Here is a 57,671-nt window from a genome sequence, read left to right as displayed (position 1 = left end):
TTGCCGCCGCCGCGGCGAACCGCTCGCCAGTATCAGCTCCTCGCTCATTGTGCGAAAATCAGTGGGACGGAAACTTCAGCTCGCGGCCATTGGCGTCGTGACACTCGATCAGCAGGTGCTCCGGCGCGGCCGACTCGCTGCCGAAAATCTGTACGGTGATGCCGGCCTCGTCTTCCAGCTTCGACAGCTCGCGGCGCTTCTTGTTGTTCAAGTAGGTCGCCACCTCCTCGGCCACCGTCACCGCCACGCGCGACAGGCCCTCCAAGTGACTCGCCAAGATCAGCTCGCGGACCACCTCGATCGCCATGCTCTCGGCGGTCTTCACCACGCCCGTGCCGCCGCAGCTCGGGCAGCCTTTGTACACGCTCCGCTTCAGGCTCGGCCGGATGCGCTGCCGCGTCATCTCGATCAGTCCGAACGGGCTGGTGCGAAGAATCTTGGTGCGGGCACGGTCGCGCTTCATGGCATCGCGCAGGGCGCGCTCCACGCCGCGGCGGTGCCGCTCTTTGCGCATGTCGATGAAGTCGTTCACGATCACGCCGCCCAAGTCGCGCAGCCGAAGCTGCCGGGCAATCTCCCTGGCGGCCGTCAGGTTGAGCTGATAGGCGGTCTCCTCGGCGTTGTTGTCCGCGCGAAAGTTCCCGCTGTTGACGTCGATCGCCACCAATGCCTCGGTCTGGTCGATGACGATGCCGCCTCCCTGCCTCAGCGGCACCTCGCGCTTGTGGATGCGGCTGATCTCGTCGTCCAGGCCGTATTTGTGGAACAGCGGCTCCTTGCCCTCGTAGAGCTTGAGCCGGTTGACGTAGCGCGGCATGACGATCTGCAGGAATTCCTTGGCCCGCTCATAGGCCGTCGGCTCGTCGATGTAAATGGCATCCACGTCGCCGGTGAAAACATCGCGAATGGTCCGGATGATCATGTCGCTTTCTTCGTAGATGCCGACCGGTCCGGGATGTTTTTTGATCCGCCGCACGATCACCTTCCACAGCCGCAACAGATAGGCCAGGTCGCGCGACAGCTCTTTCTTGGTGCGATCGACGCCGGCGGTGCGCACGATGAAGCCCAGTCCCTTGGGCGGACTCAGTTCCAACATCACGTCGCGCAGCGTGCGGCGGGCCGCGTCGTCTTCGATCTTGCGCGAGACCCCCACGCGCCCCAACGCCGGCATCAGCACCAGATAGCGGCCGGGAATGCTGATGTAGGTGGACAGCGTCGGCCCCTTGGTGCCGATGCCTTCCTTGATGACCTGCACCAGCACCTCGTCGCCGCGCCGCAGGATTTCCTGAATGGGCGGCTTGACGCGCGGACGCGCTCCGGGACGGACCCGCCGTTGCCGCCGCTGGGCCGTCTGCGTGCCGTTGCCGCCGTTGGCGTCCACATCGTCATCGTCGCCCATATCGAAGTCGCGCGACGGTCCGCCGCGCGACGGGCCGCCGCCCGACTCGATCGGACGAAACGGATCGTAACCTCCCTGCCGAAAGTATTGCGGCTCGACGTCGCTGATGTGCAAAAAGCCGTTGCGCCCCACGCCAAAATCGACGAACGCCGCCTGAATGCTCGGCTCCAGGTTGACGACGCGGCCTTTGTAGATGTTGCCTACGTAGTTGTCTTGGCTGGTGCGTTCGATGTAGAGTTCTTCCAGAACTGTATCTTCCACAATCGCAATCCGGCACTCTTCCGGCTGCGACACGTTGATCAGCATCTCTTGCTTCATTTTCTCGCTTTCTTGTTCGGCAAAGCGGAAGAGCAAGCCTTTCGTTTTCATACTCGACGGGGATCGGGCTCATGGGGCCAGCTCCACGGTCGTGCGGGTGAGGTAGATTCCCTGCTCGTCGAGATCGTCGAGACCCAGCCAGGCCAGCAGCTCTCGCGGCCGTGCCGTGCCCTGCGGCGTCACCCGTGCGGTGAAGTGCAACCGGTCGCCGGTCAGCTCGATCTGCTCCACGAATCCGACGGGATCGCGGCGCGGTCCCGCTTGCGGAGCAAGCGGGCTACCGTGCAGCCGCTCGGCCAACGCGGCCCGTCGCTCGGCCGGCACGATGAGCGCGTAGGTCACGCGCTCGACGCGCGACCGCGGCGCGTCGGCCGGCAGGATCTCCAGCGACTTGATGCTCAGGCCATCGGGAAGCCGGGCGGTCAAAGCCGGGCGCAATTGCTCGACGGACCAGGCGTCAGCCAGCTCCACGTCGAGCACCTCGTCGGCGCCGATCACTCCCATCGCCAGGGCCGAGGCGAACACCATCCGCGGCTTGGGATGAAATCCCTCGCTCATGCGCAGCGCCACGCCGGCCCGGCGAAAAATCCGCTCCCAGGCGCGCGCCAGATCGTGATGGCCGATCAGCCTCAGGTCTTTCTCTTTACGAAAACGAATGCGTACTCGTTGTCGAACCATAGGTTCGCTCTGGTGCGCCACTGCCGTCGTGGCGCGACCTTCCGAAACACGTTGGCTGCCCGGCGTCTCCGCCGATCCGTTTCTGCGGTCCGGACAGCACAGTTTATCCAAACGAAATTCTTATCCCACCATTTCGGGCAGGACCTTCTTCAGTTCCTCCTTGAGAAAAGATTTGATGTCACGCGCGTTCTCCAGCGTCATCACGTGCGCGGCCACCGCCTCGCATTGGCCGATCGTGACGCTGCGGCACACTTTCTTGATCTCCGGAATGGCGCTGGGCGGAACGCTGAATTGCCGCAGTCCCAGGCCAAGCAACAACAGGGTGTAGAGCGAGTTGCCGCTCATCTGCCCGCACAGGTTCACGGGTATTTGCCGGCGGCCCGCCGCGTTGACCGTCATTTCGATCAGCTTCAGCACGGCGGGGTCGCTGGCGGTGTACAGCGTGGCGACGTCCTTGTTGCTGCGGTCGACCGCCAGCGTGTATTGAATCAAGTCGTTGGTGCCGATGCTCAAAAAGTCGACCTCGGCCACGAAGTGATCGATCATCATCACGGCCGAGGGGACTTCGACCATCATGCCGACCTTCACGGCGCGATTGAAGGGGAGGCCGTGCTCTTCAAGGTCTTCCATGACGTCGGCCACCACCATTTTCGCCTGCCGCAGTTCGAGCATGGTCGAAATCAGCGGGAACATGATCCGCACGTCGCCCAACGCGCTGGCCCGCAGAATAGCGCGAAGCTGCGTGCGAAACAGCGGCAGGTTGCGCAGCGACAGCCGGATGCTGCGCAGGCCGAGAAACGGGTTGCGCTCCACGTCCGGCGAGTAATTCGCCAGCTTGTCGGCGCCCAGGTCGAGCGTGCGAATGACCACCGGGCGGCCCTCCATCGCCTTCAAGACCTCGGCGTAGGCCTGATAATGAGCTTCTTCGTCCGGCTCGACGTCGGAGCCGAGATACAGAAACTCGGTGCGATAAAGGCCGATTCCGTCGGCGCCGCGCTCCAGGCAGTGCGCCACTTCGTGCGGAAACTCGATGTTTCCCAAAAGCTGCACGCGCACGCCGTCGGCCGTCTCGGCCGGCAAGTCGCGCAAGCTCTCCAGCCGCGCCGTCATGGTCCGGCGCTCTTCGATCTCGTGCCGGTAACGGGCAATGGTCTCTTCGTCGGGATGGAGAACGACGAGTCCCTGATCGCCGTCGATGATCACCAGGTCGCCGCCGGAAACATCGCTCAGAAAGGGACCGGTGCCGACCACGGCGGGAATCTCCAGCGCCTCGGCCACGATGGCCGTATGGCTCCCCGCGCCGCCGATCTCGGTGACAAATCCCCGCACGTAGCGGCGGTCGAGATTGGCCGTCTCGCTGGGCGTGAGATTGTGCGCCAGCACGAGCACGGGTGAGGTGAGGCTTGAAATCTCCTCGCGGCGGCGCCCCAGCAGGTTTCGCAACAGCCGCTTTTCGATGTCGAAAATGTCGCCGGCCCGCTGCTGCATCGGCCCCGAATCGAGCGATTGAAAGACCTTCACGTAGCGCCGCAACGTGCGGCTGATGGCATATTCGGGCGAGTAATGCCGGTCGCGAATCATCTGGTCCAGCTCGCTGCGGAGCCGCGGGTCGCGGAGCATCTGCAGGTGGGCCTCGAAGATGGCGCCGTATTCGCTGCCCAACTCGCGGGCCACGGTGTCGCGGTTGTGCTCGATTTCGGAGGCGGCGGCGGCGAAGGCGCGGCGCAAGCGGTCGAGCTCCTCGTCGACGGCGTCGCGCGTCAGGAACCGCCGAGGGATGCGGAACCCCTCGGTGTCCATGACCAGCGCTTCGCCGATGGCGATGCCCGGCGAGACGGCGATTCCCTGCAGTTTCTGCATCTATTCGCGCATGTATTCGTTCTCGGCGAAATTCTGTTCGACCAGCTTCGCCAACGCATCGAGCGCTTGTTCGGCATCGGGCCCGTCGGCCTCGATCAGCAATTGCGTGCCGGCCACGGCCGCCAGCGTGAGCAACGAGAGAATGCTCTTGCCGTCGACGCGCTCGCGCCCCTTGACCAGCTCGATCTTGGATGCGAAGCGGGTGGCCGTCTTCACAAACAGGTCGGCAGGCCGAGCGTGCAATCCTTGCGGATTGGTGACGACGACGGTTCGGGTCGCTCTCATGCTCATCGGATTGGACAGCCGGCCATCAGACGTGCCGGGCCGCCCGGACGGGGCGGGCCGCAGGGCCGAAAAAGCTCGCTACGAATTGTCTCAGGATACAAATTGGTTGTTATCTGCCTCGTCGAGCAGTTGAAGAATGTCTTCCGGATTCTTCGCCTGCTTGAGGAACTTGCAGAACGTTTCGTCGCGCAATTGACGCGACACATTCTCCAGTGCCCGGAGATGGTCGCCGGGACGGTCTGGAGGTGAAATCAGCAGAAAAAAGAGGTGTACCTTTTCGCCGTCGAGGCTGTCGAAATCGACCCCCTCGGGACTGACCGCCACGGTGCCGACCAAATGGTCGATGCTGGGGTGCTTGGTGTGCGGGACGGCCACCCCCCGGCCGATGCCCGTGCTGCCCAGTTCCTCGCGTTTCATGATCGCTTTGACGATGCCCTCATACTCGCCTTCGGCGACCTTGTTGGCGGCCAACAGGGCCTGCAGCATCTCGCGAATCACCCCTTCTTTGTCGTCGGCCGTCAAATCGGCCCTGATCGCCTCGCGGCTCACGAAGTCGGCAAACTTCATGCACCTCTCCTTTCTGTATGCTCGTCACTCTTCCGCCGCACTTTCTTCACTGGCGATCGGCGACGGTTTGGTGCCCACACGTTTATGATGATCTTGAATTCTCTGCTTGTACTTGCGTAATTGTTGCTCGACCTTGTGCAGGCAGCCATCGACGGAAGCCATCAGTTCTTCGGCCTGCTCCGTGGCGACGAAGTCGTGTTTGTGCTCCGCCGAGACCCGCAAATCCACGGCGGGTGCGGTTTTCTGCTCGAGATCGACGGTCAGTTCGATGGCCGTCAGGCGTTCGAAAAGCCGTGGCAAACGTTCGAGTTTGGCCGAGATTTTGGCCTGGGTGGCCTCGCTCAGGCGACCATGCCGCGTCGAGATGCGAATCTGCACCGAGGAACTCCTTGGACCAACCCCCATCAGAAACGGCACATTCTAACCGCCCAGACCGACCCAGACAAACGGAAACTACGTCACGCGGCCGGAAGTGAGGCGCTGATTTTCGCTGCAACGCCTCATCATGGGCCGCGTCCCCTGTAGTTTACCCTATGACGGCTGGTCCGTGACAGAGCCAAATCTGTCGGTCGTGCGGATTATGGCGGCCATGCCAGAGCGGCCGATCTTGCATTCGACGGATACCGAAAGACCCCAAGGGGCTTTTTTTAGCCCCGCGAATGTCCTTCGGGGGGGTGTCCATGGAAAGCAGCATGGCGGCTGGCGAGGATCCGCTTGTGGAAGCGGCCCGCGCACATGGCTTGCCGCCCGAGCAAATCGAGATCGTGGCCCGACGGGCCGCCGGCCGCTCCTGCGGCGATTGCACCGCTTGCTGCGCGGTAAAATCGGTCCGCGAGTTAGGCAAGCCCAGCCAGACCGCTTGCCGGCACGTCTGCCAGGCAGGCTGCGGCATTTACGATCGCCGTCCCGCGAGCTGCCGCGATTATGCTTGCCTGTGGCGTCAGGGCCTGATCGAAGGCGATCAGCGTCGCCGTCCGGACCAACTGGGGGTGTTGATCGACTATGAGCCGTTTGCCGGGATGCCAGGCACGCTGCGGCTGGTGGTTTGGGAGGTGGTGCCCGGCGCGGCCCAGAGCGAAAAGGTGCGCTACCTCGTCGACAAGCTGCTACAGGCCCACACGCAGATCAAGGCCGTGGCCTACTGCGCGGCGGGTCAGCCGGCCCAGCACGATTTTCCGATCGACCGCCAGGCGTATCCGGGCGACGATCCACCACCCACGTTGCCGATCGTCAGCTTCGATTCCGCCCGCGGCGTGGCGACGTACGAGTTCCGCCGGGCGGGGTGACCCCCGCGGAACGCATTCAGAACCAAGTTGTCAAAGACCCGGCGCGACGCTTGAGCGTCGTGCTGCCCGACCCGTCACCCGCGGCGGCGGGCCGCCGTTTTCGGTTTCTCATGTCCGCCCGGCGGTGCGTTTTCGGCAGCCGACCCGCTGACGGTCCGGCGAAATTGCCGCCCGCGAATTACCCTTGCGGAAAAACAATTACCGTTGTCAAAAATAAATGTCGCTTCAGTGCCGTTCCTTGTTATAAACCGTTTTACTGAAACGGGTTACGGCAATGCCGGTCCGGCCTTCAAAACCGCCGCCGCAACGGTAAATCTGGGGGGTGGGGTGATTTTGGATTTTCGATTTTGGATTCAGGACCGCGATCGTTCATTTCATTTTTCTGTCTGTAATCTTTCTGTCATTCCTCTCGTTCTACCGCGCCGCTGGCTTGGGACCGGATCTTTTCGGTTTGTCACACCAGCTCGACGAACGCCGGCGGGGCTGCTTCGCCGCACGAACAATAGAAGTGCTCAAAGAACAGGCAGCCAGATGACCACTATGCACATCATTTGAGCAGCCGCCAAAAACCCTCTGTCAGGTTAACCGATTGGCAAAAACGCCGTGTTTCATCGGTTGGTGTAAATTTACACCCACCGTGCGCGGCCGAGCGGGTCGCGGCAGCCGCCCGACGCCGCTGCTCAATTCTTAGGCACGGCTGACGCTCCGCCAACCACCACCGTTCGCCCTCCCGATCGCCGATCCGCCCGCGGAGCGAGCGGGCTACGTAGCCCGCTTGCTCCGCAAGCGGGAGGGTGGCCCGGAAGCGGCGGCCCGCTACCGCAAGCGGCTGTCGGGCGCGTCGTCCTGTAGACGGCCAATGTGAACCTCCGCCGGGCAAGCCGGCGGCATCCGCAGCGAGCGGGCTACGTAGCCCGCTTGCTCCGCAAGCGGGAGGGTGACCTGGAAGCGGCGGCCCGCTACCGCAAGCGGCTGTCGGGCGCGTCGTCCTGTAGACGGCCAACGTGAACCTCCGCCGGGCAAGCCGGCGGCATCCGCTCGGAACCCAAAATCTTTTGCTATTCGGCGTCGGGTTGGTTATGTTCAGGGGCGATGAACGATGTCACGCACATCCTGCCCGCCATCGAGCAAGGCGACCCGCATGCCAGCGAGGATCTGTTGCCGCTGGTCTATAACGAGCTGCGCCGGTTGGCCGCGCGCAAGCTGGCTCATGAGCGGCCCGGCCAGACGCTCGATGCGACCGGACTGGTCCACGAAGCGTACCTGCGGTTGGTCGGCGGCGGCGAGAACCCGCAGTGGGACAGCCGCGGCCACTTCTTTTGTGCCGCGGCCGAGGCGATGCGCCGCATCCTCATCAATCGGGCACGCGACAAAAAATGCCAAAAACGCGGCGGAGGATGGCGGCGGGTCGATCTCGACAGCCTGATCGCGGTCGACAATGCCTCGCATGACGACTTGCTCGCGCTCGACGAGGCGCTCAAGCGGCTGGCCGTGGAGAATAAACCGTGTGCCGACCTCGTCACGCTCCGTTTCTTTGCCGGTATGACCCAGGAAGAGGCCGCCGCGGCGCTCGATCTGCCGCGGCGCACCGCCGATCGCTATTGGGCCTACGCCCGTGCCTGGTTGTACGAAGCGCTGAGCGAACCGGAGCGAAGATGAAGCGATGACCACTCCTCACGTCTCCGACGGGAAGCCGTCCCGACGGATCCGCATCCGGCGGCGGACGTGCCTTCTTCTCGGTATGCCAATTGTGTTGGTTGTTCATTCATTTTTCGTGGCCGTGCTTCCTTGGGCGATGTCGCTCGTCGCTCCCAGGTACGGTTGGACTGAAAGCGGACCAGCGACCTGGAACCGGTTCGGCCTGGTTCCAGTCACGGTTGGAGTCATGGGCCTGATCTGGGTGTACAGCGTGATGGGCGCCCAGTTCTCCAAGCTCCCGGAGATCGTGGAGCTGGATGAGGGCGAGCGCCTTTGGTCGGCCACTTCACGCGTGCTCATCACGCACGGTCCCTTTGCCTTCTCGCGCAACCCGATGTTCCTCTCCCTATTGATCGTCGTACTCGGCTGGGCGCTCTATTACGGCAGCGTTTTTATTCTCATTTTCACTGCCACCGGCTTCACGATCACGAATTTCCTCAAGGTGCCGCAAGAGGAGCGCGGTCTGGAGGCGCGCTTCGGCGATGCCTACCGGACCTACAAGGCGCGCGTGCCGCGGTGGCTCGGCCTGCCGCGGCGGTAAGGAATGTTCACGGTGGGCAATGCCCACCCTACCAGGGCGCGGACCCAAATCCCGCAAAAAAAGATTGGGCCGGCGCGGCGCACTTTGACCGCAAATCGCGCATTATAGAAGGGGCCAGGTAGTGCCCGGTGTCAGGTCATGCATCTTTCCGGCCAGCAAGTGATGGAACGGGAGTCCGAGAAGAAGTCGAAGTAACTCGTGTGGAAAAACGGCGGCCGGTGGGATCCTTACCGCCAAGCAAGCGACGCAAGCCGCCGGGTTCTGCAACGACGCCAAGGGCGTGGGACTGGCGAAGGCCGACGTGGACTTCGATGCGATTCGCGGGCGCGGCGCCTTCAAGATGCGGCTGCGACGAAGAATTCGGAGCATTTGCAAAAAAAGATCATCGCAGCCCGGCGCACTTCGGCGGGAAACCGGGCATTATAAATGGGCCACGTTCGCGCCCCGCTCTCACGCCAACCTCTCCCGGCAGGGGAGGATGATAAGGTTATGCAACTTTCCGGCCAGCAAGTGATGGAAGTCTTCTGCGCGGCGCTCTCGCGGCAATCGCCCGAGGACCGCGCCGCGTTTCTGGCCGAGGCCTGCGGCGACGATGCCGCCTTGCGGGCGCGAATTGAGGATCTGCTGCTGGCCGACGAGGAAGCGGGCCGGTTTCTGGAAGGAGCAGCCGGCCAAGTGGTGGAGGGGCCGGGCACGCAGATCGGACCTTACAAGCTCCTGGAACAAATCGGCGAAGGCGGCTTCGGCATCGTTTTTATGGCCGAGCAGACCTGCCCCGTGCGCCGACGCGTGGCGCTGAAGATCGTCAAGCCGGGCATGGACAGCCGGCAGGTGGTGGCCCGCTTCGAGGCCGAACGCCAGGCCCTGGCCCTGATGGAGCACCCGAACATTGCCCGTGTGCTCGACGCGGGCCAGACCGAATCGGGCCGGCCCTACTTCGTGATGGAACTGGTGCGCGGCACGCCGATCACCGAATTCTGCGATCACAGCCGGCTCTCGCCCAAAGAGCGGTTGGAGCTGTTTCTTTCCGTCTGCCAGGCGGTTCAGCACGCACATTCCAAAGGCATCATCCACCGCGATCTCAAGCCCTCGAACGTGCTGGTGACGATGCACGACGAGACGCCGGTGGTCAAAGTGATCGACTTCGGCATCGCCAAAGCGCTGGGCGAACCGCTCACCGAAAAGACGTATTTTACCGGTTTCGCTCAGATGCTCGGCACGCCGCGCTACATGAGCCCCGAGCAATCCCAGAAGAACGGGCTCGACATCGATACGCGGACCGACATTTATGCGTTGGGGGTGGTTCTCTACGAGCTGCTCACCGGTAGCACGCCGCTGGAGGAAGAGCGGCTGCGGCAGGCGGGCTTTGATGAGATCGGCCGGCTGATCCGCGAGGAGGAGTCGCCGCCGCCGAGCACGCGCATCGCCCTGCTGGGCGAGTCGGCCACCGTGGTCTCCGCCGACCGGGGCAGCGACCCTGTTCGCTTGCGTCAGCTCATACGGGGCGAGCTCGATTGGATCGTGCTCAAGGCCCTGGAGAAAGACCGCAACCGGCGCTACGAGACGGCCAGCGCTTTCGCCGCCGACGTGCGGCGCTACCTGGCCGACGAGCCGGTGCTGGCTTGCCCGCCTTCGCGCAGGTACCGCTTCGGCAAGTTCGCGCGGCGGAACAAACTTGCGCTCACGGCCGCGGCCCTGATCGTGCTAGGTGCAGCGATCACAATTGCCGAGTTGGCCGCCAGCAACTCCCTTATCCGCCGGGAACAAGCGCGCACGCAAGAGGCCAAGGACCGCGCCGTGCAAGCCGAAGAGCTGGCTGAGCAGCGGGCCGAACAGATTCGGCACGACCTGAATAACTTGACATCGGCCAACGCCCTATTAGAGCGCGGACGATGGTATGCCAGCCAACGGCGCTGGGACGATGCCCACGCGGCCTTTTCGAAGGCCATTGAATTGCGGCCCGACCACGCCTCGCTGTGGGCGGAGCGCGGCGACTTGCTCGCGCTGTTGGGACTGTGGGATTTGGCCGCCGCCGATCTCGCGCGCGAGGTGCAATTGCGGGAGCCCAACGTCGCCTTCCGCTATTACCTACACGCCTTGTTGCGGTTACACGTGGGAGACGCGGCAGGCCACCGACAAGCACGGGTGCAAATTCGCGAGCGTTTTGGAGGTACAACGAACACCACGTTCGCCCGAGAATTGACGCGCGCGTTTGTCTTATGGCCCGGTCCAGAGGGCGATCCGACCGAGGTGGTGCGACTTGCCGAGACACTGTTGGCAGACAGCCCCGGGTCGCGGCATTGTCTCTTCCTGTTAGGCGTCGCTCATTACCGCGCAGGGCAATTCGAGCAAGCGGTGGGACGCCTGCGGGAGTCACTCGATGCCAAGCCCGACTTTGCGGTACGGGAGATTGCCTATCCGGTGCTGGCCATGGCTCATTACCGCCTTGGCCAGTCCGACGACGCCCGGCAGGCACTCCATGCCACCGTCCAGACCATCGACCGCTGGACCCAGGACCGATACGAGAGCCAGAGTGGCGCTTGGGTGACGCACCGTGGCGCAGAGGCCGCCTGGCCGATTGCCTGGTGCGACTGGTTGGAATGCGATTTGTACTACCGCGAGGCGGCGAACTTGATCGATGGCGAGTCTCCGCCAGACGATCCGCGGCTGGCCGTCTTGCGAGCGCGGGCCTTTGCCGGACTGCACTGGGACGTCAAAGCGAGCGCCGAGTACGCCGCGGCTCTGAACGAGCGGCCGGGCGACGCGCAGATTCGGCTCGAATCGCACCGCAGCCGGGGTTACGTCTTTCTAGGGCAAGATCGCTATAGTGACGCAGCGGCCGAATTCGCCGCCGCGAGCAACCTGGCCGGCGACGACGCCGACCTGTGGCGCTTTTGTGCCGTGGCCCACCTGGCCGCCGGCGAGGGCGACGCCTATCGCCGCGCCTGTCAGGCCATGCTCGATCGCTTCGCTGCCACCAACGACTCGCGCACGGCCTGCAGCGTGCTGTTCGCCTGCGTGCTGGCCGACGACGCCGTGCCCGAAGCGGGGCGCCTTGTCAAGCTGGCGGAGGTCGCGGCGCCTTACTTTCACTACGGTGGCTACGTGCGCGGCGCGGCGCTCTACCGCGCCGGTCGTTGGGCGGAAGCGATCGAGTGTTTTCGTGTGGCGGCCATACTCTATCGGCCCAGCGCCTGGGATTGGTCTTTCCTGGCAATGGCCCAGTACCGACTCGGGCAAATCGACGATGCGCGGCGCTCTTTGGCCGAGGCCGATCGCTGGGTCGAAGAAGCCGACCGGAACGAGAGCGACGATCTCGCCAATCGCCGGGCCGCGTGGGGCACCTGGGCCGAACGGGCCGTTTATCCGCTGCTCGTGGAGGAAGCGAGGAAAATGATTGAGTGAGAAGGGATTTTGGATTTTCGATTTTGGATTTTGGATTTGTAGGGTGGCACAAGCGGGCCTTGGCTCGCGCCGGCCCGCCAGCGGTCTTGAACCGGTAGTGAAACCGCGGAGCGCGAAGGCCCGAATCACGGAGGGAGCCGTCGGTCAACGGATTGACCGTCGCGCTCCGCCGCCGGCACAGAGCTTCGCCAATCCAAAATCGAAAATCCAAAATCCAAAATTGAAATTGGCCGGTGAGGCCTAGCGGCCAAGCAAGATCCTCACCGGCCCGGACCCGCCAGCGGCGCTCGTTGTGCGCGCAGAAGGCGGGGTTTGTTCGTCGCGCAGCAAGTTTACTTTTATCGCTCGCCGCCGGAGACCGCCAACGCGGATGGTTCAATGATCCACACCAAAGCGAAGCGTCAGCGAGGCAAGCCCGCCGACGGCGCCGCATCGCCCACGCCAAAGCGTCAAATCCACCAGCCCAGGGCTACGCTCCGCGTGCGCTGTAGCCCGGAACGGACGTCATTCGATAGCCCAGGGTGCAGCGCAGCGCAACCCTGGGTCACCGTTGGTCGCAATCAGTCGGTAGCCCTGAAAGGGCGTGATTCCCGTGACATTGCCGCCGATAGCGATTCAACCGCGCGGCGCGGAGCTCGGGCACACGTCACGCGGAATGGCGCCCCGTTGGGGCTGACGGTCTTTTTGGGCGCCGTCAACCCAGGGCTCCGCTGCGCTGCGCCCTGGGCTATCGAATACGACCCCTTCGGGGTCGGCAGACCCCATCCGCCGGTAACCAACCATCTCCTTCACCATCGAGGCAAGCTCGATGGGGTCGTGTCTTTCGTCCTCCATCCTTCAACGAGGTTCTCATGAACCGCTCAAGAAAATCGAAACGCCGAGCATGGCCCGCGGGCCGACGCAAACTGGGCCGCTTGGATCAGCGGCTGTTCCATGCCTGCGGCGAACCGCTGGAGAGGCGGATTCTGTTGGCCGGTTACGGCGACGGGCCGATGCGGTTCGAACCGAACGTCGGGCAAACCGATCCGCAGGCGCTCTACATCGCACGCGGCAGCGATTACTCGCTCTTTCTGACGTCGAACCAGGCGGTGCTGAGCCTGCCCTCGACTACCGCACCCACGGCCACTGCGGCCGACGCCGCCACGTCGGCCACGACGGCTTCAGCGGCCACGACGGCCACGCCCGCGCCTACAACGCCGCCCGCCGCCATCGGCGCCGTGCTGACCATGACGCTCGTGGGGGCGACCCCCGGCGCCTCCGTCACCGGCCAGGACGTGCTGACGAGCAAGAGCAACTACCTCAACGGCAACGATCAATCCAAGTGGCTGACCGATGTGCCCAACTACGGCCAGGTGGCCTATCACGACGTCTATCCGGGCGTCGATCTCACCTATTACGGCAACAACCAGCAGCTTGAATACGATTTCACCGTCGCGCCCGGCGGCGACCCTTCGGCCATCAAGCTCAGCTTCAGCGGCGCCGACAAGATAACGATTGACGGCCAAGGAAACCTCGTGCTGCACACGGCCGTGGGCGACGTGGTCGAGCACGCCCCGGTCGTTTATCAGGGCGATGGCGGCCAGCGCCAGGCGCTTAGCGGCAACTACGTCATCGGCGACGACGGCACGGTGAGCTTCACCGTCGGCGCTTACGACCACGCGCGTCCGCTGGTGATCGACCCGGTGCTGGTCTACGCGACGTATCTCGGTCAGCCGGGGACCTTCGTCGGCGCCTTCGGTTTCGCAGGCGGATTCGCTTCGGCCAACGCCGTGGCGGCCGACAACCGAGGCAACGCCTACGTCACGGGAGCGATCGGCACCAACAGTTTCCCCCTGACCACAAAAGACCAGTTCAACGGCAACGGTTTCACTGGGGAATACGACGTCTTCGTGACCAAGCTCGACCAGAGCGGGAACATCGTCTTCTCGACGTACTGGGGCGGCCAGCCCGCTCACAATGACTTTGCGGAGACGCAGGGTAATGGCATCGCCGTTCACGACGACGGCAAGGGAAACGTCAGCATCTACGTCACCGGCAGCACGACGTACGGATCGTTTCTGTTCTCGGCTGAAAACGTGCCGGCCCAAGTCACCAACTGGATCGGGTACTCACCCCTCGTGAACGCCTTTCAGTCCGCCCCGCCTTTGTCTGAGCTCCCCAGAGCCGACACCCCGCTCGCGTTCGTGGCCGAGCTTCTTCCCAGTGGCAGCGGTTTCGCCTATTCCAGTTATGTCTACGATACGTATTACTTCAACGCTTATCATCCGGACGCGGTGATCCCCGCCCAGGGAAACGGAATTGCCGTCGATCCAGCCGGCAATGCCTATGTGGTCGGGACTTCCGGCTTCAACGGCGGCGGTCATCAGGCATTCGTGGCGCGCATCGCCCCTGGCGGCAGCCTCGACTGGAAGGACTACGTCGGCTCGGCGGGGACCTTTGGCAACGCCATCGCGCTCGACACCACGGACGACGTCTTCTTCGCCGGGACAACGCTCGATACGCAGCTCGGGAATTACACGTTCGTCGAGGAGTCGCTAGGCGGGAACGACGCTTATGTGTCGAAGCTCTCGGCGAAGGACGGATCGCAGCTCGCCGCGGCGCGACTGGGCGGGAATCACGACGATTTCGGCGAAGGCGTGGCGGTGGACGGCGCCGGCAACGTCTACCTGGCAGGAACCACCTTTAGCACGAACTTTCCCACGACGCCTGGCGCTCTCGAAACCACCAAGCCGGGCGACGGTGTTCAAAACTTTGGCAGCGCCGCCGGCTTCGTGGCGAAGCTCGCCGGCGACTTCTCCAAGCTCGTTTACTCAACCTATTTGGGCGGCGGCACGGGCGTCATTCAGACCACGCACGACGGCCACACCTACCCGTTCGATTTCGGGGACTTTGCGCATGCCATTGCCGTCGACGCCGCTGGCGACGCCTTTATTGTCGGCAGCTCGGCCACGACGGATTTCCCCGTGGTCGATGCCATCCAGGCGCAGCACTCGCCGGAGCCGCCCGACGAGGGCTACGGCTTCCCGGGGCCGTTCGACGCCTTTGTCGCCGAGCTCGATCCCAGCGGCTCAGCGCTGCTCTACTCGACCTACCTCGGCGGCACCGGTAACGACGTGGCGTACGGCGTCGCCTTGGACCGCCTGGGCAATGCTTACGTGGTCGGCACCACCGACTCCACCGACTTTCCCACAACGGCCAACGCGGTTCAGAGCGGATTCAATCGACCAGCAGGTCAATTCGATGGCTACACAAGCATAAACAACGCGGATAGCTACTTCTACCCCAGCGGCGCTAATGTCCTTGATTTATCTCAGCAGGTCACTTCGGCCTTTGTGGCGCGGCTCAGCGGGCCGCTGCGCGTGACGGCCTTGCCGGTAAACGCCTCACTGGGCGTGCCGTTCTTCGGTCCGGTGGCGTCCTTTGTCGCTCCCGATCCCAAGGCGAACTTCAGCGGCACGCGCATCAATTGGGGAGACGGCGACTCCAACGACCAGAACGTCAGCATCGTGCAGCCGGGCGGGCCGGATACGCCCTTTGTGGTGATGGGCAGTCACACCTACGCGAAGCTGGGGAGCTATCCCGTCGTGGTAACCGTTCATGACGCCGACGTGACGACGAACGTCGACGTCAGCCAGATGGGCGGCAACCAAAGTGAAACCACGATCGCCGTCGATCCGAACAACAGCGAGCGCCTGTTCCTCGCCTCGAATCATGATGCTCCGCCCACGGCAACCAATCCGGGCATCGGGATCTTCGCGGCCTATAGCACCGACGGCGGCAAAACCTGGTCGCCGACCGACCCGCGCGATCACTTGATCGGCGACGGGGACGATCCGCTGATTCGCAGCGGTGGCGATCCCAAGGCGGTCTTCGACCAGTTCGGCAACCTCTTCCTGGTCTATATCAACGCTCGAGTCAACGCGGTGGTGCTGGTTGTCAGTTCCGACGGCGGCAAAACCTTCAGTCCACTGGCCACGTTCCCCGACGCCGGCGGAGTCGACCAACCCTCCGTCGCGGTCGGTCCTGGAATCGGGGGCGTGGGCGGCAGCGTGTGGGTGACCTTCGAATCGAATACGCCCACGGATCACATCAACGTCACCGGCGCAGCGGTGAGCGGTCCGGTGAGCGGTGCTGGGGGAATTGGGAGTATCGGTGCCTTTCTTCCCGTGGCGACCGCCCCTGGCCCAGCGGGGAGCGCCGGACCCGTGCTCGGGAACTTTGGCGGAATCGACGTCGGCCCGAACGGGCAGGTACTGGTCAGCTACATGGATGCCGCCTCCGGCCCGGGCCCGTCCGAGGTGTTCGTCAATCTGGATCCGAGTGGCCTGGCGGGCGGTTTTAATCCGGCCATCGTCGTCCCCGCCCCGTCGACACCGGCCGGGAGCCACACCACGGCCACCAATGTTGGCGCCGATCTGCCGATCAACGCCCAGGACGATTCCGTCGTGGCTGGCGTCCGGCTGGGCATTGATGCCTTGCCGCGTCTGGCGTGGGACCGGTCTCCCAAAAGCGCCCACCAGGGCCGTGTCTACCTGGTCTACACCGACTCTCCCGCGGTCGGGAGCCAAAACACGAACATCGTTCTTCGCTATTCCGACGACAACGGCACGACGTGGAGCAACCCCGTGAAGGTCAACGACGACGGCGGCGGGGCGAGCCACTTCTGGCCCAGCGTGGCCGTCGACCCGAGCACCGGTAGCGTCGGAGTCTCCTGGTACGATACGCGCAACGATCCCGGCGTGGCGCCTGGCGGCGACACGGATGGAGAGCTCCCCAACGACGATGCTCAACTCTTCGGCGCCGTCAGCGGTGACGGCGGCAACACCTTCTCGGCCAACGTCCAGATCAGCATCGGCAGTTCCGACGACGACAACGTGCTGCAAAACCCGGCGAACTCCCGCGACATCGATTTCGGCGATTACGAAGGGGCGGCCTTCGCCAACGGCTTCTTTTACCCGGCCTGGGCCGACAACAGTCGCGCCTTGGGCGCAAACCCGGACCTGCCAAATTACGACGCGGCGGTTGCCCGCATCGCCGTCGCCCAGGTGCTCGCCGACACGCCCAAAGTAACCGTCACGCCGCCCACGACCAGCGAAGGCCAGACCTTTCAAGGCACGATCGCCAAATTCACCGATCCCGATCCGAACCTCTCCGCCACGGACTTCACCGTCACCATCGATTGGGCCGACGGCTCCAAGCCGGACAGCGTCACACCGACCGGCGACGCCACCAACGGCTATGTGGTACGCGCGACGCACACCTACGCCGAAGAAGGCGGCTATCCGGTCCAGGTTACGGTACACGACAACGTACACGATGTGAGCGGCAGCACCACCAACGCGCTCGATATCAGCAAGCTGCCGGGCAACCAGGCCGAGGGTACGATCGCCATCAACCCGCACGATCCGAAGCAGCTCTTCGCGGCCTCCAACGAGGAGGGACTCGGCCTGTTCGCCGCATACAGCACCGACGGCGGCGACAGTTGGACGAGCCGCCCGATGGCCGACGGCTCGGACGGCCTGACGGAAGCTTGCTGCGACCCGATTGCCGCCTTCGACCAGTACGGCAACCTGTTCCTCACCTACCTCGACATAACAAACAAGCTGATCGTGGTCGCGATCAGCAGCGACGGCGGGCAAAGCTTTACGCAACTCACGACCTTCAGCGACGCAAGCGGCGTCGATAAGCCGTCGCTGGCGACCGGTCCGGGTCAAGGCGGCAAGGACGCCAGCGTGTGGGTCGCTTACCAGAACAACTCGCCGACGCATGCGATCACGGTCGTCGGGGCCGCGGTGAGCGGCGCGGTGCGCGCCCTGGGCGCCGGCGCCATCGGCCCATTCGGCACTCCGCAAGCGATGGTTGACGCGGGCGCCAACCTCGCTTACCTGGCGATCGGCGCGACCGGCGACGTCGTGCTCATCTATCAAAGTCCGACCGGGAGCGTGGGTCCGTCGGCCGTTTATGCCAGCTTCAATGCCAGCGGCGCGCCGGGCGCGTTTGGGGCGCCGACCAAGGTCACCGATACCAATGTCGGTGGACAGCTCGCCATTCCCGCCCAGGCGGACCGGAAGGTCCATGCTGGGGCGAACGTGGCGATCGATACCAGCGACGCCGGCCATAAGGGCCGCATCTACGTCGTTTATACCGGCTCGGATGCCGTGGGCAGCGCTGTGACCAATATCTTTGTCCGTTACTCCGACGATCAGGCCAAAACCTGGAGCGATCCAGTCAAGGTGAACGACGACACCAGCACAAGCAGCAAGTTTTTTCCCGGCATCGCCGTCGATGAGAGCACGGGCAACGTCGGGGTTTCCTGGTATGACACGCGCAACGACCCAAGCAACGTCAAGGCCCAGTTTTTCGCCGCGGTCAGCACGCAAGGCGGGAAGAGCTTCTCCACCAACATCCAGGTGAGCCCCGGCAGCTCCAACGCCACCGATTTGGGGCTCGATAGCGCGGGACAACGCAACCAGTACAACGACTACACCGGTCTGGCCTTCGCGCAGAACATTCTCTATCCGCTCTGGGCCGACAACAGTCCGCAACTGCAAGGCAACCCGGACCAGCCGCAATTCGAGCAGGCGGTGTCGAAGATCAACGTCGCCTATGTCAGCGACCGGCCCCTGACAGCCCAGGCGAATGATATTGCCGGCGACGTCAAGGCGGAGGGCGAGGACTTTACCGCCGCCTTGGCCACCTTTACCGACGCAGACCCGAACGCTCAGCCCGGTGTGTACAAGGCCACCATCGATTGGGGCGATAAGACCGATCCGGCGACCGGCACGATCACAGGGGGCGGCGGCGGTTTTACTGTAACCGGCGAACACGCCTACGAGGAAGAAGGCAGCTACACTGTCAGCGTGACGATCAACGACGTCGGCGGCGCCTCGGCAAAAGTCACCCTTGACGCCCAGATTGAAGACGGCAAGCTGACAGCGAGCAACAACACCATTGCTCCGGCGGAAGGGCTTCCATTTTATGGCACGGTCGCCACGTTTAGCGACAGCGATCCCAATGGCGAGCCCAAAGATTACCAAACGAACATCGACTGGGGCGACGGCAGCTCCTCCACGGTGGGACAGGTGGCCTTCGACGGCACCGGCGCGCTCGTCTGGACGCCGGACCGCGGGTTGTTGGGCATCGGCAATGTCTCGACCGGACCCGACGCGGGAACGCCTTATTTGCTGTCGATCGACTACCGAACAAACAATCCGCCTCCGCCAACCCCCCTGCTAAAGCTCACGCCCGACTTTCGCGGTGGAGTTGCGGAGGGTGCGAACTTTAAACTGTATGCGCTCAGCAACAACGATTCCGGCGAGTCGTTCCTCAACCTACTCGATCCGGACAAACAGACTGTTTCGCAGCTCGCGTATCTAGGCAGTAACTTCACCGGCGGCCTGGCCTACGACTGGCAAGACGGCAACCTCTACGCGGTCGCGGTCAGCGGGGGCAGCTCGACCTTGTTCTCCATCGATCCCAAGACTTGGGCGGTGAAGCAGGTCGGCAGCCTGGGCAGCTTCTCGGTCACCGGGTTCACCTACCTAGCAAGTAATTTCTTTTTCGCCGTTGCCACCGACGCCAAAGGCGCCTCGACGCTCTACCAGGTGCAGATGGGCGCGACCGTGAAGGCCACATCGCTGTTGAAGATCGGCACCGGCTTCACCGGCGGCCTGGGCTTCCAACTTTACCCACCGGCCGTCTCCGGTGGCTTCATCAACTTGCTCGCCGTGTCCGGAGACGGTAGCGGCTCGGCGGTGCTCAATCTTGTGTCGAGTGGGGGAGGCAAGCCCGAGCCGTTGTTCGAAATCGGGGCCCAGTACAACAACGGTTTAGACGTGATCGGCGCTCATACGTATTTGGATGAGGCGGCCATGGCGATTTCCGTGCGCGTGCTCGACGCGGGCGGCAGTCAGGTAACGGCCAGCGGCAACGCTCAGATTCAAGACGAGCCGCCGGTGCCGTTGCCGCCTTCGGCCACGCTCACCGCCTTCCAAGGTTTTGCCACCGGCCCGCTCACGCTCGCCTCGTTCCAGGTGCCGCACGGTGTGGAAACCGGAACCAGCGAGTACACGGCCACGGTCAATTGGGGCGACGGCGGCAAGCCTGACGCCGCCGCAGTCGCCATCAGCAACGCGCACCTTGTCGTCTCCTCTTCGGGCCACGTTTACTCCAAAGCTGGCAACAAACAACCGGTTGTCACGCTCAGCGACGACACCGGCGACGCCGCGACCATGACCGACACGGTCGATGTGCTGCCCGACGTCACCAAGAAAGTCAAAGTTGTGGGGCTGGGCGGGAAAGTCAACCCCAAGAGCGGAGTGGTCAGTTCGTCGGGAAGCGTGCTCAACCTCGGCGGTGTAACGCTGAAGGGACCATTCTACCTGATTGTCAAGGGACTGCCCGGCGGAGTCACGCTGGCCAATGCCGACGGCGTGCTTCCTTCCGGCGAGGCATATCACCTTCTCCAGGTGAGCCAGTTGTCGCCCGGCCAGTCGGCCGACGTGACGCTTCAGTTCAGCGACCCCAGCCTGGCGAAGTTTAGCTACAAGGTAACGGTCATCGATGGGCCGTTCGGCGCGGCGACGCCGGTCGGCGCCACGCCGGCGCTGGGCGGCGCCGGCGCAGGCTTCGTCGCCAACGTCGGGCAGACCGACTCGCAGGCGCGGTTCGTATCGCAAGGCGCGGGGTATTCGCTATTTCTCACCTCAACCGAAGCCGTGCTGACCCTCGACCCGCCGAAATCGACGCCAACCGGAAACACGGATGGTGGGCCGGCGCTCGCAAGCTCGCTTGTCCCACCCTACGCGGCTTCGGGTTCGTATGCGCCCAGCGTCGTGCAGTTGGCCCTGGTGGGCGCCAACGCCTCGGCCGAGCCGATCGGGCTCGATCCGCTGTCGGGCAAGACGAATTATCTGGTTGGCAATGACCCCTCGAAATGGGAGACGGGCGCCACGTCGTACGCGCGGGTCGAGTATCGCGACGTTTATCCCGGCATCACGCTCGACTACCACAGCTCGGCCACGGCGCGGCTGGAGTACGACTTTACCGTGGCGCCGGGCGCCGATCCGAACTTGATCCGGCTGTCGATTCAGGGCGCCGAGAGCGTCAGCGTCGACACGGCCGGCAACCTGGTGCTGCACACGGCGGCGGGAGATGTAACGGAACAATCGCCCGTGCTGTATCAAGAGGTGAACGGCGTTCGTCTGGCGGTCGCGGGCGGCTATGTGATCGAGGCCGATGGCTCGGTCGGTTTCCGCGTCGGCGCTTATGACGCCAGCCAGCCGCTGGTCATCGACCCGGTGCTGGTGTTTTCAACCTATCTGGGCGGCAGCCACTACGATCAGGGAAATAGCATCGCCGTCGATGGCGCGGGCAACGTCTACCTGACCGGCCAGACGGCGTCGTTGGACTTTCCGACCTTGGGCGGGTTTGGCCCGCCGCCCGACCTCCTGGCCGGATCCTACGTGGCCTTTGTGACGAAGTACGATTCATCGGGCGCGCTGGTGTACTCGACTTATTTCGGCGGCAGCGGCACGTTTGATATCGCTGGCAGCGTCGTCGGCGACTTTGGCAGCGCCATCGCGGTGGATGCCGCGGGCGAGGCGGTGATCGCCGGCCAGACCTACTCGGCCGACTTTCCGCTCGTGAACCCGCTGCCGGCTCTGTTCGATACCCCCACCGTCTTCCTCGCCAAGTTGAAGGCCGATGGCAGCGGGTTCGTCTTCTCGACTTACCTTGCCGACGCTTTGTCGGCCGCCGGGGTCGCGCTCGATTCCACAGGCAACATCTACGTGGCCGGGTACGATTTCTCCCCGCATTACCACACGACCGCTGGGGCGCTATCGGCAACACCCTCAGGCGGCTTTCTAGAGAAGCTCAGTCCGGCAGGCGACAGCGTCCTCTACGCGACCTATGTGCCCGGCACGGAATATGTCGCGTACGGCGAGGGAGTGACACCGGGAGCATGGGTGAATGCCCTGGCGGTCGATGCGGCAGGCAACGCCTACCTGACCGGCAACGTGTTCAATGCGAAGTATAGCGACCCCTCGGCGTCGCCGCCCAACGAACCGGTGCTGCACGCCGCGCAAGCGACGTTCGGTGGCGGCCAGTTCGACGCCTTTGTGGCCAAGATCGACACGAGCGGCAGCGCGCTCGATTATTGGACTTATCTCGGCGGCAGCGGGAACGACGTCGGCAACGGCATCGCGGTCGACGCCGCGGGAAGCGCCTATGTCGTCGGCACCACCATGTCGACGAGTTTTCCGACCGCCAACGCGCTGCAATCCTCCTTCGGCGGCATTGGGCTTGACGCCAATGGACTGCAGGAGAGCGGACTTGTCGCGGGCGACGCCTTTGTCACCAAACTCAGCCCCGACGGATCGAGCTTCGTCTACTCGACCTACCTGGGCGGCAGCGGACCGGATGTTGGCAGCGGCATCGCCGTCGACGCGGCGGGCAACGCCTACGTGACCGGTCAGGCCGGCTCGGCCGATTTTCCCACGCTGCACGCCGTGCAACCGGTGTTCGGCGGCGATACCAGGACGCAAGGAAACTACTACGACTCGTTGGGCCGAGGCGATGCCTTCCTGGCACGCATCAACGCCAGCGGCGGCGCGCTCGATTACTCGACGTTCCTGGGCGGCAGCGGCACGGATTGGGGCAAAGCCGTCGCGGTCACACCCGGCGGCGGGGCTTACGTGACCGGCTTCACAACCTCGAGCGACTTTCCCACCTTCGACGCCGCCCAGCCGCAGAGCGACATTCCGGCCTATTATTCGTCGCAGCAAACGACCGCCTTTGTGGCCCGGATCGACGCCCAGGGTGCCGGCGTAATTCACCTGACCAACGTCCCCTTCCAACCGACCGAGAGCGCGGCGTTCAGCGGAGTGGTGGCGTCGTTCACCGACAGCGACACTGGCGCCGCCGCCGATTACTCCGCCACCATTGACTGGGGCGACGGCACGACAAGCGTCGGCACCATCACCTCGAACAGCGTGAGAGGGTTCAGCTTCAACGTCAGCGGCGGGCACACCTACTCCGAGGACGGCAGATTTCCGGTCACAGTAACGGTGCATGACACGGACGGCAGCGTGGCCAGCGCGTCGGGTTCCTCCCTCTCCCTCCGGGAGAGGGCCGGGGTGAGGGCGGCTGACTACCAGGTCACGATTGACACGTCATCCCTGGCAGGCACCGCCGGTTTTGTCGACTTGCAGTTCAATCCCGGCGCATTGCCGGATGCACAAGCGGCCGATGTGGTCATCAGCCAGTTCGCCGGCGGCGCGGGCACGCTTGGCAATGCCACGCTCACCGGCGCGGCATCCGGCTCGCTTGCCAATACCGTTCAGCTTGCCAACACGAGCATTCTCAACGAGCTGACGCAGGCGCTGACCTACGGCGGCACGCTTTCCTTCGATGTCACGCTCGAAGGCGACGCCTTGAAGCTGCCGCTCGACGGTCTGTTCGGCAGTATGTTTTCGCTGACGCTGCTGGGGGCCGACGGCGTCACGCCTGTGGACACGACGGCGGCCGATGGCACGGCGCTGAAGATCGGCGTCAGCCCCGACGGCACGACTTCACTGGTGGCGGATTCCGCCGCCGGTAACGCGCTGGTCCACCTGGCGGCGGTCAACACGATCGACGTGGCCGACGCTCCGCTCCAAGCGACGCTCGTGCCGATCCAGGCCGTCGAAGGGATCGCGTTTGGCGGCACGGTGGCCACATTCGCCGATGCCAACGGCACAGCCCCGGCCTCCGACTTTGCCGCCAGCGTCCTCTGGGGCGACGGCACGGCGGCCTCCGCCGGGACGGTCGTGGCCGACGGCGGCGGGCGGTTCCACGTCACGGCCAGCCATACCTTCGCCGAAGCGGGCAACGACGCCCTTCACGTCGTCATCAGCGACAAGGGTGGCAGCCAGGCCGTCGCGGCCTCAGCCAGCCAGCCAACGGCACAGATCACCGGCCTGCAAGCGCCCCGCTCCGCCTACGAGGGCGCGTGGTCGGTGATGGCCAGCGGCGACCTCAGGCGCGACGGCAAGCTCGACCTGGTGGTCGGACGCTTGTACCAAACCACACCGGGTTCGTTCCAGTCGGAACTGCTGGTGCTGTTGGGCAATGGCGATGGTTCGTTCGCCAGCCCGACAACGATCACGATACCGGCCAGCGATCCGCAGCCGGTGGACTCGATCGCCATCGCCGATTTCAACGGCGACGGCAAGCCCGACATCGCCGCCTCCGGAATGATTTTCCTGGGCAACGGCGACGGCACGTTCCAGGCCGGCGTGGCGTTCGACACCGGCGCGCAGCCGATCGTCTCGCAGGCCGTGGCCGACTTGAATGGCGACGGCAAGCTCGACCTGGTGGTGGCTGGCGGAGGCGGCGCGCAGGTCTTCATCGGCAACGGCGACGGCACCTTCGCCAGCGGCGTCACCTACGGTGCCGAGACCCAGCAGATCACGTCGCAAGTGTTTCTCGGCAACTTTCATTCGGGCGGCAAGCCCGACATCGTCCTCGCCACGACCTCGGTCGCTACCTGGCTCTTGCCCAACCTGGGCGATGGAACGTTCGGCACCGCAGTGCAGGTCGCCAGCGGCCTCTCGGTCGCCGCGGTGGGAGACCTCAATGGCGACGGCAAGCTCGACCTGGTGGCGTTCGACGGTTCGCCGGCGGCGCCGGGCACGCGCCTGGCCACGCTCATGGGCAACGGCGACGGCACCTTCCAGTCGCCGCTCGCGTACGACGCCGGAGTCGCTTTCGGGGCGACCACTCTGGGCGATTTCTACGGCCACGGCAAGCTCGACATCGCGGTCGCCGACGGGGGAACGCCGGCGGGGAGCGACGTATTCGGTTCGGGCGTCACCGTGCTGCGGAATAAGGGCGACGGCACGTTCGCGGCGCCCGTGTCGTTTGCCGTTCCAAGCGGAGCTGGGGGCCTGGTCGCCGGAGACTTCAACGGCGACGGCAACCTCGACCTGGCGATGAGTTCCAATTCCAACGGTTATGGGTCCGTGAGCATCCTGTTGGGTCGCGGCGACGGCACGTTCGTCAACGGCAAGGTCACCGCGACAGGCAGCGTCGTCACCGGCCTGGCGACCGCCGACTTCAACGGCGACGGCCACAGCGACGTGGCGGTGACGGGCGGCGTCGTGGGCGTCGAAGTCCTTGCCGGCAACGGCGACGGCACGTATCAGAGCGCCAAGGTTTTTGCCGCCAGCGACGCCAGCCAAACGGGCCCGGCCCTGCTCTCGGCCGATTTCAACGGCGACGGCAAGCCCGACCTCGTGACCGGCACGTCGCTCTTCGCGGGCAACGGCGACGGCAGCTATCAGCCGGCCACCACCTGGAACAGCGTGGGCGCCAGGGCGGCAGCCACCGGCGACTTCACCGCCGACGGCAAGCCCGACCTGGTGAGCTCCGCCTATGACTTTTCGACCAACACCACGTCCTTGGCCGTTTGGCTCAACGACGGCCACGGCTTGTTTACGACCTCGTGGTCGTACACGGTCAACGGAACGGGCGGCGCTCCCGTCGTGGCCGACCTGAATGGCGACGGCAAGCTCGACCTGCTGGTGCCGGCGAGCGCGGCAGTCTTGCAAGGTCAAGCCTACGTCAGTCAGGTGCTCGTGTTCCTGGGCAACGGCGACGGGACGTTCCAGACGCCGCTAAGCTACACCGTCGCCAGCAGCGGCCTGGAAGGGGCGACGGTCGGCGATTTCAAGGGGAACGGCAAGCCGGACATCGCGGTCGCCGCCATAGGCGGTGTATACGTGTTGCTCGGCAACGGCGACGGCACGTTCCAGCCGGCCGTCAGCGTCTTTACCGCGTCGGTGGTCGACTCCGTTTCAGCGGGCGACTTCAACCAAGACGGCAAGGCCGATCTGCTCGTGACCACCGAGCCGAGCACCAGCGAAGTGGTGACCGTGCTTCTCAGCAACGGCGACGGCACGTTCCGCACCGGCCAAACGATCGATACCGGATTTCAGGGAACCGGCGGCGCGCTGGTGGCCGATTTTAACGGCGACGGCAAGCTCGACTTCGCCCTCTCCCCGAGGGCCGTCCACCTGTATCTCGGCAACGGCGACGGCACGTTCCAGACAGGCCCCGTGTACGCGACGGCGACCATTAGCGGCTCATCACTTATCACCATGGCCGCCGCCGACGTGACGGGCGATGGGCGGACGGATCTGCTCACCAGGTCGACCGATTTCAACGTTTCGGGTGCCACCTTCGGCGTGCTGCTCGGCCAAGCCGACGGCACGCTCCGCGCCGGCCGCGTCTATAGTTTGCCGCACGGAGGAGTTACCGCGGGGCCGCCGTTGGCGGTCGACTTGCGCGGCAGCGGCAAACCCGACCTCGTGGCGGTGCAGGGTGCGCCAGACTTCTCGGAATATGCCCTGGTGCTGGTGAACGACGGCGACGGCACGTTCCAAACCAACCAGTACGATTTCCGCACCGACGCCGAGAAGCAGCAGGGATTCCGCAGCGTGGTGAATGGCTTTACCGTGGGCGATTTCACCGGCGACGGCATCCCCGACATCGTGGCCGACGTCTCCGATAGCAGCTTCACTTTCAGTCCGCAGCGCGTGTTGCTCGTGGGCAACGGCGACGGCACCTTTCAAGCGCCGCGCAGCACGCCGCTGGTGAACATCTACAACACCACGGTCACGGTCCTGCGCGCGGCGGACATCAACGGCGACGGCAAACGCGACCTGGTTACGTATAGCGAAGATCCCATTCAACGCCAGCCGTTTGTGCAGGTCGAGCTCGGCGACGGCAAAGGCGGCTTTGGACCACCGATCGTCACCGGCCCGCTTGCCAATGTCGATTTGTTCAATCATCCGATCGCCTTCACACTCGGCGACTTCAACGGCGACGGCAAGCTCGACGTGGCCGTCGGCACGACCGACGGCTCCGTCGAAGTACTGCTCGGCAATGGCGACGGCACCTTCCAAGCGCCGATCACGTCGGCCTTGGGCATGCCGTCCTCGCAATATGTGGCCGGCGACCTGTACGGCGACGGCAAGACGGACCTGGTGGCGGTCGATGGCGCCGGCGCCGTGGCCGTGCTGCGACCCAACGGCGACGGCACGTTCCAGCCGCCGCTGCGCTACTCCACGGCTTCCACGTTCGTGCAATACGGCAATAGCAACAATTTCGTGTCGCTGGCCGACGTCAACGGCGACGGCGTGCGCGACCTGGTGATTGGGGCGGCCAACGGAATCGCCGCGATCATCAACCAGCCTTCCCTGGCGGCCTCGCAGAACGTCGCCGACGCGGCCCTCTCGGCAGCAGGAGAAAGCGTAACGGCCGTGGCGGGAGCAACGTTTGTTGGCACCGTCGCGCATTTTACCGACGCGAACCCGCAGGGCACGGCCAGCGACTTCACGGCCAACATCGCCTGGGGCGATGGACAAGATTCCGCAGGGACCATCGTCGCCGACGCAGGCGGCGGCTTTGACGTGCTGGGGTCGCACGTCTACGCCTCGGCCGGAACGCTCAACCTGGCGGTCAGCATCGCCGACAAGGATGGCAGCGCCGCGTCAGCAGCAAGCACGATGACCGTCAGCGCGACGCCCGATGCCGCACTCGCGGCAAGCGGAGAAACGGTCGCCGCGACGGCGAACGTGGCGTTTTCCGGCGTGGTCGCGACGTTCACGGACAGCGACGCGGCGGGAACCGCCAGCGACTTCACCGCGTTGGTGGATTGGGGCGACGGCCATAAATCGCTCGGCCTGGTGCAAGCCGGCACGGGCGGAAGCTTTCAGGTGGTCGGCATAAATACTTACGCTCAGGCGGCGACCTACCAGGTTGCCGTATCGATCTTCGATGCGGGCGGCGCTACCGCGATGGCCGCCAGCAGTGCCGACGTGATCGCCAACAACAGTTCGCCCTTGACCGCCGCAGGCGTCACGCTGCAAGCGGTCGAGCAGGCCGCTATAAGCGGCGCCATCGCCACCTTCACCGATTCCAGCCCCGACCACCAGGCAGCCGACTATACGGCGATCATCGTCTGGGGCGATGGCCAGACCTCGAGCGGCGCGATCAGCGCCGATGCGAGCGTGCCCGGCCAGTTCGACGTGGCGGCGGCGCACTCCTACGCCGAGGAAGGCTCATTTTCCATGACCGTTCAGGTGGCCCGCGCGGGCGCCGCGGCGACGGCCGACAGTGCGGCCAACGTGAGCGACGCGCCGCTGGATGTTTCCGGCGTGCAGGTTTCCGCCACTGAGGCGGCGGCCTTCACCGGTGTGGTCGCTTCTTTCAGCGACGGCAATCCGTTTGGCACGCTCGACGAATACGCCGCCACGATTGATTGGGGCGACGGACAAACCTCCGCCGGCGCGATTGCCGCCGGTCCCGGCAACTTCAATCGCTACCTGGTTACGGGAACCAATACCTACGCCACGGCCGGAGAGTATCTTGTCACGGTCACCATCACCGACAACGGAGGCGCCACGGAGCAGGCGCGCGTGGTCGCCAATGTCGCCGACGCCAGCCTGACGGCGACAGGCACGACCTTGTCCGCGGCGATGGCCGCGCCCTTCTCCGGCGTCGTCGCGAGCTTCGCCGACCAGAACGCCGCCAGCACGGCCGCGGATTTTGTCGCGACAATCCTCTGGGGTGATGGCAACGGCAGCGACGGCTCGATTGCGCCCGCTGCCGGCGGCGGCTACGAAGTCAGCGGCACGCACACCTATCTGAACGCCGGCACGTTGCCTGTGACCGTGTCAATCCTCGACACGGGCGGCGGCAATGCTGCTGCCGCTGGTAGCGCCGTGGTGGCCGGGGCAACGGTGCAAGCGACCGCTACGGCGATTCAGGCGACGGAGGCGATTGCCTTCGGCGGTGCCGTGGCGACCTTCACTCTTTCCACGCCGGGTTTTGGCGCGGGCGACTTCCAGGCGGCCATCGATTGGGGCAACGGCCAGACCACCGCCGGCACGGTTGTCTTCGACGCCAGCACCAACCAGTTCAGCGTCATGGGCAGTACGACCTACACCGAGGAGGGAAGCTATCCGGTCAAGATCGCCATCGGCGTCGCCGGCGGCGCCGTCGCCACGCTCAGTTCCACTGCCACCGCCAGCGACGGCCCGCTCACGGCCACGGCCACGGCCACGGCCGTGCCGCTGGCCGCCTTGGAGGCCGTGGCGTTTTCCGGCGAGGTGGCGTACTTCAACGACGCCAATCCGACAGCCCAAACGAGCGACTTCACGGCCCAGATTGTTTGGGGCGACGGCCAGACCACCGCCGGCACGGTGAGCATCGACCCAACGGTGGCCGGCCAGTTCGACGTATCGGGATCGGTCACCTATCAAGCGAGCGGCTCATTGCCGATTGCCGTCACGATTACGGACAAAGGCGGCGCGACGGCCGCCGTGACGGCGACGGCCGCGGTGGAGGTCATGCCTACCTCCACGGGGACAACCCTCCAAGCGCAGGCCGACGTCGCATTCAGCGCGGCCGTGGCCGTCATCAGCGACGTGAACCCCCAAGACCAGCCAAGCGACTACACGGCCACGATCGACTGGGGCGACGGCCACAGCACCGCCGGTCTGGTGACCTACGACGCGACCGACAAAACGCACTTTGACGTGCTGGGCAACGGGGACTATACGAACGCTGGCACGTATAGCGTGACCGTCTCGCTGGTCCGCAACGACGGCCTGCAGTTGAACGTCACCGACGTTGCCCAGGTCTCCACGGCCCCCGACGCGTCGCTGACGGCGCTACCGACCATCCCGATCGACGCCACGCAAAACGCGGCGGTCAACGCCGTGGTGGGAGTGTTTACCGATGCCGACTCGACCGCCGCGTCAAGCGATTACACGGCGACCATCGATTGGGGCGACGGCTCGACTTCCAGCGGCAGCGTCGTCGGCCTCGGCACGCAAACCAGCGCCTTCGGCGTCGTCGGTCAACACACGTATGCCAACTCTGGAACGGATTTTGTCGCAGTTATCGTCAATGACACGGGCGGAGCGACCGCCAAGTTAGGCAATGAGAGCCGTATTGCCGCGGCGGAAACCATCAGCGGAGCGGGCTTGCCGATCGCGGGCGTCGAATCCTCGCCGCTGACGAACGTCGCCCTCGCCACCTTCACCGTGGCCAACGGCTCACCCGAACCGAGCGCGATGGCCGCCACGATCGACTGGGGTGACGGTTCGACATCGGCCGGTTCCGTCTCCTTGTCGGCGGGCATCTACACCGTTTCCGCTTCGCACACGTACAGCGAGGAAGGCACGAAGTCGGTCACGGTGGCCCTCGCCGACACCAGCGGTGCCACCGCGACGGCGACCGGCACGGCGACGATCAGCGATCCGGCCGTCGTGGCCACCGGCGGCTTCAGCTACTCCGCCGTCGAAGGAAGCACGGCGGCCGCCCAGACGCTGGTGACCCTAACGGATCTTGGCGGCGCCGAGCCGCTGAGCAACTACTCGGCCACAATCGACTGGGGCGACGGCGGCAGCGCCACCTCCGGGTCCCTCTCGGTCGATCCCGAAACACATGTCTTGACCGTCAGCGGGCAGCACGCCTACGCCGAAGAAGGAAATTACGCCGTTCACGTCACGCTCCACCACGAAGCGACGCCCGACGTCACGGTGAGCGATACCGCGGCGGTCAGCGATCCCGCGCTGGCGCGCACGGGCGGCTTCACCTATTCGGCCACCGAGGGCAGCACCGCCGGCGCGCAAACGGTGGCCACTTTCACCGATCCTGGCGGCGCCGAGGCCCCGGCGAACTATGCGGCCACGATCGACTGGGGCGACGGTAGTAGTGCCACGCCCGGTTCACTCTCGGTCGATCCCGAAACACACGTCTTGACCGTCAGCGGCCAGCACCCCTACGCCGAAGAAGGAAATTACGCCGTTCACGTCACGCTGCACCACGAAGCGACGCCCGACGTGACGGTGAGCGATACCGCGGCGGTCAGCGATCCGGCGCTGGTGGGCACGGGCGGCTTCACCTATTTGGCCACGCAAGCCAGCGCGGCAGCAACTCAGACGCTGGCGGTATTTACTGATCCCGGTGGCCCGGAGGCGCTTGCCGACTACTCAGCCACGATCGATTGGGGCGACGGCACGACCACCACCGACACAGCGCTCTCGCTCGATGCCAGCAGTTCTACCTTCAGCCTGACCGGCCAGCACGCTTACTCCAACGACGGAACGTTCGCCATTCAGGTTACTTTGCACCACGATGCGGCGCCCGACGCCACGGTGACCGATACCGCGATCATTGCCAGCGCCACGACAAGCGGCGGAGTCGGCATCGACGCCACCGCGGCGGCCGTGACCGGCAATGAACGCAGCGAGCCTAGCGGCGTGACCGTAGCTACTTTCACGGTTGGAGACGGTTCCTTGCCGGCCGCTGATTTTACCGCCGCCATCAACTGGGGTGACGGCGCGACTTCGGCGGGCACGGTGGCAATCTCATCGGGCGACGCAGGCGGGACGCCTACACCACAATATACGGTAACGGGCTCGCACGAGTACCTCGACGAAGGGCATTACCGCGTGCAGGTCAGCATCGAGCAGACGGCGGGCCCGGCGACCAGCGGCGCCACGACGGCCACCGTCAGTGCGACGGCCACGATCCGCGAAGAGCTGCTCGCGGAGGGAACGGTCGGAACGGCGGACCAGAACTACATTCAGGAGATCTATCGCGATCTGTTCGGCCGGCTGGCCGAGCCGGGCGGCCGCGACTTTTGGGTGGGCTTTCTCCGCGAGGGCCAGAGCCGCTCGCAGGTCGCCTACGACATCGTCAAGCTGGCCTTCCCCGAAGAGTTTCAGCGCGACACGGTGGAGGCGCTCTACCAGCAGTATCTGGGCCGTGCCCCGGATGCGGCCGGCATTCAATTCTGGACGGCGTATCTTTACGGCGGCGGAACGATTGAGGGAATGGCCCAGGCGCTGGTCGGCTCCCAGGAGTACTTCCAAACGCAGGGGGGCGGCAGCAATGCGGGCTTTTTAAGAGCCCTCTTTCACGACGCGCTCGGCCGCCCGATCGATGCGGGCAGCCTGGCCTATTTCGAGGGCCTGATGGACCGCGGCCTGACGGCTTCCGACGCGGCGGCCGTCGTCTTTTCGAGCGAGGAATACCGTCGCATTCGCGTCGACGCCCTGTTTGAGCAATTCATGGACCGCCCGGCCGGCGCCGCCGTGGCGGCCTATTTTGCCGGCGAAATCGATCGCGGAGAAAGCGATGAGTTGGTCATCGCCCAGTTGATCTCCTCCGACGAATACTACGATCGCGCGCAGAGCTAGTTTGCCGTCGTTTCTCACGCGATTTTCTGCCCGCTGCAACGGTACCCGAACCGTCAACGCTGACATGTCTGCTAAGTGGCTGCATTTGCCTGCTGGGGCGCCCGCTTTGGCGAGGAGCCAAGAAGTTCCGCAGGAACAAGCGTGTTTTTCTCGATCGGCTATGATGGGTTTATCCCCGTTACGTGCCCCGGAGAACAGGCCCGCCATGCCCTTACGCATCGAAGACTATGCTCTGATCGGCGACTTCCAGACGGCCGCACTGGTGGGCCGCGATGGCTCGATCGATTGGCTGAGGTGTACCCGGCATGTCATGTCTCCTTTTCAATGAGGGGGGAGGCCGTCACGGCCGGCGGCCAGCTCGTGTTCGACCATCATGGCCACCAGTTGCGTGAACGAAATCTCCGCCTGCCAGCCAAGCTGACGCTGCGCGCGCGACGGACCGGCGCGCAGCGCCGGCACTTCGGCCGGGCGCGCCAGCGAAGGTTGCCGCTCGACGTGATCGCGGTAATCGAGGCCGACGTGCGCGAAGGCCAGCTCGGCGAACTCGCGGACGCGGTGTGTTTCTCCCGTGCCGATGACGAAATCGCGAGGCTGGTCCTGTTGCAGCAGGAGCCATATCGCCCGCGCGTAGTCGCCGGCGAATCCCCAATCGCGCCGAGCATCGAGGTTGCCCAGCGATACGCCGCGCTGGCGGCCGAGGCTGATGCGCGCGGCCGCGCGTGCGAGCTTGCGCGTGACGAACTCCGGGCCGCGGCGCGGCGACTCGTGGTTGAACAGGATGCCCGAACAAGCGAACAAGCCATAGCTTTCGCGAGCGTTGACCGCGGCCCAGTGGGCATAGACTTTGGCCACACCGTACGGGCTGCGCGGATGGAAGGGCGTGGCCTCGTCTTGAGGCGGCGGCGAGAGGCCGAACATTTCGCTCGACCCGGCCTGGTAGAAGCGCGCCGTGGGCCGAACCAGGCGCACGGCTTCCAGCAGCCTCAGCGCGCCCAGCGCCGTGACCTGGGCCGTGGCCTCGGGCTGGGCCCAGCTCGCGCCCACATAGCTTTGCGCCGCCAGGTTATAGACCTCGTCGGGCTGCGATCGCTCGACCGCCGCGAACAGCGACGCCTGATCGGTCATGTCGCCGTCGAGCACGGTGACTTGGCCGGCCAACTGGGCCACGTTCTGGTCGCCCGGCGTGGCGCGGCGGCGGACCAGGCCAAAAACTTCGTAGCCTTTGTCGAGGAGCAACTCGGCCAAATACGAGCCGTCCTGGCCGGTGTAGCCCGTAATCAATGCGCGTCGCATACAGCCTCCGGCGGATGGGTTGCGGCCTCCGGCACATGCTTGACGTGATCGCAGATGGCAAAGCAGGGCACATCGCAATAGTCGACGCGCCGCGGCAGGTCGGCCAAGAGGACCGCCCCGTGTACCTTGCAAATCGGGTCGAGGTTGCGGTAGGCCTTCGTGACGCACTCGTAGAGTGTGCCGTCGGCCCCGACCGCCATGAGCTGCGCATGCCGGTCGCACATCCGGCCTTGAGGAACGTGGCCGGCGAATTGCCAAACATCGGGCGCGATTGCCTCGACGCGCCGGCGAAGATCGGGGTTGATCGCCAGGTCGCCGTGCGAATCGACGTGGAATTGCAGGCCGGCCAGCGGCAGCTCGCGAAGAAAATCGAGCGATCGCTGGATGACTGGTCAATCGATCGCCAAACGCCGCGTACTGCGCGTCGCGGTTTCCCTGCTCCCAGCGGTCCCGAATGACGGTGACCCGATTCTCGGCGATGAACTTGTCCCAGAGAAAATTGAGCGGCTCGCGATCGTGCAGCGACAACACGATGTGCTCGTGCGGCTCATTCTCGACGAGCATCCAGGCGGTCTTGATCACGGTCAGGACGTCGCCCAGGAAATAGCCGCGGGGCATCGTGTTATTGCAAGCGATATACATGGTCGACATCGGAGGCAATTGGAAATAAGGGTCGCATTCAGGGGATCTTCACTCGCACGTCAGCCAGCGTTCGATGGCGTGGATAACCTCACCGGGCGAAATCAGCCACATGCAGCGCGGATAGCCGCCAATGGGTTGACGGCAGAGATCGTGGTCTTTGTGATCGCCGTCGCCGAGCGGCACGACGCGCGACTTCCAGCAGCCGCCGGTGGCGCAACAATCGAGCGCGCCCGATGGTGTGCAGGAACTGGTGGCCGGGGTACTGTTCCCAGTGCGGCGGTTCTCGGCCGCCGTTGATCACCACGCAGGGGCGCAGGCGTAGCCCGCTCACTCCGTGAGCGGAACGGCGCGGAATCTGCGTCGGATCTCTCCCTTCATGGAACGCTTGTCGATTGGGCGAGGCGGGTTCCGCTTGCGGAGCAAGCGGTCTACAAGGCACAGCCGCGGCCAGGTGCATGGGGTAAGAAACGCCGGTCAACACACCCGACGAGTGGTAGACCAGCCGGATCAACTGCCGGTGGTCGGTCTTGCCGCGCAGGTCGACGACGTTATCGAGCGGCGGATGACTGTGCTCCGCGGCGCCGATCTGGACAAAAACCAGCCGGCCGCGAACCAGCACGGTTTCGACGCGGGACCGCTCACAGAGCAGTCGGCCGGCGGCCAGGGCATCGCTGGGCGAGCAGATTGTTGCCCCGCTGGCGATTTGCGCCTCCAAACGATTCGGCTTGAGCAAGGTTGCCCCGTGGTAACGCCCGTAATCGACGTCGCGAGCGGGATCGACAAGCGTAGGAATCCGCCGCCGCGCGGCCGCCGAAATGAGCCGTTTCAACAACCGCGGCGTGCATACGCCTTTGCGATAATCCGAAATCAACACCGCATCGCAACCTGCCAGTCGCTCGACAATTACCGCCAGCAAGCGGTCTTCCAGTTCGCGGTGGATCGGCTGATCGTCTTCGCGATCGACGCGCACGAGTTGGTGTGGGTGGTTCGCCGTCCGGCAGGTCCACGACCCGCGGCAAGCAGCCGGCCGCGCCTGGTTGAGCGTGACGACAAGCCGCTCGTTTGGCATGTCGAGCGCAAACGTCACGTCGAAGTTGTGGGGGGCGGCGCCGATCGTTCCCTCTACGTGGAGCGTGACGGAGTCCGGTGTTGCGCGGGCAATGCCCGTCACCACGATTTCAGCGGGCGAGACCTGGATGAACTGTCGACGCCGGATGGTGGCGACTGTGGGCGACTGCTGCGCTGCTGCTAAGGCATCTTCGGAGATAACGCCGATCGGTTGGATTCCGAAAGAGCGTCCCTCGCCGTGCGCGCATCCACCTGGCTGCGGGTGAATGCCTGGAACAAAGGCTTGACTGCTCTGGGATAGTTTGACGTTCGGCATCGCACTGCTCCGTGCTGGACGACTGCGGACAAAGATCAGGCTCACTAGAGTAGATACTGCGCGGGCCGCCGAATTTTTTTGTCCTTTTTTCCGACGCAGGAGTTTATTCACTCGTGCCGCCGCCAACGTTCTGCGGCGAGTTGGGTTGGCGATGCTGGAGCGAATGGGGGGTTGGCGAGAAAACTTCCTACGGCCGCAAGACGGGCTGGCGTCCGGAATCGACAAAGAATTCTTTTGCCAGCGCCCCGCTTGGCCGCTATGATGACGAGACCAGCGGCACGTCGGGCTCGTGATCTCCGCGCGACGCGGCCAGGCCACCTCATCGGCAAAGTCAGCGTCTTGCAGATCGAAATGGCGAAAGGATGCCGTGACCACGGTGTCGTGGTCAGCAGCCGCTTGCGGCAGGAGGAGCCAGGGCCACCGGCGGGGCCGACCACGGCGGCTGCGACTATGTGACCGGGGCGGCCATCGAGGTCTGCGCCTCTTTCGGCAACTCTGCCCGTGTCGGGGCACTGCTCGAGGCGGAGTTGAGCGAATGCTCGATGGGCGGGAACCTGTGCGGCGTGAGCACGGGCGAGGCCCTGTCGCGTTGGTGCGCCGCGGTGATCGGGAATAATGCCTTGCCCGACTTCGCGACGGCCCCCACTTGGGCGCAGGACGGGATGCCGGACTACGTCGACCAGACGGAAGCGACCGACCAAGATCCCGACAGCATCGGTTGCGGAATAGCGTTTTTGTCTTGGCTGATGAGTCTCGGCCAGACGCTCGGTGCGACCGCCCAGGCGATGGTATCGCTCGGTGATTCCAGAACCTTGGCCGAACTATATCAGCGGCTTACGGGCAACTCAGCCGCCAACGCGTGGCCGGAGTTCATGGCCGCGGTCCAGGCGTTGCCGGGCGGCGTCACGAGCGACGATCCCTTCGGCCAGACATCTCAATTGGAGGTGCGATGAGTTGCCGGATTTTGGCCAGGCTCCGCGCGGCGGCCGCATCGAGATTCGCCTCGCTGCCGCCTCCGCGCAACGGCGAACACATCTCGTAGGCGACGCAGCCATCAAAGCCGCCTTCTTTGAGGCCGGCGAAAAAGGCGTCGAGATCGACGAATCCCTCGCCCAGCGGCACCGCGCGCACCGTCGGCGGGTCGAGCCGCCGGTAATTCACCAACGACGGCTCGTAGGCATAGCGGTCGATGCGCACGTAATCGGCCAGCGTCGTTTGGCATATTCGCGGCGCCATCCGCCGCGCCGCTTGGTAGAGGTCTTCGCCCACCAAGGCCACCGACCAGGGGTCGAACATGGCCTTCAGATTCGGATGGCCCACGTCGTCGAGCAGCATCTCGAAGCCATCCACCGACAGCCCGACGTCGTGATGGTTCTGCAAGCCCAAGGTGATGCCCTGCGCCTGCGCCAGCGAGGCCGCTTCCGAAAGAGCTTTCACGCACTTGTCCCAGTCGGACTGGTAGTTTGCCGCCTCCGGCGAGTAGCCACTGAACACCCGCACGATCTTCGCGCCCAGCGACCGCGCCATCCGCGATAGCCGATCGACGTAAGCCAATTGCAATTCGACGAAGGGGACTTCGGGCGTCGCGCGTCCCCCGGTGAAGTCGGTGTAGCCGGCCACCGTGATGATCTCGACGCCGGCCGCTTCCGCCGCGGAGCGCAGCTCGGCCAGCGTTTCGTCGTTGTGGTCGAGCGGCGAAAGGTGCGGCCGCTTGCCGCTCACTTCCACGGCCTCGTAGCCGAGCGCCGCCGCCTTGCGGAAGAAATCGGCCAACGACAGCCGATGCTGCCCCCAATAGCCGGCGTAACTGACGGAAAAGAGTGTGGGAATCATGGCAGGACCGCCCTAATGCTGCAGCTTCTTGTATCGGAAACGGTGCGGCTCGTCCGCGGCGAGGCCCAGTCGCTCGCGACGCTGCTCCTCGTAGGTCTGAAAGTTCCCTTCACACCAGTGGACGTAGCCGTCGCCTTCGAACGCCAGAATATGCGTGGCCAGGCGGTCCAAGAACCAGCGATCGTGCGAGATCACCACCACGCAGCCGGCGAAGTTGACGATGGCTTCTTCCAAGGCCCGCAGCGTATCGACGTCGAGATCGTTCGTCGGCTCGTCCAACAGCATGACGTTCGAGCCTCGGCGCAGCAGCTTCGCCAGGTGAACGCGGTTCCGCTCGCCGCCCGACAGCGTGCCGACCCGTTTCTGCTGATCGCTCCCCTGAAAGTTGAACCGCGCCACGTAGGCCCGCGACGGGATGCGCCGCCCGCCCATATCGAGATTGTCGTATCCGCCCGAAATCTCCTCAAAAACGGTCTTCTCGGCGTCGAGCGCATCGCGGTTCTGGTCGACGTAGCCCAGTTCGACGGTCGGGCCGACGCGCAGCTCGCCGGCATCGGGCCGCTCCTGCCCCACCAGCATGCGAAACAGCGTCGTCTTGCCCGCGCCGTTGGGGCCGATGATGCCCACGATGCCGCCCGGCGGCAGGCGGAACGTCAAATCGTCGATCAGCAGGCGGTCGCCGTAGCCCTTGCCTAGATGGCTGGCCTCGATCACCAGGTCGCCCAGGTGCTTGCCGGGCGGAATCTGGATTTCGAACTCTTCTTGCCGGTCTTCGAACCGCTCGGCCGACATCGTTTCGTAGGCTTTGATGCGGGCCTTGTTTTTCGCCTGCCGGGCCCGCGGCGCCATGCGAATCCATTCCAGCTCGCGCTCGAGCGTCTTTTGCCGGGCACTGGCGGCCTTTTCTTCGCGGACCAGGCGCTCCTTCTTCTGCTCCAGCCAGGACGAATAATTGCCCTCCCAGGGAATGCCGCGGCCGCGGTCGATTTCCAAGATCCAACCGGCCACATTGTCGAGAAAATAGCGGTCGTGCGTCACCGCCACGACGGTGCCCGAATACTCGTGCAGGTGCCGCTCCAGCCAGGCGACGCTCTCGGCGTCGAGATGGTTGGTCGGTTCGTCGAGCAACAGCAGGTCGGGCTTTTCCAACAGCATCTTGCACAACGCCACGCGGCGGCGCTCTCCGCCCGACAGCTTGCCGACGTCGGCGTCGGCGGGCGGCAACTGCATGGCGTCCATGGCGATTTCCATCTGCCGGTCGAGTTCCCAGGCGTTGACGGCGTCGATCTGGTCTTGCACCTTGGCCTGTTCGGCCAGCAGTTTTTCCATCTGAGCGTCGTCGAGCGGCTCGGCGAAGCGGGCATTGATCTCGTCGAACCGCTTCAGCAAGGCCCGCGTGCCGGCCACGGCTTCTTCGAGGTTGCCTCGCACGTCTTTGTCGGGCGTGAGCCTCGGCTCCTGTGGCACGTAACCGACGGAGAAGCCGTCGGCCAGGCGGGCCTCGCCGTCGAAATCCTTGTCGGCGCCGGCCATGATTCGCAGCAGCGTGCTCTTGCCCGAACCGTTGCGGCCCAGCACGCCGATTTTGGCCCCCGGATAGAACGCCAGCCAGACCTCTTTGAGCACTTCGCGCTGCCCATATTTCTTGGTCAGCCCGGAAATCTGATAAATGTATTGTTGTCCCATGCCCGCTATTTTAGAACAGACGTAGGGTGGGACAAGCTCGAACGTCAAAAAGCGGGCAATGCGATCGGCAAGGGATGCGATGGATCAACAAAACGACGAGATTCTGGCGCTCAATCAGCGGCTGCTGGAGAGCATTCTGGGGGCCGACTGGCAGACTTACGAAGAATTGTGCGACCCGTCGCTCACCGCTTTCGAGCCCGAAGGACGCGGTCAGTTGATCGAAGGGATGCCGTTCCATCGGTTCTACTTCGATCTTGGGCCGGGCACCGAGGCACGGCGCGTGACGATGGCTTCGCCGCACGTGCGCTGGCTGGGAACGGAGGCCGCGGTGGTGAGCTATGTGCGGCTGGTGCAAAAGGCGGCCGCGGGCGGGCCGGTGACGATCGCCACCGAAGAGACCCGCGTTTGGCAGCGGCGCGACGGCCAATGGCGTCACGTTCACTTTCACCGCTCGCTGCCGACGGTCGCGCAGAACACTCTGTAGGGAACGGACTCCGTGCCGTTCCGCCGAATGCCGATTGACGATCGTTCGGTGCGCGCGGAACGGCACGGAGTCCGTTCCCTACAGAGGCATCACGAAGCTTCAGCGCGCGAAAAAAACCCGCTTCGCCGCGTTGGACGCGACAAAGCGGGCGCTGTGGGTCACCAGGCTTCGACAAACCTAGTACGGGGTGTTTCCAAGCGTGCTACCGCGTCGTGGGACGCCAGCCGTCGGCGCCGAGCGGACGTTGCGGCCCGGCCGGAGCTTGCAGTAAGGGTTCGCGGTAGGAAATCGGCCGGTACCTGTTGACGCGAAGAATCGGGTACGAGGTCGTGCGATCGTTCGGCTGAAACAGCCGCGGCGAAAGCACGGCGCCCTTGCCGGAGTCCGCGTCTGAATCAGACCCGTTGTCGGCCGGATCCTTCTCCGGGGATGGAATCGGTTTCTGCGAGTTCAGCCCCGAGGCCGGCTGCTTGAAGGTGGGGTTGCCGGAATCGCCGGACGGCGCGGTGGAGGCGGCGCCGTTGCTGGAGCGGATGATGGTGCTGGAATCAATCGCACCGCTCGGCGAGGCGCTGCCGTAGTAGGGCGAGGCGGCCGCGGGTGCATACGTCATGGGCGCGGCCGAACTGCCGCCACAGCACGCAGCGGCGGGCGGAGCATAGCCGGAGCCGACGTTGTACGCTGGTGCATAACTGGCGGCCGTCGCGGGAGCCGTTGCTCCGCCGCAGGGACTGGAAAGCACCATGCGGTAGGTGGTGTAGGGCACCAGCCGCGCTTGCTGCACGATGGTGGTCATGGGCCGCATGCAGGTCACGGGGCAGCCGGTACACGGGTCGCGGCCGGTCGCGGGCCGGTAGGTCGTCACCGGCACGCTGACGTATTGGGTGCGGTAGCAGGTCTGCGGCACGTAGTTCACCGTTTGCACCTGCGGCGGGGCGCAGCACGGATCGGCCGGCGCCGCCGCGGCGTACACGGGCGCGGCGCCATAGGTCGGCGTCTTCTTGCCGCCACAGCAGCCGGTCAGCCATTCGAAAATGGCGTGGCTTTCCGCCGGAACGGCCAGAAGGGCGGCCGCCGCCACGGCGCCGGTCAAGAGGATGCGGAACGTTTTCGAATTCATGAGACACCCGAAACTTGAGGAAACTCGGTCGCTTTTTCTCATCAGACCGCGGCCCCGCGGATTTGTCAATGATTTTCGATGTTTCTTGGTAATTTGGTAAAGACTCGCGATTATGCCGGTTGTGCCGGTTCTGTCGAGGTAGCGGATGAGCATGAGAAGTCAGTCACCATCGCGAACCAAGCCAGAACTCTCACGAGTTCTGCTACCTGGCCGCACCGGCAGCCCCGACCTAGGCAACACTAGGTCATGATTGGGGCCGTTGCAATGAGAAAACACCGGCGCGGCTTACGCCTCCCGCCCTTCTGGCTGGCGCTGCTCGAATAAGTCGTAGAGGTCGAACAACGCCTCGCGCAGATTGCCGTGGCGAGCGTGCCAGGCCGATTCGATGTCGCGATCCGCGATCGTCTCGTCGCCCGGCGGAAGAAGATCGCGGACCAGATCCTTGGCTAATTCGAGACGCGGATTCATCGTCCAGATCGTCGGCAGGCCAAGATCGCGATGCGTCGTCACCAGCAGGCCACAGCCGCACCTGCGGCAGCGGCGGGTCAGCGACCAACGGGCAAACGGACCAAGCTGTTCGTAGCCATCGACGATGATTTGCGTTGACGCGGAGAGTCCCCGCCAAGCGTCTTTGACCAGAGGCAAACGGCGCTCGCCTTCGTGCAGCGCGATGAGTTGCACGCGACGGCCGGCTGCTTCGAGCGCCGGCAGCAGCGTGGCAAGCAACGTCGATTTGCCGCTGCCGTGAGGACCCACGATCTGGCCCCACCACTCGTTCGACCTCAGCCGCTCAACGACCGTGCCGGCTTCCTCGCCATCTTCGAAGCGAAACGCGATCGCCCCCGGCCGCGTGCGCCGCGTGCTGAACGGGTTGTTCGCAGGGACGAGCTCCATCGTTCAGCGAGTCCGGCGAAACCTGCGGCCAAGACGGTCGAAAGCCAGGTAGATCACCGGCGTCGTATAGAGCGTCAGGATCTGGCTGAAGATCAGGCCGCCGATGATCGTAATGCCCAGCGGACGCCGCAGTTCGCTGCCGACCCCCGTGCCCAGCGCCAAAGGCACGCCGCCCAAGAGCGCGGCCATGGTGGTCATCATGATCGGGCGAAACCGCAACAGGCACGCCTCATAAATCGCTTCGCGCGGCGTCATGCCTTGCGTGCGTTCCGCCTCCAAAGCGAAGTCGATCATCATGATCGCGTTTTTCTTCACGATGCCGATCAAAAGAATGATGCCGATCAGGGCGATCACGCTCAGGTCGGTGCGGCACAAGAGTAACGCCACCAACGCCCCGACGCCCGCCGACGGCAATGTCGAAAGAATCGTGATCGGATGGATGTAACTTTCGTAGAGCACGCCCAGCACGATGTAGACCGTAATCAAGGCCGCCAGGATCAAGAGCGGCTCGTTTTTGAGCGACGCCTGAAACGCTTCGGCCGTGCCTTGAAAGCCGGCCACGATGCTCCGCGGCATGCCGATTTCTTCCTTGGCCTGTTTGATGGCCTCGACCGCCTCGCCCAGCGACACGCCCGGCGCCAGGTTGAACGAGACCGTCACCACCGGAAACTGCCCCTGGTGGTTCACCGCCAGCGGAGCGTTGGCGTATTGCATGCGGCTCAATGCTCCCAGCGGCGTCTTCGTGCCGTGGGCCGACCGCAGGTAAATCTCTTCCAGGTCGCGCGGGCTGTTCTTGAAGTCGGGCTTCACCTCCAGCACCACGCGATACTGGTTAAGCTGCGTGAACATGATCGATATCTGCCGCTGCCCGAATGCGTCGTAGAGGGCGTCGTCGATCATCTGCGGCGTGATGCCCAGCCGCGAGGCCGTGTCGCGGTCGATCACCACCTTGGCCTGCAGGCCCTCGGTCTGCTGGTCGCTGGCCACGTCGCGCAGCTCGCCCAGCGCTTGCAGTTTGTCGACGAACCGCGGCGCCCATTCGCTCAATTCCTTGGCATCGGGATCTTCCAGGCTGTATTGATACTGCGTGCGGCTGACGCGGGTTTCGACCGTCAAATCCTGCACGGGCTGCATGAAGAGCGTGATGCCCGACACTTTCGCCAGCCGCGGCTGCAAACGGCGGATGATTTCACTGGCGGTGGCGTGGCGTTCTTCCAGCGGCTTGAGATTGATCTGGATGCGGCCGCTGTTGAGCGTGGTGTTCGTGCCGTCGATGCCGATGAAACTCGACAGGCTTTCGACGGCCGGGTCTTCCAGGATGGCCCGGTTCAGCTCCTGCTGCCGCTCTCGCATCGCTTCGAACGAGGCGCTCTGCGGGGCCTCGGAGATGGCCAGGATTACGCCCGTATCTTGCACCGGGAAAAAGCCCTTCGGCACGACGACGTAGAGATAAACGGTGCCGACCAGCGTGGCCACGGCCACCAGCAGCGTCGTGGGCTGATGCCGGAGCACGACATTCAGCGTCTTGCCGTACCAACGGATAACGGTCTCGAAGCCGTATTCTGATAGCCGATAAAACCAGCCGTGCTGCGCGACCGGCCGGTGCCGCAGCATCTTGGCGCACATCATCGGCGTGAGCGTGAGCGAGACGACCGCGGAGAGCAAAATGGTGACGCTCAGCGTTACGGCGAACTCGCGAAACAGCCGCCCGACGATGTCTCCCATGAACAACAGCGGGATCAGCACGGCGATCAACGAGACGCTGAGCGAGACGATGGTGAAGCCGATTTCTTCGGAACCTTTCAACGCGGCGGCCAGCGGCGCCTCGCCTTCTTCGACGTAGCGCGAGATGTTCTCGATCATCACGATGGCGTCGTCGACCACGAAGCCGGTCGAGATGGTGAGGGCCATCAGCGTGAGGTTGTTCAAGCTGTAGTCGAGCAGGTACATCACGCCGAACGTGCCGATCAGCGACAGCGGCACCGCGACGCTGGGGATGATCGTGGCCGGCAGATTGCGGAGGAAGAGAAAAATGACCAGCACCACCAGGCCGATGGTCAGCATCAGCTCGAACTGCACGTCTTCGACGCTGGCCCGAATCGTCACCGTGCGGTCGGTGAGCACCTTCACTTTGATCGAGGACGGGAGCGAGGCGGTCAACTGCGGGAGTAGCTCGTGGATGCGGTCGACCACCTCGATGATGTTCGCCCCCGGCTGGCGTTGGATGTTGAGAATCACGGCGGGCGTGTCGTTCATCCAGGCCGCTTGCCGCACGTTCTCGGCGCCGTCGATCACATCGGCCACGTCGGCCAACTGCACGGGCGCCGCGTTGCGATAGGCAATGATGAGCTTGCGATATTGGCTGCTGGTGAGCACCTGGTCGTTGGCCCCGATGGTGAATGCCTGCCGGCGGCCATCGAAGCTGCCCTTGGCCTGATTGACGCTGGCCTGGATGAGCGCCAGCCGCAGGTCTTCCATGCCCATGCCCAGCGACGAGAGCGCGGTGGGGTTGGCCTGAATGCGGATGGCCGGTTTCTGGCCGCCGCTGATGCTCACCATGCCGACGCCCGAAAGCTGCGAGATTTTCTGTGCCAGCCGAGTGTCTGCCAGGTCTTCGACTTTGGCCAGCGGCAAGGTTTCCGAAGAGAGTGCCAGAGTGAGGATGGGGGCGTCGGCCGGGTTCGTCTTGGTATAGATCGGCGGGTTGGGCAGGTCGCGGGGCAGAAAGGTGCTGGCGGCGTTGATGGCCGCTTGCACCTGCTGCTCCGCGACGTCGATATCAAGCTCGAGCGTGAACCGCAGCGTCACGACCGAGCAACCTTCCGAGCTGCTCGACGTCATTTGCGTCAAGCCGGGCACCTGGCCAAACTGCCGCTCCAAGGGCGCCGTGACCGACGAAGTCATCACCTCGGGGCTGGCGCCGGGATAGAACGTCACGACCTGGATGGTCGGGTAATCGACCTGCGGCAAGGCCGACACCGGCAACTGCTTATAGGCCACCGCCCCGACCAGCACGATGGCGACCATCAACAGCACGGTGGCCACCGGGCGGAGGATGAAAGGCCGGGAGGGACTCATGGGGATCGACCGGAGGTGGGTAGACGGCCGGAGAAAAGTAGACGGTAGACGGTAGACGGCAGACGGGGAGCGAAGATTGCGAATTGCAAATTGCAAATTGCAAATTGGCAATTGCTTGACGCCTGATGCCTGATCGGCTTGCGGTGCGACATTGGTTCTTTCTCCAGCCTCCCCCTCTGCCGTCTACTGTCTACCGGCTACCTTTTTGCCCCGCTCGCTGATCTTGGCGCCGCGCTGCAGCTTTTCGACGCCGTCGGTCACGACGCGGTCGCCGGGCACGAGGCCGCTCTCGATCACCGTCTGTTCGCCTTCCGTCGGCCCGACTTGCACCTGACGCAGATCGACCGTGTCCTCGTCCTTCTTGCCCTTCTTCACCAGGTAGACGAAGTCGAAATCAGGACCCCGCTGCACCGCCGCGGAAGCCACGATCACCGCGTCCCGACGGTTGTCGATCAGCAAGCGGGCGTTCACGAACTGGTTCGGAAAGAGCAGATTGTCTTCGTTCTCGAAGATGGCCTTGAGCCGCACGGTGCCGGTGGTCGAATCGACTTGATTGTCGATCGCCAGCAACTTGCCCGTCGCCAGCTCATTCTTGAAATCGCGGTCGTAGGCTTCGACCACGAGCGTCTCGCCGCTGTTCGCCTTCCGCTGCACCAGAGAAATGCTGTCTTGCGGAATGGTAAACACCAGCGCGATCGGCTGAAGCTGCGTGATGACGGCGATGCCTCCCATCTCGTTGGCGCGGACCATGTTGCCCGGATCGACCAAACGCAGACCGATGCGTCCGGTGATGGGAGCGTTAATGTGGCAATACGCGAGTTGCAGCTTGGCATTGTCGATGGCGGCCCGGTCGGTGCGAATGGCGCCTTCCATCTGCTCGACCAGGGCCACCTGTTCGTCGATCTGCTGCGGCGTGATGGCCCGCGTGGGCAGCAAGTCGTTATAGCGGGCCAGGCTGAGCTTGTTGACCTTGAGCGTCGCTTGATCGCGGGCAAGCTGCCCTTCGGCCTGGGCAAGCTGCACCTGATAGGGCCGCGGGTCGATCTCGGCCAACACGTCGTCTTTGTTGACGAACTGGCCTTCGGTAAACAGCACCTTGACCAACTGGCCTTCCACGCGGCTGCGGACGGTGACCGTATTGAACGCCGTGACGGTGCCGAGGCCGTTGAGATAGAGCGGCATGTCTCCTTGGCGGGCGGCGGCGGTGACGACCGGCACGACGCGTTGCGGCGGCTTGGCGACCGGCTTGCGGCCCACCAACGAGATCCAAGGCACAATCCAGGGCCAGGCGTAATAGATGCCCGCGACCATGGCGGCGAACGCCGCCAGCCGCAGCAGTTTGCCGGCGTAGTTGGCCGATGAGCCTTCGGATGCGCGGCCTTGCCGCACGGGCCCGTCCTCCGGTCGCCATTGCGCCGCGGGGCGAGCGTGTTCGACCGGCGTCTGGGGAGCCACGGGCACGACATCGTCGAGCAGGTCGGGCGCGGTTGGTCTGGTGGTTTCCGCCATCTTCGAGATCATAGTTGCAACCGGAAGTCGCGGCGAGCTCGGGGGGGACTTCGTGGGGCAGGTAGGCGCGGGGCGGGATGCCCGTGCCGCTCGTGCTTTGTCCGTCGTCGATTGATGCAGCACTACGGTATTATTGCCTTTTCTTGGCCGCGAAGCGAGTAGTAGCGACGATATTCGGGGCCGACCGCGATATACTGAACGCGGGCGGCAATGAAACATCTTCGGTGGCTGGGGCAAAAGCTGGCCGAGTGCGACTTGGGAATCATGAACAGGCGCTGCCGGCCAGCGATGCCCCGGTGGGCGGCGCTACCGGGGCATCGGCTGGCCGCGGCGCTTTGGGACACTCCCAGCCGCAACCTGGCCAGCCTCTGCCCCAGCCACCATCAGTTGTCGGCCAAATGTCTCATTTCTGACCGCGATCATTTAACATAGTCGACATGCCCCGATTCGATCGCCCTACGCCCGCACCCCCCGGCTTGCAAACCTGGCATTGGTTCGTCCTAGCGGCCGCCGTGCCTTTGATCCATTGCGCCAGCCGGCTGAACCTTGATCTGTGGCACGACGAAATCTACACGGTCGACTATTTCGTCCGCCGCGGGCCCGCCTTCATCGTGACCGACTATTCACTGCCCAACAACCACGTGCTCTACTCGCTGCTGCTGTGGCCATTTTTTTGCGTGTCGGAGAGCAATTTCGTGCTCCGCCTGCCTTCGCTCATTTCCACGATCGGCACGTTGGCGACGGTTTTTCTCCTGGCCAAGCGGTTACGCGGCATCACCTGCGCCGTGCTCTCGACGGCGCTGCTCGGCCTGAACCAGATGTTTCTCATCTTTACGATCCAGGTGAGAGGCTACAGTCTTTCGATGTTTCTCGCCGCTTGGCTGGCCTCGCTGGCCCTGGCCAACGGTGCAGTGACCGGCTGGCGGAGGTGGGCCGCGGTGGCCTTGGTCGGCGGAAGCCTGCTCTATGTGCTGCCCACGAACGCGCTCTTCTTTGCCCCCTTGGCGACCGTGGCCGTCGTTGCCGCCCGCATGCGCGGGGCAGGCGGGCGCGAACTTGCCGGCGAGGCAGTGAGCTGGCTGTTGGCCGGTCTCTTGGCGCTGGCCTGCTACCTGCCGATTCTCAGTCAGGTGCGGAAGACCGCCGAGTCGTCGTCGCCCTCGTCTTGGTCGTACCTGCCGGTGATCGCAGGAAACTTCCTTCGACCGGCCACGCACGACCTGGTTTGGCTTGCGCCGCTGTTCTTGGCCGGGCTGGTTGCCTGGCTGCTGCCACGGCGAGACGGTCTTCCGCGGCACGGGGCGGTGCCCGCCTTGGCCCTCGCCGTCGCCGTCGGCGCGTTTCTCATCACGGGGCTGTTGCGAATCAGTCCGTTCGAGAGGAATTATTGTCCGCTGTTGCCCTTGATGGCCCTGGCCGAAGGCTGGTTGCTGACGGAGCTGAGCGAGGCCGTCCACCGGCGTTGGGCCGGTCGTCGATCGGCGGAAGCCGCGACTGCCGTGGCCCTGCTTGCGGTATCGCTGGTCCTCTGGCCTCAGCTTTGGACCTATCCGCAACGGCTTGAAGCCCACCGCACACAGGTCGGCGCCGATGACAATAATGGATACTATTGCTACTACGCCGCCAATTATCGACCGTCTGCGGTGGTGCAATACTTGAGCGACATCGGCGTGGTGCGCTCGGCCTACCGTGTCTGCTATACGGAAGCGGACCATCTGAATCTCTTTTATTATTTCGCCCGCTCCCAGTTCCCGCTTTTTGAGAACTACTTGCACGGGGTTCCCACCAAGGACGGCGTGAAGCTGTTTGCCATTCTGCCCGAACCTCCGCCCTGGCGCCGGCTGGCCGCCGACTGTCGCCTCACGCCGGAGCAGGTCGGCACGTTTCGGTTGATCGGCGATTTCGGCTACTACCGGCTCTATCAAGCGGCGGTGCCGTTGAATGTGGGTTGGCCGCCCGACGCGATTCCTCCAAGGGAGCCGCTCGATGAGTGACCTCGTCGAAACCCGCCTGTTGAGCAAGCGTTATCCCGGCGTCACCGCGCTGGACGGCTGCGATTTGCGGATCGCGCGGGGAGAAGTGTTTGGCCTGCTGGGACCGAACGGTTCGGGCAAAACCACGCTGTTGCGGCTGTTGATGGGTTTTTTGCGTCCGACTTCGGGCAGCGCTCGAATCGACGGACTCGATTGCCACGGTCAGAGCGTGGAAGTGCATCGCCGCGTGGCCTATTTGCCCGGCGACGTGCGGTTGTTCGGCAACCTGCGGGGCGACGACGTCCTGCGGTTTTTCAGCCGGCTGCGTCGCGGGGCCGACTTGCGCCGCGAGCGCGAGCTTGCCCGGCGGCTCGGCCTGGAAACCGCGCGGCCCGTGTCGAAGATGTCGACGGGCATGCGACAGAAGCTCGCTTTGGCGGCGGTCATGGCCATCGACGCGCCGCTGGTGATCCTCGACGAGCCGACGTCGAATCTCGATCCGAACGTGCGGGGAGTGGTGTTGGCGCTGGTCCGCGAGGCGCGGCAGGCCGGGCGTTCGGTGATCTTCTCGTCGCACGTGCTCGACGAGGTGGAACAGTCGTGCGACCGCGTCGGCATCATGCGGGCTGGGCGGCTGGTTCACATCCAGGCGCTGGCCGAGCTACGGCGGCAGCATCGCATTCACGCGCGGCTCACGGCGGCGCTGCCGCCGGTGCCCGACGCCTTGGCCGGCGGACTGCGCGTTTCTACCGGTAACGGCGACGTGACCATCGAGACGCCCGGCGAGCTGTCGCCGCTGTTGGGATGGTTGGCCACGTTGCCGCTGACCGAAGTGCGGATCGAGCCGGTCGGGCTGCGGGCGGTGTATGATCGGTTTCATGGGGAAGACTAGCCGGGATTCAGCGTTCAGGGTTCAGGAGGAATTGCGAATTGCGAATTGCGAATTGGCAAGTGTTTTAGATCGCGATGATCTTCGCTGATTGTTTTGCCTACTCGCCTGCCGTCCTGCCAAACGCCAGCACGGTAGGCTGTGCCACCCGCACATAATCGCTCACCGACATGATGATCGATTCGGTCAGCAGTCCGGAGTTGAAGGCGATCTGCTCGTTGGCCAGGACGGACGGATCGACAAACAGGTCGAGAGGCAGAATCGGTCGGCCAAACGGCGGCACGGAGCCGGGCACAAGTCCCGTCAGGCGGTCGAGTTCGGCAGCATCGGCAAAGCGGGTCTTCTTCACGCCGAAATGCCGCTTGAGCGCCGCCGAATCGAGTGCGCAGGCGGCACTGAGCACGAACAGCCGGAAATCGCCACCTGTTTTCACCACCAGCGCTTTGCCGCCCACCTTCAACTCTTCGCCACGCGCCTTGGCCGAATCGGCCGACGTGAGCGTCGGTCCGTGCTGGACCGTGCGGTACTCGATTTCGTGCCGCCGCAGGAAGGCGTGAAGGGCTTCGTGTACGGACATGGAAAAAAGGGGGGTCAAACACGGACTGAAATTGCCCCGCGTGGCCTTCCAGGCGATAATAGCAGGTGCGACCCGCCGGGCAGAGGGCCGGTCGCGGAATCGAGGGGAAAGCGATGATGGCGAATACCGAAAAAGACGAACTGTTGACCTTGTTGGCACAAGTGCCTCGCGGCCATGCCTTGCGGCCGGTGGCCAGCGAAGCCCGCCGGCTGCTGGCGGCGGACAACGATTGGTCGTTCCACGTCGACCGCCGCGCCAGCCTGCCGGCCATCCATTTTTTCGAGGTCTATGCCCGGCGCCGCAGCATCCTGCGGCAACGCGGCCGATTGGACGACTACCACGGCCTGGCGGAGACGGTCGACACGTTTGCGGCCACCGGCGACGCCATCAACTTCGTCGGCGCCGATTCGCCGACCTATTTTATCACGCTCTTCCTCTCCGCCGTCGATTCGCACGTCGTCGGCTGTATCTGGTCGCGGCGTCCCACGGCGAAGCGGGTAGACGGCGAGGGGAGGTAGACGACGGGAGGGTAGACGGTAGACAGTAGACGGTAGACAGTAAACGGGGACTGACCTGAACCCCGAACCCTGAACCCTGAACCCTCCCGCCCATGTCCCACGCCCTTCGTCAGCGATTGTTCAACGAGCTCGATGCGTTGGCGCTCGTCGATCCGCACACGCACATTAACCCGCACGCCCCGGCCGCACAGACGCTGGCCGACGTGCTGGGCTACCATTATTACACCGAGCTGGCCCATTCGGCCGGCTTGCCGAAAGAGGCGATCGAACAACCCGGCATCGAACCGAAGGAAAAGGTGCGGCGGCTGGTCGAAGCGCTGGCGCCGCTGGAGAACACCATCCAATACAGTTGGCTCATGGAGATGGTGCAGAAGCTGTTTCAGGTGCATGCCGAACGGCTCACGTCCGACAACTGGGAATCGGTCTACGACGCCGCCGAAGCCCGCATGTCGCAGCCCGACTGGGCCGAGCAGGTGCTTTACCGCAGCCGCCTGGAGGCCGTGTTTCTGACGAACGACTTCGACGACCCGCTGACCGGCTTCGACACCACGCTCTACGTGCCCTGCCTGCGGACCGACGACCTGGTATTCCACTTCGCCAAGCGCGAGGTGCAAGAGCGGCTGCAGCGGGCCAGCGGCCAATCGGTGCGCAGCGCCGGCACGCTGCGGCAAGCGATCGGGCAATTGTTCGAGCACTTCCAGGCCCACGGAGCGCGGGCCTGTGCCATCTCGCTGCCGCCCGACTTCACCCCGGCCAAGGTCGAAACCCAGCAGGCCGAAAGCGCGCTGGCGGCGGTGCTCTCGCAGGGACCCGCCGCCGATCCTACCCATCGGCGGACATTGGCCAACTTCGTCTTCTGGACGCTGGCGGAATTCTGTGCCCAGACGCGGTTGCCCTTCGACCTGATGATCGGCGTCCATCGGGCGGTCTATGCGGCGGGCGTGTATCAGGGCCAGGATCTGTACGACAGCCGCGTGTCGCTGATTCAGTATCGCGAGTTGTTCAACGCATTTCCGCGGGTCACGTTTCCCATTTCGGTGCTGGCCAGCGTGACGAACCAAGAGCTGACCAGCTTCAGTTGGATCTTTCCCAACGTGGTGACCCACGGGCACTGGTGGTATTCGAACACGCCGGCCTTCATCGAGCACGACGCGGCCGCGCGGCTGGAGGCCGTGCCGGCCACCAAGCAAATCGGCTATTACAGCGACATGTACAAGCTGGAATTCGCGCTGCCGAAGTTCGCCATGTACAAGCGCGTGTTGGCGAAGATTCTGGCCGAGCGGTTCGTCATCGACCGCGATTGGAGCGAAGGGCGGGCATTGCAGCTCGGCCGCCAGGTGCTGCGCGGCAACGTCGACCGCATCTTCCGGCTTCCGACGTAAAGTCGTAGGGTGGGACCAGCGAGCTTGCGAGCGCCGGCCCACCATCAAAGGGTTCAGGGTTCAGGGTTCAGGGTTCAGAAATACTTGAATTGACGTTTGCCTGACGCCTGACGCCTGACGCCTACACCGCCACGATCGTCGCTTCCAGCGAGGGCAGTTCCACATACGCCAACGAGTGCGGCGTGGCACGATAGAGAGCGCCGGGGTTCAGCACCCACGTGCGCCGTTGTTGTTCTCGCCGGGCAATGTGCGTATGACCGTGACAGACCAAGTCCCACTCGCCGCCGGCCGTGGTCTGCCGCAAGAGTGCCGTGTCGTCTCCGTGCAAAAAAGCGATTCTCCGACCCTCCAACTCCAACGAGCCAAAACGGCCGTGACACTGTTTGCCGGCCGAGCGAATGGCCGCTTCCAGAGCGTGACGATCGCCGTCGACGTTGCCGAACACGAAGTGCGTGGGCCAGGCCGCGAAGAGAGGCACGATGTCGGGCGAACCGATGTCGCCGCAGTGGATCACCAGATCGACGTTCAGGCTTTCCAGCATCCGCACGGCATCGAGGGTATACCTCACCTGGCCGTGCGTGTCGCTCACCACACCCATTCGCATCGCTCTCGCCCGACTCCCGTCTGCCGACTATAGTTGACCCATGTTTTCCGATCTCGCGACGCGACGGCTGGCCCTGTTCCTGTTGCTGCTGGGCGCGGCGGCCTTGGTTGTTTGGCTGGACTCGGCCCGCCGCCGCATGGGGGTCACGCGCGCCCAGTTCCCTATATACTTATTCAGCCTGGTGATGACCAGGGTGCGTTGGCGGGCACGGGTCGAGGGAAAGATCGCTCTGCCGCGCGGTCAGGGGGCGATTATCGTTTGCAACCATATCTGCCCGGTCGATCCGGCCTTCATCGCCCTGGCCTGCGATCGTCAGGTGCATTGGATGGTGGCCCGCGAATACTGCCGGTTGCCGTTGCTCGGCTGGGCCCTGAAGACGCTGCAAGTGGTCCCCACCGGCCGGAGCGGCGTCGACACGGCGGCCACCAAGCTGGCCATGCGTTATGCCCGGCAGGGCGAGCTGGTGGGCATGTTTCCGGAGGGGCGGCTGAACGACCGCCGGCGGTTCATGTTGCCGGGCAGGGCGGGCGCGGCCATGGTGGCGCTGAGGGCGCGCGTGCCGGTGGTGCCGTGTTATATCGAGGGGTCGCCCTGGGACGGCACCGACTTCGGCTTTTTTCTGATGACGGCCAAGACCCGTTTGAAGGTGGGGCGGCCGATCGACATCTCGGAGTATTACGGCCGCGAGGGCGATCGCGAGGTGCATCGCGCGCTCACTCTGCGTTTCCTGCGCGAGATTGCCGCCTTGGCCGGCTTGCCCGACTACGAGCCGGAGTTGGCCGGCAAGGGCTGGAAATCGACGAATGGGCCGCTGAGCGAAGTCCCGCACGGCGACGGCGGCAGCCAGCGCCCGCCCAGCGACGTGGCGGCGCGGGCCTAGCGACGCGAACATGGGCGGTGGCTGGGGCAGAGCTTGGCCACGGGCACGATGGCACTTCGTTCATCGCGGCGGCCAGGCGATGCCCCGGTTGGACGCACCGAGGCATCGCTTGGCCGCCACGCTGTTGAAGGGTGCCAGCCGCAAGTTCGCCACTCGCTTTTGCGGTCCCGTTCAGCGATTCAGAAGTCCGCCCCGCCTACGCGCTAGAACGTATTCCCGGAAGCTCTCGGAGAAATTCTTCGGTTTTGCTTGCATTGGCATCGGGGCTAGATAGACTCATCCATTGTAGGTGAATCGGGCATGGCCGAAGTCACGTATCGGCTTTGGCAACGGAACGCATGAAGTTTTGCAACGCTGGAAAGTGCCGCCATGTTCTCCTTTCGCGCGTGGTTGCGTCGGTTGTGTTTTTGGACCGCTACGAACGAGCGGTCGGTACGGATGCGGCGGGGCCGCCGCGGTGGATCGTGGTTCTCTCGCGGCCGCGGGCCAAAGCAACGTTCCCTCTCCCTCTGGGAGAGGTTAGGCGAGGGTCTCCCCAAGCCGCTTCGCGCCCGCGATATGTATCGCCAGTCGGCGAGCTGGCCCTTCGAGCGCCTCGAGCCGCTGGCCATGCTCTCCAGCGATAACTGGATCGGTGGCGCCGCAGGAAGCTGGAATGTCGCGAGCAACTGGAGCACGGGCCTCGTGCCCGGCACGGCCGACGACGTTTCCATCAGCGGCAATGTGACCGTTACGTACTCCGGCGCAGGCGGAGTGGCCCTCAGCACGAGCACCATCGCCGGCCTTTCGATTGGCACGGGCGCGACGCTGGTCATTGACAACAGCAGCGTTTTGCAAGTCTCGACCACCGGCGCGGGCGCCGTGATCGACGACGGTACGATCCAAGTCGGCGATTCGGCAAATCGCGGCGAGCTGGAACTCAGCGGGACGAACGTCATTCAAGCCGACCCGGGCAGCAGCGGGTCGATCGTATTTCCCGCCACCAGCGGCAACAACAACGACACCGGCGATACCCTCTTCTACTCTTACAGCGGCCTCACGATCGCCGGCAATATCACGATCACCGCCGCGACCGGGCAGATTGACGGAAATGGGGCGCTCGACAACCAGGGCGCCCTTCTCGCCTCGACGGCGAACGCCAGCGGGCGGCCATTCAGTGTTTCCTTCGGCTCGGGGGGGACAAATGAAGGAATCATTGCGGCCAGCAACGGTAATAGCGTCACGGCCTCCGAGCTGACCCAGAACTCAGGCACCCTTGCCGCCAGCGGCGGCGGCAACCTCACGGTTTCAGGAGCGTCGAACAGCAATTGGACGAACAGCGGCACCATCTCGATGACCGGCGGCGGCACGCTCACGCTCGAAACCAGCACGACCGATAGTTGGACGAACAGCGGCACGATCAGCGTGAGCGGCTCGACGGTTTATATTGGCGGCAATTTGGCGAGCCAGGCGAGCCTGGGCACGACCTACGTCAGCCCCGCCACGCAGCCCGCCGCCCCCGCCTTCATCCGCGACACGACGAGCACCGTCGACCTCACCGGCATTCTCAACGGCGGCCTGGCGCTCGACGCCAACACCGGAAACTGGATCCTCGGCGTCCCGAACAACGGCAACTACACCGGCACTTTGAAGGGCGGCGCCTTCACCGCCAGCGGCGGCGCCACGCTCACCGCCGGCTCTAGCAGCACGCTCAACGGCGTGACGCTCAATAGCCCCATCGACATGGCGACCTACACCAACGAGGTGGCCGTGCTGGGGGATCTGACGCTCAACAACGTCACTCTCGACCTGGGGAATCAGAGCAGTGGCACAACCTCCGGTAATTTGGCGTTCCAGGGATCGGGGCAGCAAACCCTGGGTGGCACCGGCACGGTCCAGTTCGGCTACTTCTCCAACTACATTCTCAGCAATAGCAGCCTCGTTTTGGGCGCCAACATCACGCTCCAAGGCCGGGGCGGTGGAATCTCCGTCGGCGGGCCGACGTTGACCAACTACGGCACCATCGACAGCAACGTCTCGGGCGGAACGATCAAGGTTTCCGTCGGCGGATCGAGCCTCTTTTCCAACGCCGGCACCGTCGAGGGAACCAATGGCGGTTCGCTCGACGTCGCCTTCGGCGCGGGCGGCAACGCCGGCGGCACGATGCAAGTCACCGGCGGCGGAAACCTCGCCGTCACCGGCGGCAGCTCGGTCGGCGTTTACGACGGCTTCGGGAACCTCAGCCTCAGCGGCGGCGGCACGCTCTCCATCAACCAGGGCAATAACAATTCTTGGGAGAGCAACGGCAATATCACCGTCACCAACGCGACGGTCGACCTCGGCGGCACGTTCACGCAAGCCGGCCTGACCGCCGGCTCGAGCACATTCACTCGCACCGGCAGCACGGTCAATCTCATCGGCACGCTCACCGGCGGACTCTCGCTCGACGCCACCACCGGAAGTTGGAATCTGGGCGATCCGCTCAACGGAAATGCCGGCACGGGCACGCTTTCCGGCGGAACGTTCTCCGCCAGCGGCGGCGCCACGCTGGCCGCCACCTTCTCCAGCGCCCTGACCGGCGTCACGCTCGACAGCCCCATCGACATGTCGACGTACAACAACCACGTGGCGGTCTACGGCGACCTGACGCTCGCCAACAACACCACGCTCGACCTCGGCAACGAGAGCACTTACCCGAACACGACCTCCGGCACGCTGGCATTCGAGGGCACCGGCACGCAGAACCTGCTAGGGACCGGCACCATCCAATTCGGCTACTTCAGCGATTATATTCAAGCCTACAGCCAAAGCAGCGTCGTCGTCGCGTCGGGCATCACGATGCAGGGACGGGGCGGCAACATTTCCATCAGCGGGCCATCGTTCACCAACAAGGGCGTGATCGACAGCAATGTCTCGGGTGGAACGATCTCCATCACCGCCGGCGGCGGCACGAGCGCCTTCACCAACACCGCCACCGTCGAAGGGACCAACGGAGGCAACCTCAATGTGCAGTTCGGCGCCAGCGGCGCAAACACCGGCACCGTCGAGGAGTCGGGCGGTAACCTGGCCGTAAGCGGCGGCGCGGCGACTGGCACGTTCAGCGGCTTCGGCACGCTGAGCCAAACGGGCGGCGGCACGCTCAGCATCAACGATGGCTACCCGTATTTCAACTATGCCTGGCAAAACTCCGGCAGCATCACGGTGACGAACTCGACCGTCGACCTCGGCGGCACGTTCACACAGGCCGCCCTCACCGCAGGCTCGGGCGTCTTCTCCTATCCCGGCAGCACGGTGAACATCGTCGGCACGCTCGGCGGCAATCTGACACTTTCCGCCTCGACGGACGTCTGGAACCTGGGCGATCCAACCAATGGCAACGCGGGCACCGGCACGCTCTCCGGCGGAACCTTCACGGCCAGCAATGGCGCCACACTTCGCGCCACCTTCGACAGCGCCCTCGTCGGCATCACGCTCGACAGCCCGATCGACATGTCGACGTACAACAACACGGTCAGCGTCAGCGGCGGGCTGACGCTCAACAACGTCACGCTCAACCTCGGCAATCCGAACAATACCAGCACGTCCAGTCAGATCTCGTTTCCCAGCAACCAGGTTGAAACCATTTCGGGCACGGGCGCCATCGTGTTCGGTGATTTCAGCAACAGCCTGTTCACCGGCGGCTCCGATACCATCACGCTCGGCAGCGGCGTGACGATCGGTGGCCAGAGCGGGCGTATTTATGGCAATGGCACGTTCGTGAATGATGGCACGATCGAAGCCAATGTCTCCGGCGGCACGCTCAGCGTCTTCCCCCCGACCTTCACCAACAACGGCACGGTCGAAGCGAATGGCGGAACGCTCAGCGTCAACCCCACCACGCTGACCAACTTTGCCGCCGGCACGCTCACCGGCGGCACGTGGCAAGCCGTCGGCGGAGGCACGTTGCAGCTCACGGGCGACGCCATCGCCACCAACGCCGCCACCCTTCTGCTCGACGGGGCCAACTCGAACGTCTACAGCGACACCATGGGCACCAGCGCCCTGGCCGACCTGACCACGAACGCCGCCGCCGGCAATCTCACGATCCAAAACGGCTACAACCTCACCACCAGCGCCGGCACACTCACCAACGCCGGCGCGGTGACCATCGGCGCTTCGAGCACGCTGGCCGGCCCGCCGGGATTCACCTACACGCAGAGCGGCGGCTCGACGACGCTGGCCGGCGGCACGCTGGACCCCCCGCTGGCGCCCAATTCCATTCAGATCAACGGCGGCACGCTCTCCGGCAGCGGCACGATTGTCGGCGATGTGACCAACAGCGGCGTGTTCACGCCAGGTGGCGACGGCACGCCCGGCCAGGTCAACATCACAGGCAATTACACGCAAACGGCCTCCGGCACGCTCAAGCTCGATATCGGCGGCATCACCGCCAACACGCAGTACGATCAGCTCAATGTCAACGGCACGGCCCCAGTCAGCGGCACGGCCACCTTGGCCGGAACGCTCGACGTGCAGACCATCAATGGCTTCACGCCCACCACGGGCCAGTTCTTCAACGTCCTGAATTACAGTTCGGTCACCGGTGATTTCACCACCAAGAACACCACGCTGGCCGACGGCGATACCCTGGCCACGTCGTATGGCACGAGCG

35 protein-coding genes (1 of these 35 running past the window's edge) are annotated in these 57,671 nt (G+C 64.5%); 17 read left to right on the top strand and 18 right to left on the bottom strand.

Going from position 1 to position 57,671, the window contains the following annotated elements; genetic code table 11:
- The 7 genes from VNH11_08515 to raiA form a co-directional block, all read right to left on the bottom strand.
- Positions 1–48, bottom strand: partial view of a Maf family protein gene (locus VNH11_08515; GenBank protein ID HVA46402.1) — the beginning only. It extends 522 nt beyond the left edge of the window; only the first 48 of its 570 coding nucleotides appear in the window; it begins with the start codon at positions 46–48; its stop codon lies off the left edge, out of view.
- 10 nt (positions 49–58) lie between these two features.
- A complete protein-coding gene (locus tag VNH11_08510; protein ID HVA46401.1) occupies positions 59–1,768 on the bottom strand; it encodes an Rne/Rng family ribonuclease in 1,710 nt (569 codons plus the stop codon).
- Positions 1,769–1,786: 18 nt separating this feature from the next.
- The gene (locus tag VNH11_08505; protein ID HVA46400.1) at positions 1,787–2,395 is read right to left on the bottom strand and encodes a TIGR03936 family radical SAM-associated protein; all 609 of its coding nucleotides are present in this window, start codon (positions 2,393–2,395) and stop codon (positions 1,787–1,789) included.
- 120 nt (positions 2,396–2,515) lie between these two features.
- The gene (gene ptsP / locus VNH11_08500) at positions 2,516–4,255 is read right to left on the bottom strand and encodes a phosphoenolpyruvate--protein phosphotransferase (GenBank protein ID HVA46399.1); all 1,740 of its coding nucleotides are present in this window, start codon (positions 4,253–4,255) and stop codon (positions 2,516–2,518) included.
- Positions 4,256–4,540 carry an HPr family phosphocarrier protein gene (locus VNH11_08495; GenBank protein ID HVA46398.1) on the bottom strand — a complete coding sequence of 95 codons (285 nt, stop codon included), beginning with the start codon at positions 4,538–4,540 and terminating at the stop codon, positions 4,256–4,258.
- 90 nt (positions 4,541–4,630) lie between these two features.
- Positions 4,631–5,107 (bottom strand): PTS sugar transporter subunit IIA, encoded by a 477-nt coding sequence (locus VNH11_08490; protein ID HVA46397.1) that lies wholly within the window; start codon positions 5,105–5,107, stop codon positions 4,631–4,633.
- A gap of 24 nt (positions 5,108–5,131) precedes the next feature.
- Positions 5,132–5,485 (bottom strand): ribosome-associated translation inhibitor RaiA, encoded by a 354-nt coding sequence (gene raiA / locus VNH11_08485; protein HVA46396.1) that lies wholly within the window; start codon positions 5,483–5,485, stop codon positions 5,132–5,134.
- Between the two features lie 314 nt (positions 5,486–5,799).
- On the opposite strand from raiA, the gene VNH11_08480 reads away from it, so the two are divergent.
- The 7 genes from VNH11_08480 (at position 5,800) to VNH11_08450 (ending at position 32,623) form a co-directional block, all read left to right on the top strand.
- The gene (locus tag VNH11_08480; protein ID HVA46395.1) at positions 5,800–6,393 is read left to right on the top strand and encodes a hypothetical protein; all 594 of its coding nucleotides are present in this window, start codon (positions 5,800–5,802) and stop codon (positions 6,391–6,393) included.
- Between the two features lie 204 nt (positions 6,394–6,597).
- Complete coding sequence (locus VNH11_08475; GenBank protein ID HVA46394.1) at positions 6,598–6,948, top strand: hypothetical protein; 351 nt, start codon at positions 6,598–6,600, stop codon at positions 6,946–6,948.
- 537 nt (positions 6,949–7,485) lie between these two features.
- The gene (locus VNH11_08470) at positions 7,486–8,052 is read left to right on the top strand and encodes an ECF-type sigma factor (protein ID HVA46393.1); all 567 of its coding nucleotides are present in this window, start codon (positions 7,486–7,488) and stop codon (positions 8,050–8,052) included.
- Positions 8,053–8,056: 4 nt separating this feature from the next.
- Positions 8,057–8,632, top strand: a complete 576-nt coding sequence (locus tag VNH11_08465; protein ID HVA46392.1) for an isoprenylcysteine carboxylmethyltransferase family protein — start codon at positions 8,057–8,059, stop codon at positions 8,630–8,632.
- 489 nt (positions 8,633–9,121) lie between these two features.
- The gene (locus tag VNH11_08460; protein HVA46391.1) at positions 9,122–12,037 is read left to right on the top strand and encodes a protein kinase; all 2,916 of its coding nucleotides are present in this window, start codon (positions 9,122–9,124) and stop codon (positions 12,035–12,037) included.
- Positions 12,038–12,888: 851 nt separating this feature from the next.
- The gene (locus VNH11_08455; protein HVA46390.1) at positions 12,889–32,295 is read left to right on the top strand and encodes an FG-GAP-like repeat-containing protein; all 19,407 of its coding nucleotides are present in this window, start codon (positions 12,889–12,891) and stop codon (positions 32,293–32,295) included.
- Positions 32,296–32,500: 205 nt separating this feature from the next.
- Positions 32,501–32,623, top strand: a complete 123-nt coding sequence (locus VNH11_08450) for a hypothetical protein (GenBank protein ID HVA46389.1) — start codon at positions 32,501–32,503, stop codon at positions 32,621–32,623.
- Here the strand turns inward: VNH11_08450 and VNH11_08445 are convergent.
- Together VNH11_08445 and VNH11_08440 are read right to left on the bottom strand one after the other, a co-directional pair.
- Positions 32,617–33,588 carry a GDP-mannose 4,6-dehydratase gene (locus VNH11_08445; protein HVA46388.1) on the bottom strand — a complete coding sequence of 324 codons (972 nt, stop codon included), beginning with the start codon at positions 33,586–33,588 and terminating at the stop codon, positions 32,617–32,619. The two genes, VNH11_08450 and VNH11_08445, sit on opposite strands and share 7 nt — an antisense overlap.
- Positions 33,573–33,788 (bottom strand): hypothetical protein, encoded by a 216-nt coding sequence (locus VNH11_08440; protein HVA46387.1) that lies wholly within the window; start codon positions 33,786–33,788, stop codon positions 33,573–33,575. The genes VNH11_08445 and VNH11_08440 overlap by 16 nt, the downstream gene beginning before the upstream one ends.
- Positions 33,789–33,797: 9 nt before the next feature.
- Between VNH11_08440 and VNH11_08435 the strand changes: the two genes are divergently transcribed.
- The gene (locus VNH11_08435; protein ID HVA46386.1) at positions 33,798–34,046 is read left to right on the top strand and encodes a hypothetical protein; all 249 of its coding nucleotides are present in this window, start codon (positions 33,798–33,800) and stop codon (positions 34,044–34,046) included.
- 272 nt (positions 34,047–34,318) lie between these two features.
- Here VNH11_08435 and VNH11_08430 read toward each other — a convergent pair whose 3' ends face one another.
- On the bottom strand, positions 34,319–35,614 hold the full coding sequence (locus VNH11_08430; GenBank protein ID HVA46385.1) for a hypothetical protein: 1,296 nt from the start codon (positions 35,612–35,614) through the stop codon (positions 34,319–34,321).
- Between the two features lie 452 nt (positions 35,615–36,066).
- Here VNH11_08430 and VNH11_08425 point away from each other — a divergent pair, with 452 nt between their 5' ends.
- Positions 36,067–36,567 carry a hypothetical protein gene (locus VNH11_08425; GenBank protein ID HVA46384.1) on the top strand — a complete coding sequence of 167 codons (501 nt, stop codon included), beginning with the start codon at positions 36,067–36,069 and terminating at the stop codon, positions 36,565–36,567.
- Here the strand turns inward: VNH11_08425 and VNH11_08420 are convergent.
- Positions 36,518–37,447 carry a sugar phosphate isomerase/epimerase family protein gene (locus tag VNH11_08420; GenBank protein HVA46383.1) on the bottom strand — a complete coding sequence of 310 codons (930 nt, stop codon included), beginning with the start codon at positions 37,445–37,447 and terminating at the stop codon, positions 36,518–36,520. The two genes, VNH11_08425 and VNH11_08420, sit on opposite strands and share 50 nt — an antisense overlap.
- 12 nt (positions 37,448–37,459) lie before the next feature.
- The gene (gene ettA, locus VNH11_08415) at positions 37,460–39,133 is read right to left on the bottom strand and encodes an energy-dependent translational throttle protein EttA (GenBank protein HVA46382.1); all 1,674 of its coding nucleotides are present in this window, start codon (positions 39,131–39,133) and stop codon (positions 37,460–37,462) included.
- A gap of 79 nt (positions 39,134–39,212) precedes the next feature.
- Between ettA and VNH11_08410 the strand changes: the two genes are divergently transcribed.
- Positions 39,213–39,617, top strand: a complete 405-nt coding sequence (locus VNH11_08410; GenBank protein HVA46381.1) for a DUF4440 domain-containing protein — start codon at positions 39,213–39,215, stop codon at positions 39,615–39,617.
- A gap of 202 nt (positions 39,618–39,819) precedes the next feature.
- Here VNH11_08410 and VNH11_08405 read toward each other — a convergent pair whose 3' ends face one another.
- The 4 genes from VNH11_08405 to VNH11_08390 all read right to left on the bottom strand — a co-directional run bounded on the left by VNH11_08405 (position 39,820) and on the right by VNH11_08390 (position 46,218).
- Entirely contained in the window at positions 39,820–40,737 is a 918-nt protein-coding gene (locus VNH11_08405; protein ID HVA46380.1) for a hypothetical protein, read from the bottom strand.
- 285 nt (positions 40,738–41,022) lie between these two features.
- Positions 41,023–41,631, bottom strand: coding sequence for a hypothetical protein (locus VNH11_08400; GenBank protein ID HVA46379.1), 609 nt, complete (start codon positions 41,629–41,631; stop codon positions 41,023–41,025).
- Positions 41,632–41,634: 3 nt separating this feature from the next.
- Entirely contained in the window at positions 41,635–44,709 is a 3,075-nt protein-coding gene (locus VNH11_08395; GenBank protein HVA46378.1) for an MdtB/MuxB family multidrug efflux RND transporter permease subunit, read from the bottom strand.
- A gap of 183 nt (positions 44,710–44,892) precedes the next feature.
- A complete protein-coding gene (locus VNH11_08390) occupies positions 44,893–46,218 on the bottom strand; it encodes an MdtA/MuxA family multidrug efflux RND transporter periplasmic adaptor subunit (GenBank protein HVA46377.1) in 1,326 nt (441 codons plus the stop codon).
- Positions 46,219–46,428: 210 nt separating this feature from the next.
- On the opposite strand from VNH11_08390, the gene VNH11_08385 reads away from it, so the two are divergent.
- Genes VNH11_08385 through VNH11_08375 form a run of 3 tightly spaced genes read left to right on the top strand, consistent with a single transcriptional unit; the run spans position 46,429 to position 49,083 of the window.
- Positions 46,429–46,650 carry a hypothetical protein gene (locus VNH11_08385; GenBank protein ID HVA46376.1) on the top strand — a complete coding sequence of 74 codons (222 nt, stop codon included), beginning with the start codon at positions 46,429–46,431 and terminating at the stop codon, positions 46,648–46,650.
- Positions 46,651–46,655: 5 nt separating this feature from the next.
- Positions 46,656–48,212 (top strand): hypothetical protein, encoded by a 1,557-nt coding sequence (locus tag VNH11_08380; protein ID HVA46375.1) that lies wholly within the window; start codon positions 46,656–46,658, stop codon positions 48,210–48,212.
- A complete protein-coding gene (locus VNH11_08375; protein ID HVA46374.1) occupies positions 48,205–49,083 on the top strand; it encodes an ABC transporter ATP-binding protein in 879 nt (292 codons plus the stop codon). The genes VNH11_08380 and VNH11_08375 overlap by 8 nt, the downstream gene beginning before the upstream one ends.
- 97 nt (positions 49,084–49,180) lie before the next feature.
- Here VNH11_08375 and VNH11_08370 read toward each other — a convergent pair whose 3' ends face one another.
- Positions 49,181–49,657, bottom strand: a complete 477-nt coding sequence (locus VNH11_08370; GenBank protein ID HVA46373.1) for a YbaK/EbsC family protein — start codon at positions 49,655–49,657, stop codon at positions 49,181–49,183.
- Positions 49,658–49,770: 113 nt separating this feature from the next.
- Between VNH11_08370 and VNH11_08365 the strand changes: the two genes are divergently transcribed.
- Positions 49,771–50,175, top strand: coding sequence for a hypothetical protein (locus VNH11_08365; protein HVA46372.1), 405 nt, complete (start codon positions 49,771–49,773; stop codon positions 50,173–50,175).
- A 92-nt stretch (positions 50,176–50,267) separates the two neighbouring features.
- A complete protein-coding gene (locus VNH11_08360; GenBank protein HVA46371.1) occupies positions 50,268–51,557 on the top strand; it encodes a glucuronate isomerase in 1,290 nt (429 codons plus the stop codon).
- A 121-nt stretch (positions 51,558–51,678) separates the two neighbouring features.
- Here the strand turns inward: VNH11_08360 and VNH11_08355 are convergent, their stop codons facing one another.
- Positions 51,679–52,161, bottom strand: a complete 483-nt coding sequence (locus VNH11_08355; GenBank protein HVA46370.1) for a YfcE family phosphodiesterase — start codon at positions 52,159–52,161, stop codon at positions 51,679–51,681.
- A gap of 40 nt (positions 52,162–52,201) precedes the next feature.
- Here VNH11_08355 and VNH11_08350 point away from each other — a divergent pair, with 40 nt between their 5' ends.
- Both VNH11_08350 and VNH11_08345 read left to right on the top strand, forming a co-directional pair.
- Positions 52,202–53,041 (top strand): lysophospholipid acyltransferase family protein, encoded by an 840-nt coding sequence (locus VNH11_08350; protein HVA46369.1) that lies wholly within the window; start codon positions 52,202–52,204, stop codon positions 53,039–53,041.
- A 558-nt stretch (positions 53,042–53,599) separates the two neighbouring features.
- Positions 53,600–57,671, top strand: a 4,072-nt coding sequence (locus VNH11_08345) for a hypothetical protein (protein ID HVA46368.1), incomplete at its 3' end; no start/stop codon positions are given.

This window comes from Pirellulales bacterium, assembly GCA_035533075.1.
Classification (GTDB): Bacteria; Planctomycetota; Planctomycetia; order Pirellulales; family JAICIG01; genus DASSFG01.
This window is presented reverse-complemented; position numbering and strand designations above follow the sequence as displayed.

Coding starts and splice junctions, on each gene's coding strand:
- VNH11_08490 (HVA46397.1), bottom strand. CDS start 5,107: ATGAAGTTTGCCGACTTCGTGAGCCGCGAGGCGATCAGGGCCGATTTG.
- VNH11_08495 (HVA46398.1), bottom strand. CDS start 4,540: ATGAGAGCGACCCGAACCGTCGTCGTCACCAATCCGCAAGGATTGCAC.
- VNH11_08375 (HVA46374.1), top strand. CDS start 48,205: ATGAGTGACCTCGTCGAAACCCGCCTGTTGAGCAAGCGTTATCCCGGC.
- VNH11_08465 (HVA46392.1), top strand. CDS start 8,057: ATGACCACTCCTCACGTCTCCGACGGGAAGCCGTCCCGACGGATCCGC.
- VNH11_08445 (HVA46388.1), bottom strand. CDS start 33,588: ATGCGACGCGCATTGATTACGGGCTACACCGGCCAGGACGGCTCGTAT.
- VNH11_08510 (HVA46401.1), bottom strand. CDS start 1,768: ATGAAAACGAAAGGCTTGCTCTTCCGCTTTGCCGAACAAGAAAGCGAG.
- ptsP (HVA46399.1), bottom strand. CDS start 4,255: ATGCAGAAACTGCAGGGAATCGCCGTCTCGCCGGGCATCGCCATCGGC.
- VNH11_08460 (HVA46391.1), top strand. CDS start 9,122: ATGCAACTTTCCGGCCAGCAAGTGATGGAAGTCTTCTGCGCGGCGCTC.
- VNH11_08355 (HVA46370.1), bottom strand. CDS start 52,161: ATGCGAATGGGTGTGGTGAGCGACACGCACGGCCAGGTGAGGTATACC.
- VNH11_08435 (HVA46386.1), top strand. CDS start 33,798: ATGCCGGTCGCACATCCGGCCTTGAGGAACGTGGCCGGCGAATTGCCA.
- VNH11_08390 (HVA46377.1), bottom strand. CDS start 46,218: ATGGCGGAAACCACCAGACCAACCGCGCCCGACCTGCTCGACGATGTC.
- VNH11_08360 (HVA46371.1), top strand. CDS start 50,268: ATGTCCCACGCCCTTCGTCAGCGATTGTTCAACGAGCTCGATGCGTTG.
- VNH11_08455 (HVA46390.1), top strand. CDS start 12,889: ATGAACCGCTCAAGAAAATCGAAACGCCGAGCATGGCCCGCGGGCCGA.
- VNH11_08380 (HVA46375.1), top strand. CDS start 46,656: ATGCCCCGATTCGATCGCCCTACGCCCGCACCCCCCGGCTTGCAAACC.
- VNH11_08470 (HVA46393.1), top strand. CDS start 7,486: ATGAACGATGTCACGCACATCCTGCCCGCCATCGAGCAAGGCGACCCG.
- ettA (HVA46382.1), bottom strand. CDS start 39,133: ATGGGACAACAATACATTTATCAGATTTCCGGGCTGACCAAGAAATAT.
- VNH11_08385 (HVA46376.1), top strand. CDS start 46,429: ATGAAACATCTTCGGTGGCTGGGGCAAAAGCTGGCCGAGTGCGACTTG.
- VNH11_08430 (HVA46385.1), bottom strand. CDS start 35,614: ATGCCGAACGTCAAACTATCCCAGAGCAGTCAAGCCTTTGTTCCAGGC.
- VNH11_08400 (HVA46379.1), bottom strand. CDS start 41,631: ATGGAGCTCGTCCCTGCGAACAACCCGTTCAGCACGCGGCGCACGCGG.
- VNH11_08420 (HVA46383.1), bottom strand. CDS start 37,447: ATGATTCCCACACTCTTTTCCGTCAGTTACGCCGGCTATTGGGGGCAG.
- VNH11_08440 (HVA46387.1), bottom strand. CDS start 33,788: ATGGCGGTCGGGGCCGACGGCACACTCTACGAGTGCGTCACGAAGGCC.
- VNH11_08410 (HVA46381.1), top strand. CDS start 39,213: ATGGATCAACAAAACGACGAGATTCTGGCGCTCAATCAGCGGCTGCTG.
- VNH11_08365 (HVA46372.1), top strand. CDS start 49,771: ATGATGGCGAATACCGAAAAAGACGAACTGTTGACCTTGTTGGCACAA.
- VNH11_08370 (HVA46373.1), bottom strand. CDS start 49,657: ATGTCCGTACACGAAGCCCTTCACGCCTTCCTGCGGCGGCACGAAATC.
- VNH11_08405 (HVA46380.1), bottom strand. CDS start 40,737: ATGAATTCGAAAACGTTCCGCATCCTCTTGACCGGCGCCGTGGCGGCG.
- VNH11_08395 (HVA46378.1), bottom strand. CDS start 44,709: ATGAGTCCCTCCCGGCCTTTCATCCTCCGCCCGGTGGCCACCGTGCTG.
- VNH11_08450 (HVA46389.1), top strand. CDS start 32,501: ATGCCCTTACGCATCGAAGACTATGCTCTGATCGGCGACTTCCAGACG.
- VNH11_08480 (HVA46395.1), top strand. CDS start 5,800: ATGGCGGCTGGCGAGGATCCGCTTGTGGAAGCGGCCCGCGCACATGGC.
- VNH11_08350 (HVA46369.1), top strand. CDS start 52,202: ATGTTTTCCGATCTCGCGACGCGACGGCTGGCCCTGTTCCTGTTGCTG.
- VNH11_08505 (HVA46400.1), bottom strand. CDS start 2,395: ATGGTTCGACAACGAGTACGCATTCGTTTTCGTAAAGAGAAAGACCTG.